Source organism: Pantoea sp. VS1, from assembly GCF_002207995.1.
In the GTDB taxonomy this organism is placed as follows: domain Bacteria; phylum Pseudomonadota; class Gammaproteobacteria; order Enterobacterales; family Enterobacteriaceae; genus Pantoea; species Pantoea dispersa.
This window is the reverse complement of the sequence record NZ_NHZE01000042.1, coordinates 1-57,458: the sequence shown is the minus strand read 5'-3', so window position 1 is coordinate 57,458 and position 57,458 is coordinate 1. Positions and strand designations below refer to the sequence as shown.

Below are 57,458 nucleotides of genomic sequence, written 5' to 3'. Positions count from 1 at the left end.
TTGTTAATGGCTTGTTGTTTGAAAGCTTGTAAAAAGTAATTAAAATAATTTCTGATACTGCTTAGCCGAATTCAGGATTAAATTTTACACAGTTTTCGCGGCAGAACAATTCATCATATTTAATCTTTATCAAATAAAAACGAAAATACAGACTTAATCCAACCTGCAGCGCCAATCCGCTGTATGGCTAGGGTTGCTGGCTGCAATAAGCTTTACTAACACCACTATTCAGTTCTTTGTGCTGATTTTGGTGTTTTGCGCCGATTTTCTGTTTGCACAACTGCAGCCTGGCCGGGAACACTGCGGGTAACAGACTGGTGAGTCTCTTTAATCTATTGCGGCACTAATCGGCGCAACATTAAATAAATAAACGGTCTCAGGCAAAACGACGTAATTTCAGCGGGTTGCGCAGGCTATCCTGACGCTCGTTACGCAAATTAATCAGAAATCTGAATCAATGACCTTACTGCCCGATTCAGCCTCCGGATCACAGGCGCTTTATTATCGGCAGAAAAGGAAAAGGTGTTAACGAAACTGTAGCTGGTGTAAAATCTCCGGCCGGCCGCGCTGGCACCTGGCGCGAAGCGGTCACAGATTCTGATACGGGACCTGGTAACGCCGGTATCTTACCTCTTCATTACCACGACGCCTGGGAAGGCGACAACGAGGCAGCTCCATGAGCGAGAAATTACAAAAAGTATTAGCGCGCGCCGGACACGGTTCGCGCCGTGAAATCGAAGCAATGATTTCAGCCGGACGCATCAGCGTCGATGGCAAACTGGCGACGCTGGGCGATCGCATCGAAAATGACAAAACCCTGAAAATTCGTATTGATGGCCATCTGGTATCGATTGCTGAATCGGCCACCGAGGTGTGTCGCGTACTGGCGTATTACAAACCGGAAGGTGAGCTGTGCACGCGCAACGATCCGGAAGGGCGCCCAACGGTATTTGATCGCCTGCCGCGCCTGCGCGGTTCACGCTGGATTGCCGTCGGCCGTCTGGACGTGAACACCTGCGGTCTGATGTTGTTCACCACCGACGGTGAGCTGGCCAACCGCCTGATGCACCCAAGCCGCGAAGTTGAGCGTGAATACGCAGTGCGCGTATTTGGTGAAGTGGATGACGAAAAAGTGCGTCAGCTGAGCAAGGGCGTGCAGCTGGAAGACGGTCCGGCAGCGTTTAAAACCATCAAATTCGCCGGCGGCGAAGGCATTAACCAATGGTACAACGTCACCCTGACGGAAGGGCGTAACCGTGAGGTGCGTCGTCTGTGGGAAGCGGTTGGCGTGCAGGTAAGCCGTCTGATGCGCGTGCGCTACGGCGATATTCAGCTGCCAAAAGGTCTGCCGCGCGGCGGCTGGATGGAGATGGAACTGCCGGCGGTCAACTACCTGCGTAAGCTGGTGGGACTGCCGGAAGAGACGGTGACCAAAGTGGCGGTCGAGAAAGATCGTCGCCGCACCAAAGCGAACCAAATCCGCCGGGCGGTGAAACGTCATAGCGCGGTAAGCAATAACAGCCCGCGTCGCAACAACACCAAACGCGGTTCCTGATGCTCCCTGACGCCGCGCCTGCGGCGTCCGTTTTTACCAGTCGATTCCCTGCTGTGCCTGAATACCGGCATCAAACGCGTGTTTGACCGGACGCATCTCACTGACGGTATCCGCCAGTTCCAGTAGCGTGCGGTGACAGCCGCGCCCGGTTATGATCACACTTTGCTGCGGCGGACGCTGCTGCAGTGCAGTGACCAGCTCATCCAGATCGAGATAATCCATACTCACCATGTAGGTGATTTCATCGAGTATCACCAGATCCAGCGACGCGTCTTGCAGCATGCGTCTGGCGTGTTGCCACACCTGCTGGCAGGCGGCCGTATCGCTGGCACGGTTTTGCGTCTCCCAGGTAAAGCCGGTGGCCATGACCTGAAATTCCACGCCGTGCTGCGCCAGCAGATTGCGTTCGCCGTTAGGCCATTCGCCCTTAATAAACTGCACGGCAGCCACATTTTTACCGTGGCCACAGGCGCGCAGCGCGGTGCCAAAAGCGGCGGTGGTTTTACCTTTGCCGTTGCCGGTAAACACCATCAGGATGCCGCGCGTTTCGGTGGCGGCGGCGATGCGGGCGTCAACCTGCTCTTTCAGCCGCTGCTGGCGTTGCTGGTGACGATCGCTCATGCGCTGGCCGGTCCCGGCTTGCGCCCCGGTTGTGCATCGTAGCTGATGCCGGTTTTACGGCGGCTGTCATCGCCCATCAGATAGAGGTAGAGCGGCATCAGGTCGGCCGGGGTTTTCAGCAGGCTGGCATTCTCCTCCGGGAAGGCGCTGGCGCGCATTTTGGTGCGCGTGCCGCCGGGATTGATGCAGTTCACCCGCAGATGGCGGTTTTTATACTCATCAGCCAGCACCTGCATCATGCCCTCGGTGGCGAATTTCGACACGGCATACGCGCCCCAGCCTGCGCGGCCGGTGCGGCCCACGCTGGAGGTGGTGAACACCAGCGAACCGGCGTCGGATTTCAGCAGCAGCGGCAGCAGCGCCTGCGTTAAATAGAAGGTGGCGTCGAGGTTGATTTGCATCACCTGCTGCCAGACCGCCGGATCGAGTTCCGCCAGCGGCACGATCTCACCGAGAATGCCAGCGTTATGCAGCACGCCATCCAGCCGCGGCACCAGCGCGGCAACCTGTTGTGCCAGCTGCTGACAGCTTTCCGGTGTGGCGTGCGCCAGATCCAGCAGCAGCGTAGCGGCGGGCTGTTTATTGAGCTGATTAATCGCCTCAGCGGTTTGCTGCAGCGTGGTGGCGTTGCGGCCGAGCAGAATCACGCGCGCACCGTAGCGCGCATAGGTCAGGGCGGCTTCGCGGCCGATGCCGTCGGAAGCGCCGGTCACGAGAATGATGCGATTGTCCAGCAGGTCGCTTTTCGGTTGATAATGCACAGCGATGTCCTTTGCAGGTCAGAGGGTTTTTTGGCTTTATGCCTCAATTTGCCGCAAGGTGCAATCGCCGCAACGCGCATTCTGTGCCGCCTGCCGGCATTTCAGGCGACGAACGGCATCAAAGCGGGTAAACTCAGGGTTTGACTGTAATTCACTGTTTAATAAGGCGGCAGAATGGATTTACTCTCCAGCTATGGATTATTTCTGGCCAAGGCCGTCACCGTCGTGGTGGCGATCGCAGCTATTGTACTGATTGTGCTCAATGCCGCGCTGCGTAAACGTCACAGCGGCGGTCAGCTGCGCTTAACCCATCTCGACGAAGCCTATCGTGAGATGAAAGAGGACCTGCAGCTGGCGAAGATGAAGCCGCAGGCGCAAAAAGTGTGGCTGAAGCAGCATAAGAAAGAAGAGAAACAGAAAGCCAAAGCCGAAAAGCGCAATGCCAAAGCCGGTGTAACTGAAGCGGCGAAGCCGACGCTCTATGTGCTGGAGTTCAAAGGCAGTATGGACGCCGGTGAAGTCAGCTCGCTGCGCGAAGAGATCTCCGCCGTGCTGGCGGTGGCGCAGCCGGGTGATGAAGTGCTGCTGCGGCTGGAAAGTCCCGGTGGCGTGGTGCACGGTTATGGCCTGGCCGCGTCGCAGCTACAACGTCTGCGTGATGCGGGGCTGCAGCTGACCGCGGTGGTGGATAAAGTTGCCGCCAGCGGTGGCTACATGATGGCCTGCGTTGCGGATCGCATCGTGGCGGCGCCGTTCTCCATCATTGGTTCTATCGGCGTGGTGGCGCAAATCCCTAACTTTAACCGGCTGCTGAAGCGTAACGACATTGATGTGGAGCTGCACACTGCCGGCCAGTACAAACGTACGCTGACGCTGTTTGGTGAGAATACCGAGGAAGGGCGGGAGAAGTTTCAGGAAGACCTGAATGAAACCCATCAGCTGTTTAAAGATTTTGTGCATCAGATGCGTCCGGCGCTGGATCTGGACAAAGTGGCGACGGGCGAACACTGGTATGGCCGTCAGGCGCTGGATCTGGGGCTGATTGATGAGATTGGTACCAGCGATGCGCTGATCATTGCGCGCATGGACCGTTTTAGCGTGCTGGGCGTGCACTTCGCGCGCAAGAAAAAAATGATTGATCGCGTGACCCACAGTGCCAGCGTGGCAGCCGAGCGGCTGATTCTGAAAATCTGGCAGCGCGGTGATAAACCGCTGTTGTGAACCAACCCGGCGCAGGCCGGGTTTTTTTATGCCAGGTGATACTGTGCGGAGAGCACCACGGCAAGGTGCTTAAACACGTTAAACACCGCCGTGGTTTTGGCGGTCGGCAACCCTTCATCGTCGAGGAACCACGGGCCGCGAAACACCAGAACCTCGCCCTGCTGAATCACCTCAGTGGCTTCCATCCCGGCAAAATATTCATCGTGCTGCTGAAGGAGCTGATTAGCGATTTCCAGTAGCGCCTGGCGTGAAATGGATTCCGTTTCTGCTGACATTTTTCACCTCTTTTTTGACAGCGAATTTTCTCCTTCTATATTACTTGCCTGTCGGTGCGTTCAGCAAATCAGCGTTCGGTCAGAAAACTGGCGAGAAATTAAACAGAATGCTAATTAAGTTGCGTAACAGATTTTATCAGGTAGAGTGTGGGCGATTCAGCTTTCAGGGAGATCACACCAGGATGTGTGATACCGTCAGACGGAAAACTCGCTCTTAATCATCAAGTTGCAAATGCCGATGCAATCTGACCAGAGATTGTCCCCGCTGGCTTGAAAAGCAAAAAGTCAGCAGCAATATTGAACCCATTGGGTTTTGGGGCTGCCAATCCTCTCCCGTTTATCAGGACGTTTCAATTAGGTAAAGGTACATATGGGTAAAGCACTCGTCATCGTTGAGTCCCCGGCAAAGGCCAAAACAATCAATAAATACCTCGGTAATGACTACGTGGTGAAATCCAGCGTCGGTCATATCCGTGATTTGCCGACCAGTGGTTCAACGGCCCGTAAAAGTGCCGACGGGGAAAAGGCGAAAACCGGCAAGAAAGTAAAGAAAGATGAAAAGGCCGCGCTGGTTAATCGCATGGGCGTTGACCCGTGGCACGGCTGGGAAGCGGACTATCAGATTCTGCCCGGCAAGGAAAAAGTTGTCTCCGAACTGAAGAACCTGGCTGCCGATGCCGACCACATCTATCTCGCAACCGACCTTGACCGCGAAGGGGAAGCCATTGCCTGGCACCTGCGGGAAGTGATCGGCGGCGATGACAAACGCTTCAGCCGCGTGGTGTTTAACGAAATCACCAAAAATGCGATTCGTCAGGCGTTCGAGAAGCCGGGCGAACTGAATATTGAGCGCGTAAATGCGCAGCAGGCGCGTCGTTTTATGGACCGCGTGGTGGGCTATATGGTCTCGCCGCTGCTGTGGAAAAAAATTGCCCGTGGCCTGTCGGCCGGACGCGTGCAGTCGGTTGCCGTGCGCCTGGTGGTGGAGCGCGAGCGCGAAATCAAAGCCTTCGTACCGGAAGAGTACTGGGAAATTGACGCCGATCTGTCGACGCCGAAAGGCGATGCGCTGGCGGTCAGGGTGACGCATCAGGGCGACAAAGCGTTCCGCCCGGTGAACCGCGAGCAAACCGAAGCGGCCGTGGCCATCCTGGAAAAGGCGCGTTACGCCGTTCTGGATCGTGAAGACAAGCCGACCAGCAGTAAACCGTCGGCGCCGTTTATTACCTCGACGCTGCAGCAGGCGGCGAGCACCCGCCTTGGTTTTGGCGTGAAGAAAACCATGATGATGGCGCAGCGTCTGTATGAAGCGGGTCACATCACCTATATGCGTACCGATTCCACCAACCTGAGTCAGGATGCGGTGGCGATGGCGCGTGGCTACGTGGAGAAAAAATTCGGCAAGAACTACCTGCCGGATGCGCCCAACACCTATGCCAGCAAAGAGAATTCACAGGAAGCGCACGAAGCGATTCGTCCTTCTGATGTCAACGTTGCCGCCGAGCAGCTGAAGGATATGGAAGCGGATGCGCAGAAGCTGTATCAGCTGATCTGGCGCCAGTTCGTGGCCTGCCAGATGGTGCCCGCGCAATATGATTCCACCACGCTGACCGTCGGCGCGGCAGATTTCAAACTGAAAGCGAAAGGGCGTACGCTGCGTTTCGACGGCTGGACCAAAGTGATGCCGGCGCTGCGTAAAAATGATGAAGATTTGACGCTGCCGCCGGTGAACGTAGGCGACACGCTGGATCTGAAATCCCTGCTGCCTGGCCAGCACTTTACCAAGCCACCGGCGCGCTTCAGCGAAGCTTCGCTGGTACGCGAGCTGGAGAAGCGTGGCATTGGCCGTCCGTCTACCTATGCTTCGATCATTTCAACTATTCAGGATCGCGGTTACGTGCGGGTGGAAAACCGCCGTTTCTACGCCGAGAAGATGGGGGAGATTGTTACCGATCGTTTGGAAGAGAACTTCCGTGAGCTGATGAATTATGATTTCACCGCGCACATGGAAGACAGTCTCGACCAGGTTGCGAATAACGAAGCGCAATGGAAAGCGGTGCTGGATTCATTCTTCAGTGATTTCAGCCAGCAGCTGGAGCAGGCGGAGAAAGATCCGGAAGAGGGCGGTATGCAGCCGAACCAGATGGTGCTGACCTCCATCGACTGCCCAACCTGCGGACGTAAAATGGGGATTCGCACCGCCAGCACCGGCGTGTTCCTCGGCTGTTCCGGTTATGCACTACCGCCGAAAGAGCGCTGCAAGCAAACCATTAACCTGATCCCGGAAAACGAAGTGCTTAACGTGCTGGAAGGCGATGATGCCGAAACCAACGCGCTGCGCGCCCGTCGTCGCTGCCAGAAGTGCGGCACCGCGATGGACAGCTACCTGATCGACAACGGCCGTAAACTGCACGTCTGTGGTAATAACCCGGAGTGTGACGGTTATGAAATCGAGCAGGGTGAATTCCGTATTAAAGGTTATGACGGTCCGATTGTTGAGTGCGAAAAATGTGGCTCTGAAATGCACCTGAAGATGGGGCGTTTTGGTAAGTACATGGCCTGTACCAACGACGAGTGTAAAAATACCCGTAAGATTCTGCGTAACGGCGAAGTCGCGCCGCCGAAAGAAGATCCGGTACCGCTGCCGGAGCTGCCGTGCGAGAAATCGGATGCGTATTTTGTGCTGCGTGACGGAGCTGCGGGCGTGTTCCTGGCCGCTAACACCTTCCCGAAATCGCGCGAAACCCGTGCGCCGCTGGTTGAAGAGTTGCAGCGCTTTGCTGACCGTCTGCCGGAGAAACTGAAATATCTGGCCGAAGCGCCGGCAGTGGATCCGGAAGGCAATAAAACGCTGGTGCGTTTTAGCCGTAAGACCAAACAGCAGTATGTTGCCTCAGAAAAAGAGGGCAAAGCGACCGGCTGGTCGGTTTTCTATATCGACGGTAAGTGGCAGGAAGCGAAGAAGTAATCTCCCTGAAGGCCAGCGTTCGCTGGCCTTTTTCCCATCCTTATAGCTAATCGTTCTACATTCTTACGTTAACTGATATAGTAGTTATAGCTTATTGCATTTTGCTGACTCGCTTTCCCTCATTATTACGCCATCAGGGCGGATACACGCCTGCAGGGAATGCACCTCTGTCGCTATCGGGAAGATATAACTATGAAATTGCAGCAGTTGCGTTACATCGTTGAAGTCGTTAACCACAACCTCAATGTCTCCTCCACGGCAGAGGGGCTGTATACCTCGCAACCGGGCATCAGTAAGCAGGTGCGCATGCTGGAAGATGAGCTGGGCGTGCAGATTTTTGCCCGCAGCGGCAAACATCTGACGCAGGTGACGCCAGCGGGCGAAGAAATTATCCGTATTGCCCGCGAAGTTTTGTCCAAAGTGGATGCGATCAAATCGGTTGCCGGTGAACACACCTGGCCAGATAAAGGATCGCTGTACGTGGCCACGACCCACACTCAGGCGCGCTATGCACTGCCTGGCGTAATCAAAGGCTTTATCGAACGCTATCCGCGCGTTTCCCTGCATATGCATCAGGGCTCGCCCACACAAATTGCTGAGGCGGTCTCCAAAGGCAATGCCGATTTCGCCATTGCCACCGAAGCGCTGCACCTGTACGACGACTTGATTATGCTGCCGTGCTATCACTGGAACCGCGCCATTGTGGTCACGCCGGATCATCCGCTGGCGGGGAAATCCAATGTGTCGATTGAGGAGCTGGCTGATTTCCCGCTGGTAACTTACACCTTCGGTTTTACCGGCCGCTCAGAACTGGATACTGCGTTTAACCGTGCCGGTTTAACGCCGCGTATTGTTTTCACCGCAACCGATGCCGACGTGATCAAAACCTATGTGCGTTTAGGCCTGGGGGTTGGGGTGATTGCCAGCATGGCGGTGGACCCGGTTTCCGATCCGGATTTGGTGCGCATTGAAGCTTCAGAAATCTTCACCAATAGCACTACCAAGATTGGTTTCCGCCGCAGCACCTTCCTGCGCAGCTATATGTATGATTTCATTCAGCGCTTCGCACCGCATCTGACGCGAGACGTGGTGGACGCCGCTGTGGCGCTGCGCTCAAACGAAGATATCGAAGCGATGTTCCGCGATATCAAGCTTCCTTTCAGGTAATCACCTAACTCATTATTTTTGCGGGATGTCCAGCGACTTCCCGCACACTTCCCGCCGCTTAGCACCAGCAGAACCTCAAAAAATTCCATTATTTTTTTGTAAATGAAACATGCGTCACATGTTTTTTCATTGTTATTTATTAAATGCGAATCAGTACACAATTTTTACTTTGCCGCTTTGCGGACTGCCAGGAATATTCCCATACTCCAGTTAAGAGCTGATGAGAAAGGGCTTTTTAACTGGCTCGTTAAATTAAACTCAAATTTAGAGTGGATCTAAATTTGGTTTAAGCCAAATTTACAATGTAACTATTAAATTAATAGTTTGCAGCGTGCTTAAATTTATCTCATCAGTTTTGGCGGTTTTGATAAATAGCGTTAATCGTTGTGCTCAATAAAAATAACTGGATTTTTGGACTTAACAAGTTTAGGATTCGTCCTAAATCTTCATCGTTGTTATCAATCGTTTTATTGAGAGTGATTATCAAAAACTATGACTACGAGATTAACTGTACAACCGGACTTCCGGGCTAAAAGCACCAAGGTAGAGCGTTCAGGTAACATCCGTCGCAAAGCCTGGTTGACTGTCTTCGCTGCTTCAGCACTGTTCTGGGTAGTGGTGGCGTTAATGATTTGGCGTATGTGGGGTTAAGCCATGTGGGCAAATACACTCAGTCGTAAATATCCGGTCGCTGCGCGTCAGCCTAAAGCACCGGTGTGCAAAGCCAAAGACGCGCCTGCTGAACCGCAAGTGGCAATCCCGGCTTCATGGGAACTGAGTGAACAGCAGCGCAGCTTTATTGAATCATTCATGGATCCGAAGTCTAAATAACGCAGTCTGCGTCCAATTCTTATTAAGACATACTGTCGCGCATTTTACCGGACTCTCCGGTGGGCACGTTAAAAGCCCGTCCTTTAACACTCAGCATCTAAAAAAACGGTGTCATCAGTACAACGCTGAAGACGATGGCTTTTTGTTGCCCGCGATCCGGGAGGAGTGACAGATGAATACCACAACTTTTTCATGGCTCAGCGTTTATGCCTTCTCAATGGCCTTTTGGGCTGCGGCCGTCTGGGCCGTCCTGTAATTCGCTAATCCTGCCAGTTAACGCTTTCTGAATGCCCTGACTTTTGTCAGGGCATTTTTCGTTGCGGTTTTGTGTGTCAATTCGTGTTGTTATCAAAACGTTAACGAAAATGTGGTCTATCTTTAAGCTAAACCTTGCACTCTCTGAGGTTTAGCAGAAGAGCCCATAAAAGGAGGAGTTATGTCGTTAACGTTACGTGAGCAGAGTCAGGATGCGCTGGAAGTAGGGGCAAAAAAATATCATTACTACAGCTTGCCGAAAGCCGCTCAGCAGGTCGGTGATATCGATCGCTTACCAAAATCCCTCAAGGTTCTGCTGGAAAACCTGCTGCGCTGGCAGGATGAAGATTCCGTAACGGCAGCAGATATTCAGGCGCTGGTGGCGTGGCAGCAAACTGCACATGCCGATCGCGAAATTGCTTATCGTCCGGCACGCGTATTAATGCAGGATTTCACCGGCGTACCGGCCGTGGTTGACCTGGCGGCGATGCGTGAAGCCGTTAAGCGGCTGGGCGGTGATGTGGCGAAAGTTAACCCGCTGTCACCGGTCGATCTGGTGATTGACCACTCGGTCACGGTCGACCACTTTGGCGATGACGATGCGTTTGAAGAAAACGTGCGCCTGGAGATGGAACGCAACCACGAACGCTACGTTTTCCTGCGCTGGGGGCAAAAAGCCTTTAACCGTTTCCGCGTCGTGCCGCCGGGCACCGGTATCTGTCATCAGGTCAATCTGGAGTACCTCGGTAAAGCCATCTGGCATGAAACGCTGGACGGCAAAGCAGTGGCTTATCCGGATACGCTGGTCGGCACCGATTCCCATACCACCATGATTAACGCCCTGGGCGTGCTTGGCTGGGGCGTAGGCGGCATTGAAGCTGAGGCCGCCATGCTGGGCCAGCCGGTTTCAATGCTGATTCCCGATGTGGTGGGTTTCAAGCTGACCGGCAAACTGCGCCCCGGTATCACCGCCACCGACCTGGTATTAACCGTGACGCAGATGCTGCGCAAGCACGGGGTGGTCGGTAAGTTTGTCGAATTCTACGGTGACGGACTGGCCGATCTGCCGCTGGCGGATCGCGCAACCATCGCCAACATGGCGCCAGAATATGGCGCAACCTGCGGTTTCTTCCCGATTGATGAAGTCACGCTCAGCTACATGACGCTCACCGGGCGCGATGCGCAGCAGGTTGAGCTGGTGGAAGCCTATGCAAAACAGCAGGGGCTGTGGCGTAAACCGGGCGATGAACCCATCTTCACCAGCACGCTGGCGCTGGATATGGCTGAAGTAGAGTCGAGCCTCGCCGGTCCGAAGCGTCCGCAGGATCGCGTCTCCCTCGGCGACGTACCGGCGGCCTTTGACGCCAGTAACGAGCTGGAAGTGAATCACGCGCAGAAGCCGCACAAAACGGTCAGCTATCTGGACAGTGAAACCGGCGACCGCATCCAGCTGGATGATGGTGCCGTGGTGATCTCCGCGATTACGTCCTGTACCAACACCTCGAACCCCAGCGTCTTAATGGCGGCTGGCCTGCTGGCGAAAAAAGCCGTCGAGCGCGGACTAATGCGTAAACCCTGGGTAAAAGCCTCGCTGGCACCAGGATCAAAAGTGGTGTCCGACTATCTCGCCGTGGCGCAGCTGACCCCGTATCTTGATGAGCTGGGCTTTAACCTGGTGGGTTACGGCTGCACCACCTGCATCGGTAACTCCGGCCCGCTGCCGGATGAGATCGAAAGCGCGATCAAAGAGGGCGATTTGACGGTGGGTGCCGTGTTGTCCGGTAACCGCAACTTCGAAGGGCGTATCCATCCGCTGGTAAAAACCAACTGGCTGGCGTCTCCGCCGCTGGTGGTGGCGTATGCGCTGGCGGGCAACATGAAGATCAACCTGCAGACTGATCCGATCGGTCAGGATCAGCAGGGCAAAGACGTCTATCTGAAGGACATCTGGCCATCGCCGGAAGAGATTGCCGCATCGGTGCAGAAAGTTACCAGCGACATGTTCCATAAAGAGTACGCCGAGGTGTTCGACGGCACGCCTGAGTGGCAGCAGATCAAAGTCAGCGAAGCCGCCACCTATGACTGGGACGAAGGCTCCACCTATATTCGTCTGTCTCCGTTCTTTGACGATATGGAAAAAACACCCCAGCCGGTGCAGGACATTCACGGCGCGCGCATCCTGGCGATGCTCGGTGATTCGGTGACGACCGACCATATCTCCCCGGCTGGCAGCATTAAAGCGGAAAGTCCGGCGGGGCGTTATCTGCTGGCGCACGGCGTTGAGCGTAACGACTTCAACTCGTATGGTTCACGACGCGGCAACCACGAAGTCATGATGCGCGGTACGTTTGCCAACATCCGTATTCGCAACGAAATGGTGCCTGGCGTCGAGGGCGGTTATACCCGGCACTATCCGAGCCAGGAACAGCTGGCTATCTACGATGCGGCGATGAAGTATCAGGAGGAGGGCGTGCCGCTGGCGGTTATCGCCGGGAAAGAGTACGGCTCCGGCTCCAGCCGCGACTGGGCGGCGAAAGGTCCGCGCCTGCAGGGCGTGCGCGTGGTGATTGCCGAATCGTTCGAGCGTATTCACCGCTCTAACCTGATCGGCATGGGCATTTTACCGCTGGAGTTCCCGGCGGGCGTAACGCGTAAGACGCTGCAGCTGACCGGGGAAGAGCGTATCGACGTGGCAAATCTGGCACAGCTGCAGCCCGGCTGCAGCGTCCCGGTGACGCTGACGCGGGCTGACGGCAGTCAGCAGACGCTGGATACTCGTTGTCGTATCGATACCGGTAATGAGCTGACCTATTACCAGAACGACGGCATCCTGCATTATGTGATACGCAATATGCTCAACTAAAAACAAAGCCGGGCATGCCCGGCTTTATTATTGACGCTGAAAGTGCATGACGCGAGGGCGCACCGCCGCGTTACGATTTCGGCAGCAGATGTCCCATCTTCTCGGCTTTCGTATCGAGATAGTGCGCATTTTTCGGGTTACGGCCAACGATCAGCGGCACGCGCTCAACGATATTGATACCCGCTTCTGACAGGATCTCCACTTTGCGCGGATTGTTGGTCAGCAAACGCACTTCATTGATGCCCAGCAGTTTAAACATGTCGGCGCACAGGGTGAAGTCACGCTCATCGGCGGCAAAGCCCAGCTGGTGGTTCGCTTCCACCGTGTCGTAGCCTTTGTCCTGCAACGCATAGGCGCGAATTTTGTTCAGCAGCCCGATGTTGCGGCCTTCCTGACGATGGTACAGCAGCACGCCGCGTCCTTCTTCCGCAATGGCGGTCAGCGCTGCCTCCAGCTGGAAGCCGCAGTCGCAGCGCAGGCTGAACAGCGCATCGCCGGTAAGACATTCGGAGTGGACGCGCGCCAGCACCGGATTATGATCGCTAATATCACCATAAACCAGCGCGACGTGGTCGTGGCCGGTTGCCAGTTCTTCAAAACCAACCATCAGGAAATCTCCCCATGGCGTGGGCAGTTTGGCTTCTGCTACCCGTTTCAGCTGCATGTGACTCTCCAGAACCTTCAGAGGATGCGCTATCATCATGATAACGCACGGGCCAGACTGGCCCGACGAAACTGCCGATATTGTGCCACAACCTGAACCAGGGCCGCTAATCAGTCAGAGTGATTGTAGTGATAAAGCACAATTATCTAAGCCGCAACGGGTATGTTATTCTTTTTTCAACTAAAGTTATGCAATACGCCTGTCAGGTCGGGAAACAATAAAGGGACAAGATGTTAAAAATTGTGCAACGCACCACGCTGGGCGCGTTTTTATTATTGCTGATGCCGCTGGGCGTATGGCTTTCCGGCTGGCAGTGGCAACCGGGGGAGAGCGGGCATCTGTTGCGCGTGCTGTTCTGGATCACCGAAACCGTCACCAGTCCGTGGGGCACGCTGACCAGCCTGATTCTGAGCGGATGGGTACTGTGGTGCCTGCGCTTTCGCCTCCGGCCGGCCATTCTGTTGTTGATTATCATGAACGGCGCGATTCTTGCTGGTCAGTCGACCAAAACCTTTATTAAAGAGCAGGTGCAGGAGCCGCGGCCGTATGTGGTCTGGCTTGAGCACAGCCACGGCGTCAACGAACAGCAGTTTTATCAGCTGAAACGGCAGCAGCGCGGCGAAATGGTGTCCGCCTTGCTCGCCAATGACACAAAGCTGCCCGCCTGGTTAAAAAATCACTGGGCGTTTGAGACGGGCTTTGCTTTTCCGTCTGGCCATACCATGTTTGCCGCCAGCTGGGCGCTGCTGGTGATTGGCCTGTTATGGCCGCGCCGGCATGTCGTTACGGTGGTGGTGCTGTTTGTCTGGGCGACGCTGGTCATGGGCAGCCGGCTGGTACTGGGCATGCACTGGCCGCGCGATCTGGTGGTCGCGACGCTGATCTCGTGGCTGCTGGTGACGCTGGCAACCTGGCTGGCGCAGCGCTTTTGTGGCCCGCTCAGCGTGCCACCTGAAGAGCAGCGTGAGATTGCCGGGCGCGATGACGGATTGTAATTTCTCCCTTTGCCCCCATATGATTGATTGTACTTGCAGAAAGGGCACTAACTGCTGCGCGGATAAGCAGCAACGGCGGCACTTTTTTGGCATACTCTACCGGATAACCTCACGACAGGACGCATTGTGAAATATTTGCTGATTTTTCTCGTGGTTTTGGTCATTTTCATCATCTCCGTCACGCTCGGAGCGCATAATGACCAGATTGTCACCTTCAACTATCTGCTGGCGCAGGGCGAATTCCGCATTTCAACCTTGCTGGCCTGCCTGTTTGGTGCCGGATTTTTGCTGGGCTGGGCGATCTGTGGCCTGTTCTGGCTGCGCATTCGTGTTTCGCTGGCGCATGCACAGCGCAAACTGAAACGTATGCAGGCGCAAAATGAACAATCTGCTGCGGTAAATAGCACCTCCACTGCAGTGCGTCGGGATTAATGTTCGATGCTTGAATTGCTGTTTCTGCTTCTTCCTGTCGCGGCGGCGTACGGCTGGTATATGGGCCGCCGCAGTGCGCAACAGGATAAGCAACAGGAAGCTAACCGTCTGTCACGCGAATACGTGGCAGGGGTCAACTTTCTTCTTTCTAATCAGCAGGATAAAGCGGTCGATCTGTTCCTCGATATGTTGAAAGAGGACAGCGGTACCGTTGAAGCCCACCTGACGCTCGGTAATCTGTTCCGTTCGCGCGGCGAAGTCGACCGCGCCATCCGCATTCACCAGTCGTTAATGGAAAGCGCGTCGCTGACCTACGATCAGCGTTTGCTGGCCATTCAGCAGCTGGGACGCGATTACATGGCTGCCGGCTTGTACGATCGCGCCGAAGACATGTTCAGTCAGCTGATCGATGAAACTGATTTTCGCATCAGCGCGCTACAGCAACTGCTGCTGATTCATCAGGCGACCAGCGACTGGCAGAAAGCCATCGAGGTGGCGGAGCGGCTGGTAAAACTCGGCAAGGATAAGCAAAAGGGCGAAATCGCCCATTTCTACTGCGAGCTGGCGCTGCAGGCGCTGAGCAGTGACGACCTCGATCGTGCCATGAACCTGCTGAAAAAGGGTGAAGCGGCCGACCACCAAAGCGCGCGCGTTTCCATCATGATGGGACGTATCCTGATGGAGCAGGGCGAATACGCGAAAGCGGCGCAGCGGCTGCAGCGCGTGCTGGAGCAGGACAAAGAACTGGTGAGCGAAACGCTGCCGATGCTGGAAACCTGCTATCAGCGACTGGAGCAGCCTGACAGCTGGGCGCAGTTCCTGCAACGCTGCGTTGAAGAGAACACCGGTGCCGCGGCGGAACTCTATCTGGCGGACATTCTGGAGCAGCAGCAGGGGCCGGAAGCGGCTCAGCTTTACATTAACCGTCAGCTGCAGCGCCATCCCACCATGCGCGTGTTCCATCGTCTGATGGATTTCCACCTGCATGAGGCAGAAGATGGCCGCGCCAAAGAGAGTCTGATGGTGCTGCGCGACATGGTTGGCGAACAGATTCGTACTAAACCACGCTACCGCTGTCAGAAGTGCGGCTTCACCGCGCACGCCCTCTACTGGCACTGTCCATCGTGCCGCGCCTGGTCTTCCGTTAAACCGATTCGCGGACTCGACGGCCAGTAAGCTGGCCGTGTTCGGGGATTATTCATAACGCATAGTAGTTACAACATACTAACAGAATAATTATCATCGACGCTTCAGCACTGTGCACCACCTCGTCAATCAGCAAGGCAATCGCCGTCGCAACGTTGTCGTGGCCGGGTTGCACGGGTAGAATGCTTGCCGTTTGTCCATCGCGCCTGCGGGTGCCAGCCTCTGAGGAAACGTTATGCCTGTTACTCACTCACCGATTCTGGTGGCACTCGACTATCATGATCTCAATAGCGCACTGCAGTTCGTTGACCGTATCGATCCGGGCCAGTGCCGTCTGAAAGTGGGTAAAGAGATGTTTACCCTGTTTGGACCGTCGCTGGTGAAGACGTTGCAGGCGCGCGGTTTTGAGGTATTCCTCGATCTCAAATTTCATGACATCCCGAACACGACGGCACATGCGGTCGCAGCGGCAGCAGATCTCGGTGTGTGGATGGTCAACGTGCATGCCAGCGGCGGGGCGCGGATGATGAATGCGGCGCGCGAAGCGCTACTGCCGTTTGGCAGTGATGCGCCCTTGCTGATTGCGGTGACGGTGCTGACCAGCATGGATGAAGACGATCTCAAAGGTCTTGGCATCACCTTATCGCCGGCGCAACAGGCTGAGCGTCTGGCTCGACTGACGCGCGAGTGTGGTCTTGATGGTGTGGTGTGCTCGGCGCAGGAAGCCGCGCACTTCAAACAGGTTATCGGGCAGGATTTCGCGCTGGTCACGCCGGGTATTCGCCCGGCGGGTAGCGAGGCCGGCGATCAGCGTCGCATCATGACGCCGCAGCAGGCACAACAGGCCGGTGTGGATTACATGGTGATTGGGCGACCGATCACCCAATCTGCCGATCCGGCGCAGACGCTGCAGCAAATCCTGCACAGTTTACAGGAGGGCTAATGGCTCAGGACAATCCGCTGGTTTATTCCACCGAAACCGGCCGTATTACGCATAGCGAAGAGAAACCGCAGCGACCGAAAGGCGATGGCATCGTGCGCATTCAGCGCCAGACCAGCGGGCGTAAAGGTAAAGGCGTGTGCCTGATCACCGGCATTGATCTCGATGATGATGCGCTGGCAAAGCTGGCGGCCGAGCTTAAGAAGAAGTGCGGCTGCGGCGGGGCGCTGAAAGAGGGCGTGATTGAGATTCAGGGCGATAAGCGTGATTTGCTTAAAACGCTGCTGGAAGCCAAAGGTATGAAGGTTAAACTGGCGGGCGGTTAATGAAAGCGGGCCACGCAAGGTGGCCCGATGTGACGTAGATGCGCTGCGTAGCCTGCTACAATATTATTATTAATCAACCTGATGGCCAATAATGCCGCCCACCGCAGCGCCACCGACGGTGCCCAGCGCGCTGCCGTTGGTGAGCACCGATCCACCAATGGCACCGGCACCGGCGCCAATCGCCGTGTTGCGGTCACGTTTTGACCAGTTGGAACAGCCGCTCAGGGCCACCACTAACGTCGTTGCCAGCACGGCAACCGTCACGCGTTTCATTGTTGTAGTCATGGACATCTCCTTGATGGTTTGCTCAGAGGCAACTCGTTAAGTATAGATGTTACGCCCTGAAGTTGTTCGCCCGATACACTCAGGCGGTGCTTTTCCTTCAGCCTGCACGCTGGCGCGCAGCCCTTTGCGCGCGTTGTTCACGCTGCTGGCAAAGACCATTTTGGTACCGCCGCAGGCTTGAGATAATTCTAGGCGTAAGCGGATGTGTATGCAGAAAGAAAACTCTGAAATCCCGACGTGGTGTCCCCATCCGGATCCCGTATCAAACCCCACACTTTACCCGCTTTAGCCACTTTCCGCTGCTAATCCAGCCATTCCCTCCATAACGTTTTTACCGGTGGCTCCGCACAATTCAGTGATGACTGTATGGCGGAGTAAACACAATGCTGGAAGCGCTTAAACAGCAGGTTCTGGAGGCCAATCTTGACCTGCCGCGTTACAACCTGGTGACCTTTACGTGGGGCAATGTCAGTGCGGTAGACCGCGAGCGCGGGCTGCTGGTGATCAAACCCTCGGGCGTTAAATATGAGCAGATGCAGCGCGACGACATGGTGGTGGTCGAGCTGGAAAGCGGCAATGTCGTGGAGGGCCAGCTGCGGCCATCCTCGGATACCGCGACACACCGCGCACTGTATCTGGCGTGGCCGGAGATTGGCGGCATCGTGCACACGCATTCGCGCCACGCCACCATCTGGGCGCAGGCGGGCAGGGACATCCCTGCATGGGGCACCACGCACGCTGACGATTTCTATGGCACCATTCCCTGCACCCGCGCGATGCATCGGGCAGAGATTGAGCAGGAATATGAATGGCACACCGGCCAGGTCATCATTGAAACCTTTGCGCAGCGCGGCATCGAGCCCGGCGCGATTCCTGCTGCGCTGGTGAACTCCCACGGGCCGTTTGCCTGGGGGAAAGACGCACATAGTGCGGTGCACAGTGCGGTGGTGCTGGAAGAGGTGGCCTATATGGCGCTGCACACTGAGCAGCTGCGCGCGGAGCTGCCGCCTATCGCTCAGACCCTGCTTGACCTGCACTATCTGCGCAAGCACGGGAAGAACGCCTGGTACGGGCAAGGCTGAGCGCGTGATGTTGTCTCAAGGCACCGGCGGGTGCCTTTTTTATTTAAAGGGATTGCGTGCCCGGACGAGACGAGGACTGTGGATGCTTCGTTTATTCACCATGCGTTAAGCGTTTTTATGCGCTTGCCGGCTGCTGCGCCGTCATTAAGTAAGCCCGCTAATCTTTCCTCAGGCAGGGGCTCGGGGATCTCTCTGGATTTTACGTTATAAATCAAACTCTCATTTGGTCTGGCCTCACTCTGCATTACGCTGATGTGGCGTTTAACGCATCACATAAATAGAGGATGAGACGATGACAGTAATTAACCAACCAACCTGCCGCCTGTTTACCGAAGTCGGCCAAACCACCCAGCTCGCCGCCTATTATGAGGAAGGTCGACACACCATGTGGATGATGCTGCGTGCTCAGCCGCGCCCCAGTTTCAACCACGAATTAATCGAGGAGATCATGAACCTGAGCTACGCCGCCCAGCGTTCCGGTCTGCCGATTGATTTCTGGGTGACCGGATCGCTGGTGCCGCAGATGTTTAACGCCGGGGGCGATTTGCGTTTCTTTGTCGAATGCATTCGCAACAACCGCCGTGAAGCACTGCGCGCCTACGCCCGCGCCTGTGTTGACTGCATCCATTCGGCGGCCCGCGGTTTTGACACCGGCGCAGTGACGCTGGCGATGATTGAGGGCAGTGCCTTAGGCGGCGGTTTTGAAGCAGCGCTGGCGCACCACTTCATTCTGGCGCAGAACAGTGCGCGTATGGGCTTCCCGGAAATTGCTTTCAACCTGTTCCCCGGCATGGGCGGCTACTCACTGGTGGCACGCCGCTCCGGGATGAAGCTGGCCGAAGAGCTGATCTGTGAAGGGGAGTCGCACAGCGCAGAGTGGTATGAAACCCGTGGTCTGGTCGACAAAGTGTTCCAGCCCGGTGACAGCTACCGCACCACTCGTACCTTCATCGATACGCTGCGGCCAAAACTGAATGGAGTCCGTGCCATGCTGAAAGCGCGACAGCGCGTGCTGCAGCTGTCACGGGCAGAACTGATGGATATTACTGAGGATTGGGTCGACTATGCTTTCACGCTGGAACCGAAAGATATTGCCTACATGGAACGTCTGGTACAGCTGCAAAATCGTCACAGCGCATCACTGCGCAAAGCCGGTTAGCAGTACGCTAAGACGTTAAACGCGGGCAGGATGCTTAGCCAGCCAATGCCCGAGCTGCTCTGCGGGCATTGGTTTCGCATAATAATAACCCTGACGCCCATCGACACCGTTGGTCAGCACAAACTTCTCTTCGGCTTTGGTTTCGATGCCTTCGGCAATGACCTGTAAATCCAGGGCTTTCGCCACGGCAACGATCGCGCGCACCAGCGACTGCGATACCGGTTGCTTGTTGATATTGCGCACAAAACTTTGATCCAGCTTAATCGCATCGATCGGCACGCGCGCCAGCTGGGAGAGCGAGGAGTAGCCCGTGCCGAAATCATCCAGATGCACCTGTGCGCCTAACTCCTGAAACTGTTTCATCAGCTTCAGCGCACCGGCCTCGTTCTCGATCAGGCAGCTTTCCGTCAGCTCGATGTCTATCGGGCACTCACTGATGCCCGCTTCGCTCAGCGCCTGTTTCAGGTCACTGTAAATGCTCTGGTCGATCAGCTGCTTGGCGGAAACGTTCACTGCGACGCGCAGGTAAATGCCTTCGCTGCGCCATTTAACGATTTGCTGCAGCACGTTCAGCATCACCCAGCGCCCGAGCGGCACAATCAGTCCGGACTCTTCCGCGTAAGAGATGAAATCGCCAGGCGGCACCAGGCCGCGTTCAGGTGAATTCCAGCGCACCAGCGCCTCGGCACTGCGCACTTCACCGTCGCGATCGATCTTCGGCTGATAGTGCACCACCAGATGATCCTGCTCCAGCGCTTTGCGCAGATTGGTATCCAGCCACAGATATTCAAATACGCGCTGGTTCATCTCGCTGGCGAACACGCAGAATTTGCCGCGCCCGTTCTCTTTAGCGTGGTACATCGCGGTATCGGCGTTACGAATCAGACTTTCGCGATCTTCACCATGCAGCGGGGCGAGGGCGATACCAATCGAGCAGCCGCTGTAGACTTCGATCAGTCCGATACGGAACGGCTGACGCAGCCGCTCCAGAATGCGTGAGGCCATCGCCTCCAGCGCCGCCTGACTGGTGTGCTCAGCCAGTACCACAAATTCATCACCGCCGAGGCGCGCCAGCGTCTGGTCCTTGCCAAGACAGCTGAGGATCGCCAGCGACACCGCCTGCAGCAGCTGGTCGCCAAACATATGGCCGTAGGCATCGTTTACCTTTTTAAAATTGTCGAGATCGAGGTAAACCACGCCGGTCTGGCTGCCGTTAGCCAGCTCCAGTGCCAGGCTAATTTGCTGATGGATAGCGTTGCGATTCGGCAGGCCGGTCACCGTGTCGGTATTGGCCATAACGCGTAAGCGCTCCTGCGCCCGACGCTCTTCTGTGATGTCGGTTCCGGAACAGATGAGGAAAATTTCATTTTTTCCGCTACCGCTGTGGACGAACTTATTACGAAACAGAAACAGTCGCTGACCTTTTCGGGTTTTAACCCAGCGCTCCACTTCGTAGGAGTTGCCGTCGCGAAAGAAGCCGGCGATATTGCGGCGCGACGCCTGCGCTTCCTGCTTGGTCATAAACAGCTGAAACACATTGCGGCCAATTACTTCCTGCTCTTTCAGGCCGGTGTACTCTTCGCTCAGGCGGTTAAAACGCTGAATGTTGCCGCGCTGATCGAGGATGACGATCACCGAATTCGCTTCAGACACCACCTGTTCGGCGAAGGAGAGGCCAAGGGTTAAATCGCGCGCCACCGACGAGGTATCGCCCCAGGCGGATGCGGTACCGGCCCAGGTGGACTGATTCACTTTACGGCCGACAAAGTGCATCGGCACTGGCGAGCCGTGCAGTGAAAGAGTCAGGTTGATGCTGGAAGTAATTACCGTCATGGCACGCAGCAGACTGGCCTGAGCCGGCGTCAGGGGCACCGCCATATTGGTATTGGCATTTTCATCTTCGGCAAAATGCAGCGCATCGCTATCTGAAGTTAAACGCCAATGAGGGCTGGTTGTGCCAAACAAGGTATATAGCAACGTTTGCCCTTGTTCATCGGTCATGGAAACTTCCTCCGGAGGAATGCGCAGCAGGGGTATCTCATTATTTTAGCAACAGTATTCAACCTCCTGCGCCAGCACAAGATGCAAACTGAATATATTTTTGTTTTTATTAAAGAATGGCACGAAAAAGCCCCGAATTCCGGGGCTGAAAGGTTAGCACGGGCACTTGCCGAGTTTACCCGCCTGGCTGGGAAAACGCGCCTCCAGGCAGTAACGATGGAAGGCGCGCTCATCCATGGGGGGCTGTTCCGGATGTTTTTCGCGCATATGCTTCAGATAAGTTTGATAGTCGTGCACGCCCACCATTAACCGGAAGCTCTGCTGTAATCCCTGCCACAGACGCTGCCAGCGTGAGCGCGGCGCGGCAGGGGCGCGGGCAGCGAGCGGTAAGCACTGCTGAATTTGCCAGCCCGCGTGCGGCTTTTTCCAGCGTAAAATGGCCTCAGACATTGCGCACCTCCTGACGCAGTGACACGTCCGACTCATGGGTGGTCGGCACTGAACTGCGCAGCGCGCGCCGGATCACGAAGAACGCCGCAATCAGCATGGTTACCGCGACCAGCATGAAAAAGCCGCACAGCGCCGCGTTGATCTGGTTGCTGAACACGATGGTTTGCATGTCGGCCACGGTTTTCGCCGGTGCGATAATCACGCCCTCATCGAGACCTTTACGGAACTTACTGGCCTGCGCGAGGAAACCAATTGACGGTTTTTCATGGAAAATTTTCTGCCAGCCAGCGGTCATGGAGGTGATAAACAGCCAGGCGGTGGGCACAATCGTCACCCAGGCGTAACGCTGCTTTTTCATTTTGAACAGCACCACGGTACCGAGGATCAGCGCCATCGACGCCAGCATCTGGTTACCGATGCCAAACAGCGGCCACAGGGTGTTGATGCCGCCGAGCGGATCGACCACGCCCTGATACACGAAGAAACCCCAGCCCGCCACGGCCACGGTGGTACCGGCCATGTTCCCGAGCCACGAGCGGTTGTTAGCCAGCGAAGGCACCACGGTCCCGACCAGATCCTGCACCATAAAACGGCAGGCGCGGGTACCGGCATCCACGGCGGTGAGGATAAACAGCGCCTCAAACAGAATGGCGAAGTGATACCAGAACGCCATCATCGCGCGGCTGTTAAACACCTCGGTGATGATATGCGCCATCCCGACGGCAAACGTCGGTGCGCCACCGGCGCGGGAGAGAATGGTGCTTTCGCCCACTTCGCCGGCGATACCGCTCAGCATCTCCGGCGTCACCACAAAGCCCCAGCCATTAATTACCTGAGATGCGTTCTCCACCGTGGTGCCAATCAGCGCCGCCGGTGAGTTCATGGCAAAGTAGACGCCAGGATCGAGCACCGAGGCACAAATCAGCGCCATGATCGCCACAAAGGACTCCATTAGCATGGCGCCATAGCCGATGAAGCGAATATGGCTTTCGCGCTCCACCAGTTTTGGCGTCGTACCGCTCGACACCAGCGCGTGGAAGCCGGAGATCGCGCCGCAGGCAATGGTGATAAACAGGAACGGGAACAGCGCGCCGGAGAACACCGGCCCCGTGCCGTCGATAAAGCGCGTCACCGCCGGCATCTTCAGTTCCGGCATGGCGAACAGAATGCCCACCGCCAGCCCGATGATTACGCCGATTTTCAGGAAGGTGGAGAGGTAATCACGCGGCGCCAGCAGCAGCCACACCGGCAGCGACGAGGCAACAAAACCGTAGATCACCAGCACCCACGTCAGCTCGGTGCCTTTCAGGGTAAAAATCGGTCCCCAGTACGGATCGGCCGCCACGTCACCGCCGTAAATGATCGCCGCCATCATCAGCACAAAGCCGATGATCGACACTTCGGCGATTTTACCCGGGCGCAGAAAGCGCATATACACGCCCATGAACAGGGCAATCGGAATGGTGGCGGCGATGGTAAACAGCCCCCACGGACTGTTAGCCAGCGCTTTCACCACCACCAGCGCCAGCGCGGAGAGAATAATGATCATCACACCGAGCGCACCGAGCATGGTGACCACGCCGGCGAACGAGCCCAGTTCCTGGCGCGCCATCTCACCCAGCGAACGACCGTCGCGGCGCGTGGAGATAAATAGCACCAGAAAATCCTGCACCGCGCCGGCCAGCATCACGCCGACCAGAATCCAGATGGTGCCGGGCAGAAAACCCATCTGCGCCGCCAGGATCGGCCCGACCAGCGGACCGGCACCGGCGATCGCGGCAAAGTGGTGGCCAAACAGCACCCACTTGTTGGTGGGAACATAGTCCAGCCCGTCATTGAAGCGCTCTGCCGGCGTGCGACGCCGGTCGTCCAGCTCAAAAATGCGCCTGGCGATAAACAGGCTGTAGAAGCGATACGCGATGCTATAGCAGGCGACGGAGGCGATCACCAGCCAGACGGCATTAACGTGCTCGCCGCGACTGAGCGCCAGCATGGCGAACGCAGCCGCACCAATTAACGCCACCGCTAACCAGATCAATCCGGTTCTGACGTTGTTCATGAGTTAACTCCTTGTAGGGACCGGGAAAAAGGCGATCGGAATACAACAAGTTAAAAGTAATGTAATGAATTGTTAACGACAGGGAATCGAATCAGAAGTGTGAAGCGGGAAACAAATTTAACAACTGTTCAGGCAGGCGGGGAAAAATGCGGGATAACGGCTGTTATCCCGCACGATTTCATGCTCAGGCGGCCGGACGGGCCACCACGCTGCGTGTTTCCATGCGCACTTCGGCGATGGTCACATCAATCACATCGGTCACGCGGTAGGCCACTTCACCTTTGATCTGCACGGTGCCGCTCTCCTGCGAGCACACCAGTTCGTCACGCACGGCGTGAATGAACGGGGCAGGGATAAAGGCGACCGCACCGTTCTCCAGCAGGCGCACGCGCATACCGCCGCGCGAAACGTCGATGATCTCCGCGCTGAATTTGCGGTCAGTGCCGGCAAACGGCGCGAGGAAGCGTGCGTACAGCCAGTCACCGACATCGCGCTCGGCCATGCGGTTGAGACGGCGACGCTCACTCATGATCAGGGTCACGTCATCCTGTGGCCGCGCAATGCTTTCGCCGCGCACAATAGCCTTCAGCAGACGATGGTTGATCATGTCGCCGAATTTACGAATCGGAGACGTCCAGGTCGCGTAGGCGTCGAGGCCGAGGCCAAAATGCGGGCCCGGTTCGGTGCTGATTTCGGCGAAACTCTGGAAACGACGAATGCGGCTGTCGAGATACTGGGTTGGCTGCGCATCAAGCTGACGACGCAGCTGACGGAAGCCTTCCAGCGTGGTAATGGCCTGCGGATCAACCGTGATACCGTGACCAGCCAGCACGCCAGCCGCCTGTTCCGCGTTCGCCTGGTCGAAACCGGTGTGCAGGTTGTAGATACCGAAGCCAAGCTTCTCCTGCAGCACTTTAGCGGCGCAGACGTTAGCGAGGATCATCGCTTCTTCCACGATGCGGTTAGCGATGCGGCGCGGTTCCGCAATAATATCCAGCACTTCGCCTTTCTCACCGAGCACGAAGCGGTAGTCAGGGCGATCTTTAAACACCAGCGCGTGCGTCTGGCGCCACTCGCCGCGCGCCAGGCACAGGCGATGCAGCAGGCGAATCTGCTGCGCGATGGTGTCATTTTCCGGCTGCCAGCTGCCGCTGTTCTCCAGCCAGTCCGACACTTCGTCGTACACCAGCTTGGCTTTGGATTCGATCCACGCGGCAAAGAAGTGGGCATCGTCAGCCAGGCTGCCATCCGGCAGTACAGTGACGCGACACACCAGCGCCGGACGCCTGACGTTAGGGCGCAGCGAGCAGACATCATCTGACAGTTCGCGCGGCAGCATCGGGATGTTAAAGCCCGGCAGATAGTTGGTGAAGGCGCGTCTGGAGGCCAGCTGGTCAAGTTCGCTGCCGGCGGCAACGTAAGCGGTCGGGTCGGCAATGGCGATGGTCAGCGCCAGCTTACCTTCTGCCAGCTCTTCAACATACAGCGCATCGTCCATATCTTCGGTGCTGGCGCTGTCGATGGTGACAAAGTTCAGCGCGGTGAGATCTTCACGCTGCAACTGTTCGTCCAGCATCTCGCCAAAGCCCACTTCCGGCGCTTCGCGCTCCAGATTGTGGCGCGACAGCGTGACCCACCACGGCGCAAGGTGATCGTCCGCGGTGACAACAAATTCGGTCAGTTCGGCATAGAAACCGCGATCGCCTTTCAGCGGATGGCGGCGCATCTCTGCCACGGCCCAGTCACCGTTCTGGAAATCGTGGGTCAGGCCACGCACCGCACGGCACTGAATCGCGTCTTTCAGCAGCGGATGATCCGGCACGATAGACAGGCGGTCATCTTTTTTCTGCACGCGGCCGACAAAGCGCGTCAGGAACGGCTCAATCAGGGTTTCCGGCTCCGCGCTCTCGCGGTCTTTATCAGTGTGGATCACGGCGGAAATGCGGTCGCCGTGCATCACTTTCTTCATCTGCGGAGGGGGAATGAAGTAGCTTTTCTGAGCGTCAACTTCGAGGAAGCCAAAGCCTTTTTCCGTGCCTTTCACAACACCTTCGGCGCGCGGGGTCTGCGCGTGAAGCTTCTCTTTCAGCTGCGCGAGCAGCGGGTTATCCTGGAACATAATATATTTAGTTTCGTGGCCTAAGAGCGGTGGACAGTTTTACGCGAATCAGGTCCGCGCGGCAAGGCTAAAACAGGCGAAAAAGCCGCTTTACGCGGCTTTTTACTTTCTGGTAACGCACAGAACTCAGGCGATACGCTGGGTGGGCGCGGCGGCGGTCAGCGCCAGCTTCACCGGTACCGATTTGGAGGTGGGCGTGCCGCTGCCGTCACCGTAGCTGGAGAGCGGTACCAGCGGATTGGTCTCCGGATAGTAGGCGGCGAGGTTACCGCGCGGAATATTATACGGCACCAGCTTAAAGCCGCTGACGCGACGCGTCAGACCGTCATTCCACAGGGTTTCAATATCAACAAGCTGCCCTTCGCTGAAACCAAGGGACGCCATATCGTCCGGATGGATAAACACCACTTCACGCTGACCGTATACGCCGCGATAGCGGTCATCCAGGCCATAAATGGTGGTGTTGTACTGGTCATGCGAGCGCAGCGTCTGCAACGTGAACGGCACTTCAACGTCATTGCCCAGCTGCGGGAACAGCGAGGTCGGCAGTGCCGCCGCGCTGAATTCTGCCTGACGCGATGGCGTATTGAAGCGCAGTTCTGCGGCAGCGTTACCGAGGTAAAAGCCGCCGGGAATATCACACTGACGGTTAAAATCAGCGAAGCCGGGGATGGTCGCCGCAATGTGATCGCGAATGACGTTGTAGTCAGCGGCCATGCCAAGCCAGTCGATGTGGTCGCTGCCCAGCGTCGCGTGCGCGATACCGGCCACAATGGCTGTTTCCGAACGCTGCGTTTCCGCCAGCGGAATGCCGACACCTTCAGAGGCATGCACCATGCTGAACGAATCTTCCACGGTGATGAACTGGTTGCCGCTGGCCTGGCGATCGCGCTCGGTACGGCCCAGCGTCGGCAGAATCAGGCCTTCGTGACCCGGTACCAGATGGCTGCGGTTCAGCTTGGTGCTGATGTGTACCGTCAGACCACAATGCTGCAGCGCTTCTTCGGTAACCGGTGAGTCCGGCGCCGCCGCGGCGAGGTTACCGCCCAGCGCAATCAGCACTTTGACTTCATCACGCAGCATGGCGTTGAGCGCTTCAACCGTGTTATGACCGTGTTCGCGCGGCGGTTCAAAAGCAAAATGTGCGCCCAGTGCATCGAGGAACGCTTTCGACGGTTTCTCGTCGATGCCCATGGTGCGGTTGCCCTGCACGTTACTGTGGCCGCGCACCGGACACAGACCCGCGCCTTGTTTGCCGAGCTGGCCAAACAGCAGCTGCAGGTTAACGATTTCCCGTACCGTATCGACCGAGTGTTTGTGCTGAGTAATGCCCATCGCCCAGGTGATGATCACCCGTTCGGCGCTCTGGTAAATGGCGGCGGCTTCGCGAATCTGCGCTTCGCTCAGGCCCGACTGCTGCACAATCTGTTCCCAGCGGGTCTCATCGACGGCCGCCAGATACTGCTCAACGCCCTGGGTGTTGGCGTCAATAAAGGCCTGATCGAATATGCCTTTTTCACCGGCGGCCAGCCGTTTACGCTGCTCTTCCAGTAGCGCTTTGACCATGCCGCGCACCGCCGCCATATCGCCGCCGAGGTTAGGCTGATAATAGGCGGAACTGATGTTGCCGGCCATCGACGTCACCACTTCCAGCGGCTTCTGCGGATCGGCAAAACGTTCCAGGCCGCGCTCACGCAGGGTATTGAAGGTCACGATTCTGGCGCCGTGATCGGCGGCGTGACGCAGGCTGTGCAGCATGCGCGGATGGTTGGTGCCGGGGTTCTGACCAAAGACAAAAATCGCATCAGCATGGTCGAAATCGTCCAGGCGAATGGTGCCTTTACCGACGCCAATGCTGCGTTTCAGTCCGGTGCCGCTGGCTTCGTGGCACATGTTGGAGCAGTCAGGGAAATTGTTGGTGCCCAGCACGCGACCAAACAGCTGGTACAGCCACGAGGCTTCATTGCTGGCGCGACCGGAAGTGTACAGCTCCAGCTGATCCGGATGATCCATCGCCTGCAAATGCTGCGCGATCAGCGCAAAGGCGTCATCCCAGCTAATCGGCTCATAGTGATCGGTCGCGCTGTTGTAGCGCATCGGGTGGGTCAGACGGCCCTGATACTCAAGGAAATAGTCGCTCTGCTGATACAGGGTGCTGACGCTGTGCTGGGCAAAAAATTCTGGCTCGACGACGCGGCGTGTCGCTTCCCAGGTCACGGCTTTCGCGCCGTTTTCACAGAAGCTGAAGGTGCTCTTGTTATCATCGCCCCAGGCACAGCCCGGGCAGTCAAAGCCGCGCGCTTTGTTCATGCGCATCAGGTTACGCATGTTTTTCAGGGCGGCTTTACTGTCAAGGACAAAACGGGTGGTGGCTTCCAGCGAGCCCCAGCCGCCCGCAGCGGCACGATAGGGCTGAATCTTACGTTTAAATTTCATGATAGTCGCAGGCTTATTGTTTATGAATTGTTATCAGAATATGACTTCTGTTGGTGAGAAGTGTGCGACTGACGGCAAAAGTTGTCTAATTGATTGACTTAATGGTGCGATAGTTAACGTTTATCGCGCGGCAGGGGTAAAAGCGTGATCGGCATCATAAATTATCCGCTGCCGCGCGCCGGCGGGTAAGTGTGCGGCCAAATAGTGGCTAATAATTGCTCTTTACGTTAGCAAAAGGGCGCGCTCCATGAAGCAACTTGCCAGTCAGGTTCACGCATTCGGCAAAGCCTTAATGATGCCGATCTCCGTCATTGCTGCCGCCGGTATCTTTCTCGGTCTGGCCGCCGCGTTGCAGAATCCGGCGATCACCGGTGAAGCATTCGCCAGTTTGCAGGTGCCGCAGTTGATCATCGGTTTTATTCGTAAAGTGGCGGGCGCGCTGTTTGCCAACCTGCCGGTATTTTTTGCCGTCGCCAGCGCAATTGGGCTGGCCAAAGCGGAGAAACCCACCGCCGCGTTTGCGGCAGTGATTGGCTATATCGCCATGAATGTGGGGATCAGCGCCACGCTGGCGGCGAAAGGGCTGACGGCGGCCACCACCACGCCCGAGGCGCTGCAGCAGGCGGGCATGGACCAGACCAGCGCCATGATGACGTCAGCCGAGTACATCGACATGCTCGGCATTTTTACCTACAACATGAGCGTGCTGGGCGGGGTGATTGCCGGCCTGCTCACTGTGATGTTGCACAACCGCTTCTATACCCAGCAGTTACCCACGGCGATCAGCTTTTTTGGCGGGCGTCGCTTTGTGCCCATCGTGACGGTGGTGGTGCTGCCGCTGACGGGCGTGCTGCTGGCGCTTATCTGGCCAACCATCGGCCAGGGCATTGCGTGGGTCGGCCAGATGATCGGTAAAAGCGGTCAGTACGGCGCCTTTTTGCTCGGCGCCTGCGAGCGCCTGCTAATCCCGACCGGCCTGCATCACATCCTCAATGAAACCGTGCGCTTTACGCCGATTGGCGGCATGGCGACGGTGGACGGCCAGACCATCGTCGGCGCGCTGAATATTTTCAACACCTCGCTGACCCATCCCGGCGCGATTCCGGACGACACCGTGCGTACCGCTACGCAGTTTCTCGCCCAGGGCAAAATCCCGGTGATGATGTTCGGTCTGCCCGCCGCCGCGCTGGCCATCTATCACACCGCCAAACCTGAACATAAACAGCGGGTCAAAGCGCTGGTGCTGGCCGGCGCGCTGACCTCGTTTACCACCGGCATCACAGAACCGCTGGAGTTCTGCTTCATCTTCGTCTCGCCGGTGTTGTACGTGATGCACGCGCTGCTGACCGGCCTGTCATTTATGCTGATGTCGATGCTGCACCTGATGATCGGTAACGTGCAGGGCGGCGCGATTGATCTGCTGGTGTTTGGCATTCTCGGCGGCAGCAAAACCCACTGGTGGTGGACGCTGGTGCTGGGCGCCATTTATGCGCCGGTTTATTACTGGGGCTTTCGCCTAGTGATTACCCGGATGCAGGTGGAAACGCCGGGGCGCGAATCCGAAGAGGAAGCCAAACCGCAGCAGGTGGCGGCGGATGAACGCACCCGCGTGATCATCAGCGGGCTGGGCGGAGAGGCCAATATAGAGGACGTCGATTGCTGCTTCACACGCCTGCGCGTGCGGGTCAAAGAGATGAAAGAAGTGGTGGATCAAACGCTGCTGTCGACCGGCGCTAACGGGGTTAATCGCGTCAGCGAGCACGATGTGCAGGTGATCTACGGGCCGCAGGTCGAGAAGATCGCTAACGAGGTGAAAACAGCACTCGGCGTCGCCTGATGCCAGGCGGTACCGTTAATCATGCGGGGCGCGGCCGGTGGCGACCCGCCGCGTCTCCGCGTATACATCACCCGCTATCCGCCTGATCAATCCGCCTGACAACGCAGAAATTTCTTCGCTGAGTGCGCGTTGAGGCGCGACGAGTTTTGCTACCATAACGCGATAAAAATTCGACGGTGGATAAGAAAATCGACATCAAGCAATTGATTTATTTGTGCAATCTGGAGCGCGAGCGCCATTTTGGCCGCGCGGCGGAGGCCAGCTTCGTCAGCCAGCCCACGCTCTCGATGCGGCTTAAAAACCTTGAGCGTGAGCTGGGGCTGTCGCTGATCAATCGCAGCAACAACTTTGACGGCTTCACGCCGGAAGGGGAACGCGTGCTGACGTGGGCGCGCGAAATTGTTTCGGTGTATCAGGGACTGAAGCTGGAAGTGGAGTCGCTCAAACACGGCGTCAACGGCACGCTGCGGCTGGGCGTGATGCCGCAGTGCAGCGTGGCGCTGCCGGCGTTACTGAAAGCGGTGGAAGCGCGCTATCCGCAGCTCGACTATCGCGTTTCCGCCATGAGCGCCGATCAACTGCTGGAAGCGCTTAACAGCCACACCGTGGACGGCGGTATCGGCTTTTTTGAGCTGACGTCACTGCGGGAACTGCATTTCCAGACCGCGCTGCTCAACGATCGCGGCGTCGAAGCCATTTTCCATCCTGATCACTTCCCGGCGCTGCTGCAGCATGAGCGGCTGTCGCTGCACACGCTGGCGAGCCAGCCGCTGTGTCTCGCCGAGCCCACGCGCTATTTCCGCCGCTATCTCGACGGACAGCTGCGTGAAACCGGCGTGCTGCCGCGGGTGATTGTGGAAAGCGCCTCGGTGATGCAGCTGATTCAGAGTGCGCAGGTGGGCCTGGGCGTCATGGTGTCGCCCTGCGGCCATCTGCTACCGGAAATGCTGCACCATCTGGCGCGCCGGCCGATTGATATCGCGCCGATGGGACGTCAGGCGGCGCTGGTGATTGCTGAGCCGGGCAGGGCGTCGCCGCTGTCACAGCACTTCTTTGACGAGGCACGACGCCACCTGGCGGATTAGCGCGCTTCGCCCAGCGCCATCAGCAGTCGATCCTGCCAGCTGGCAAATGCCACCGCTTGCATCAGCGTGAACAGGCGCTCGCTGCCCCAGCCCGCGTTTAACAGCGGCTGCAGATGGGCGGCACTGAAGCGCTCCGGCAGCCGGGTAAGCTGGGCGCTCAGCGCGATCACCTGCTGCGTCAGGCTGTCATCGCTGGCCTGATCCACATCGTGCAGCAGACGCGTGCTCCAGCCGTTCGCCAGCTGCGCGAACTGGCGTCGGCAGCCCAGTACGCGCGCGCTGACTGCCTGCGCCAGTTGTTCTTCTTCCCCACCATAAGCCTCAAGCCGCTGACGCAGCGTCGCCCAGCCATACAGCGCCTGGGCATCGTGCACCAGCAGCCAGACAGCGTCGTCGAGTCCGGCCATACCCTGACAAAAGGTCACCGCCGCCAGCTGGTCAGCGCTGGCATAGCGCAGCTCAACCGGCTTGATGGCATGCTGCCAGGCAGCAGCCTGACTGAACAGCGCCGCATCGGCGTCGGCGGGCGGCGTGACGCCAGGGATCCAGCGCACCGGCAGGCCCATCATCGCCTGAAGCGCGGCGACCACGCGCGCCTGGTAGCTGACGTAGCCTACTAGCTGGTTGAGCGTAACGATATCGGGTTCAGTCAGGCCTACCGCATCCAGCGCGCTGATGCTGCTGGCGGTAATCAGCTCAGGCTGCATCGCCAGCTGGCGCGCATACTGCGTGATTTGCGTCAGACGATTATTGCTTTCGCGCGAAGAATCCGGTCCCGGCAGCGGATTAAGCCGCGCCGAGTAGTGATTACATAGCCGCTGCACGCCAGCCACCTGCGCCACCGTGAGTGCGGTGCTGAGACGATCGTACAGCGTTAGCGTGTGGGTCAGCGAGGTGCTGACCACATCAGGCAGCAGGGTATGGCTCAGGTCGCGTGCCACCTGTAGCACTGGCTGAAAGCGCTGCAGCAACGGCTGCAGTGCACTGGCTTCCTGCTGCAGGCCGAGCAGAAAACGGTCATCAATATGAGCGGCTTCGGGAACCAGGGGAGCAGCAGCGGACGTATGCGGGCGAGTCTGGCTTTCATAAAACCAGTGGTCATGGCCGGGAGAACGGCGGTGTTCCATGGTCATTCCTTTCGCAAAAAACGGACTGAGTGCACAACGGGCAAATCTGAAAAGCACATCGCCACTCAAGGGCTAGCTTATCGTCGCTGAACGGCTGTCCACGGCAAAAGAATGATGGGGAATAATTAATAGCGTGTGGCTATAAGGCGGGGAGAGAAAAGAAAAAGGGCGAGCACCTGGCTCGCCCGCAGAACTTATTTCAGTTCCAGCTCGTTCATTGCGGCAATGCTGAAGCCGCCATCCACGTGCACCACTTCACCGGTGATACCACCCGCCAGGTCTGAGCACAGGAAGGCCGCAGAGTTACCTACGTCTTCGATGGTAACGGTACGACGAATCGGGGTTACCGCTTCGCAGTGTGCCAGCATCTTACGGAAATCTTTGATGCCTGATGCGGCCAGGGTACGGATTGGACCAGCAGACACGGCGTTAACACGCACGCCTTCCGGACCCATCGCGTTCGCCATGTAACGCACGTTGGCTTCCAGCGACGCTTTCGCCAGACCCATCACGTTGTAGTTCGGGATAGCGCGCTCTGCACCCAGGTAAGAGAGGGTCAGCAGTGCTGCGTTCGGGTTCAGCATCGCGCGGCACTCTTTGGCCATCGCCACAAAGCTGTAGGCGCTGATGTCGTGCGCGATTTTGAAGCCTTCACGGGTAACGGCGTTCACGTAGTCGCCATCCAGCTGGTCGCCCGGGGCGAAGCCGATGGAGTGAACAAAGCCGTCAAATTTCGGCCAGGTTTTTGCCAGTTCAGTGAACAGGGCAGTGATGCTCTCGTCTTCTGCCACATCGCACGGCAGAACAATGTCTGAACCCAGTTCTTTAGCGAACTCTTCCACGCGACCTTTCAGTTTGTCGTTCTGGTAGGTGAAAGCCAGTTCTGCGCCCTGTTTGTGCATCGCCTGCGCAATACCGTAGGCGATGGAAAGTTTACTGGCAACGCCAGTAATCAGAATGCGCTTACCGGAAAGAAAACCCATAGCTGTAATCCTTATGGTCATTGTTGTTGGCGGTCGCGATGATTAAAAATTGTGCGACCGACGTTAATCGACGTGCGGATTCTAGCACGTCTGTATCAAATGGGGTAAATCGCACCGCGTTTTCCGCTACGGCCGTAGCACTCAACGCTCGCGCCGCCACGCCTCGGCGGTTAACGCTTCGCCAAAATGGCTGGCAATCAGCCGTTTGGTTAAGTCGTGCAGCGGCGAGGCCAGCACGTCAGCGGTGCCACCGCGCTCCACCACTTCACCCTGATGCATCACCAGCACCTGATCGCTGATGTGCTTCATCATGCCAAGATGCTGAGTAACATAAATATAGGCGATGCCGTGTTTCTCCTGCAGCTCCAGCATCAGGTTCACCAGCTGCGAACGCATGGTCATATCCAGCGAGGCGAGGGCTTCATCGGCGACAATCACCTTCGGCTGCAGAATCAGCGCGCGCGCCAGCGCCAGACGCTGCTTCTGTCCGGGGGCCAGCATGTGCGGATAGTAGCCGGCGTGGTCGCGCAACAGCCCGACCTGACGCAGCGTGGCAATGATGCGCTTTTCGCGTGCTTCATCATCAAGATCGGTATTCAGCCGCAGCGGAAAATCGAGGATCTGGCTGACGCGCTGGCGCGGATTGAGCGACGTCGACGGATCCTGAAAAATCATGCGAATCCGCTGGCTGCGGTAGCCGTAATCGCCGTAGCTAAGCGGGTGATCGTCGATCAGCATCTCGCCTTCACTTGGCGCCACCATGCCGCTCAGCATCTTCGCCAGCGTGGATTTGCCCGAACCGTTCTCGCCGATAATGGCCAGCGTCTGCTTTTCGCGCAGGGTAAAACTGACGTTTTTCACCGCTTCAACATGCTGGCGCCGGAACAGCCCGGTGCGGTAGCGGTAGGTTTTGCTCAGGTTGCGCACTTCCAGCAGGGTTTCCATTATTGGCTCTCCATATTCAGCGGGAAGTGACAGGCATAAAGATGCGCTTTAGTGCCGCTCAGGCGCGGCGTTTCGATGCATTTACGCTGCGCGTAAGGGCAGCGCGGACCGAGACGGCAGCCAATCGGCAGGTGTTCCAGCGACGGTATCGCGCCGGACAGCGTATTCAGGCGGCTTTTATGCGGCAGCGCGCGGCCAAAGTCGGGCATGGCGCGGATCAGCGCCTGCGTATACGGATGGTGCGGCGTTTCCATCAGATCGTCACTCTGCGCGGTTTCCACCGTTTGTCCGCAGTACATCACGTTGATGCGGTCCGCCCACTGACTCATGGTGCGCAGGTCATGGCTGATCAGCAAAATCGTGGTGTTGTTATTCTGATTGAGGCGGCTCAGCAGACGGAAAATCTGCGCCTGCGTGGTGGGCTCCATGGCATTGGTCGGCTCATCAGCAATCAGCAGGCGCGGCTGATTAGCCAGCGCGATGGCGATCATCACCTTCTGACATTCGCCTTCGGTCAGTTCATACGGGAAGCTGCGCATGATGTCTTTGTGATCTTTAATGCCGACGCGGTGCAGCAGCTCAATGGCGCGCTCTTTGCGCCAGAACCACAGGCGCTGATACCAGCGGCCTTTAAAGGTCCAGCGTGGAATGGCCTGCATCAGCTGGCGGCCGACACTTTCAGAAGGATCGAGGCAGGATTGCGGCTCCTGAAAAATCATCGACACGTTATGGCCAACGATGCGCCGCCGTTCGCGCGGCGACAGGCGCAACAGATCGATATCATCGAACACCATGCGATCGGCGGTGACACGCCAGTTATCTTTGGTCACGCCGCAGATGGCTTTCGCCACCAGACTTTTCCCCGAGCCGGATTCGCCCACCAGGCCACGCACTTCGCCCTCGTTTAGCGTCAGATTGATGCGATCGACCGCTTTCACCGGACCTTCAGCGGTCATGAATTCTATGGTCAGATTTCGGATGTCCAGTAACGGCATTATTCCACTCCCGCAGCGACGGCGCGACGGATGCCATCGCCCAGCAGGTTAACAATCAATACGCTTACCATCAGCGCGGCACCCGGCAGCATCACCGTCCACGGCGCCACGTAAATCAGCTCCAGCGCGTCACCCAGCATCGCACCCCATTCGGGCGAGGGCAGCTGCGCGCCGAGGTCAAGAAAGCCGAGCGCGGCGATGTCGAGGATCGCCATCGACAGCGAGCGGGTAAATTCACTGACCAGCAGCGGCAGAACGTTTGGCAGCACCGCATTCCACAGAATATTCAGGTTGCGCGCGCCATCCAGCCGCAGCGCCACCACATACTCTTTTTCCATCTCGTCATGCACTGCCGTGTAGATTTCGCGCACCAGACGCGGGATCAGCGCCAGCAGTACCGCCAGCATCGCATGCTCCAGCCGCGGGCCAAGAAAGGCCACCACGATAATCGCCAGCAGCAGAGAGGGAATCGACAATAGCGTATCCAGCACGTGATTCATCACCGCCGAGCGCAAACCGTGGGTAATCCCCGCCAGCACGCCCAGCAGCAGCGCGCAGATTGCTGCCAGCACCGTAACCAGCAGCGCAGAGCCAACCGTCGGTGCCACGCCGCTCAGTAAACGGCTTAGCACATCGCGCCCGAGATCGTCAGTGCCGAGAAAGAAGGAGACATCGCCGTAGCGCGACCACGACGGGGGCAACAACTGATAGCCGAGAAACTGCTGGTCGATGCCGTAAGGGGACAGCAGCCCGCCGAACAGGCAGAGAAACAGCAGGATGCCGAAGCCGTACAGGCCAATCATGGCGCTGGTATCGCGATAAAAGCGCTGCCAGCTGAGGCGAAACGCACTCGGCAGCCGCTTCTCGGCGTAGATGTTATCTGAGGGCATACCACTCCTTGTGTTTCAGCGGATTGAGCGCCGCACCGATAATATCCGACAGTACGCTGACCAGAATCACCAGCCCGCCAACCACCATCACGCCCGCGGAGATCGCCGCGTAATCCTGCTGACGGATGGCGTTAATCAGCCAGCGCCCCAGTCCGGGCCAGTTGAACACCACTTCGGTGATCATCGCCAGCGTCAGCATGGTGGAGAATTGCAGGCCAAGACGCGGGATCACCGGCGGCAGTGCGTTGTGCAACACGTGACGACGTATCACGGTGAAGCGCGACAAGCCGCGCGTTGCCGCTGCCTTGACGTAATTTTTATCCATCACGTCGCTGGTGCTGTTGCGCAGCAGGCGAATCACTTCGGTAGTCGGTGCCACAGCCAGCACGATCACCGGCAGAATCAGGTGCGTCAGCGCGCTGACCAGCATCTCATGCCGCCACGGTGAAGGGCTAAGCCAGGCGTCAATCAGGGCAAAACCAGTAATGTTCTGCACCGGATAGAGCAGGTCGAAACGACCGGAAACCGGCAGCCAGCCCAGCGTCAGCGAAAACAGCAGGGTAAACAGCAGCGCCAGCCAGAACACCGGCATTGAGAAGCCGAGCAGCGCCAGCGCGCTGATGGCTTTATCCTGCCATTTATTGCGCATCACGCCGGCGCAGATGCCGAGCGGAATACCGACCAGCAGCGCCAGCATAAACGCCAGCACGCACAGTTCCAGCGTGGCGGGAAACACCTCGCGCAGCTGTATATCAATTGCCTGACCGTTGGTGCTGGAGACACCGAAATCAAACTGCAGCAGCCCTTTAAACCAGAACCACCAGGCATCGAACAGCGAGGCGCCTTCCAGCGGCGCGTTAGGCGTGAAATAGCTCAGGCTGAAACTCACCAGCGAGAGTAAGAACAGGGTGATGATCAGCAACAGCAGGCGACGCAACAGATAGATGATCATGCTTACTCCTCGCCGTGCTCATCGCGGTAAACCCCGGCGAACGAGGCGTTACCGAAGGGACTCAACACCAGGCCTTTAATATCGTGCCGGTAAGCCTGCAGGCGCAGCGACGACGCCAGCGGCAGCACCGGCAGCGCCTGCGCCAGCATCTGCTGGGCGCGATCGTAGCTGTCGATACGCGCCGACAACTGCTGCGACAGCAGCGCGCGCTGCAGCGCCTCATCAAACGCCGGCGAACACCAGTGCGCGTAATTGGTCTGCGAACGAATCGCCGCGCAGCTCAGCAACGGGCGGAAGAAACTGTCCGGATCGTTACTGTCGGTGGCCCAGCCGGTCAGGGTTAAATCGTGATTCATGGCCATCAGCTGTGCTTCCTGAAAACGCCCCTCGACCGGCGCGATGGTGACGCGCACGCCCACCTGCGCCAGATCCGCCTGCAACAGCTCGGCGGTTTTGAGCGGGCTGGGGTTCCACGACATCGAGGTGGTCGGCACTACCAGGCGCAGATGCAAATCCTCAATGCCCAGCGCTTTTAATGCCTCACGCGCTTTTGCCGGATTGTATTCCGTCACGCGCGCATCATTATCGTAGGCCCACGAGGCGCGCGGCAGAATCGAGGCTGCGGTTTCCGCCGTGCCGTAATAAATCGACTCCATCAGACGTTCGTTATTGATCGCCAGCGCCAGCGCGTGGCGCACTTCCGGACGGTCGAGCGGCGGTTTGCGGGTGTTAAACGCCAGATAGGCGATGTTCATGCCAGGACGCAGCGTCATGCGCAGGCGCGGATCGTCGCGCAGAATCGACAGCTGGCTGGCGGCCGGGTAGGCCAGTACGTCACACTCGCCGGTCAGCAATTTCGACAGGCGACCAGTGCCGCCCACGCCCAGGTCGATCACCACCTGTTGCAGACGCGGCACGCCTTTCCAGTAGTGCGGATTGCGCGCCAGACGCAGATATTGCCCGGTACGGTACTCACTCAGCTGGAACGGGCCGGTGCCCACCGGCTGGCGATCCAGCTGTTCCTGCTGGCCTGCCGCGCTCAGCTGGCTGGCGTACTCCTGCGACAGCACCGGCGCGTAGTGGGTGGCGATATGCCACAGGAACGAGGCGTCGGGGCTGTTGAGGCGGATCTCTACCGTATCATTATCCAGCTTCTTCACGCTCTGCACCGAGTCGGCAAACTGCAGGCTGTCGAAGTAGGGATAGCTGCCGCCGTTGACGTTATGCCACGGATGCTGGCGATCGAACATGCGGGCAAAGCTGAAGACCACATCGTCGGCGTTCATTTTGCGCGTCGGCGTAAACCAGTTGGTGTGCTGGAACGAAACATCTTTGCGTAAGTGGAAGCGGTAAGTCGCGCCGTTATCGCGCACTTCCCAGCTCTGCGCCAGATCGGGGATCAGACGATAGGTATAAGGGTCGACGTCGAGCAGGCGGTCATACAACTGTGCCGCCAGCGTATCGACCACCAGCCCGCTGCTGACCATCTGCGGGTTGAAGGTGTTAACCGTGCCGTTTACGCAATAGACAAAGCCGCTGTGGCGGATAGAGTCCGCGGGCGCGGCGAGCGCAGAGGCACTCAGGACGCTGAGACCAAGCAGCAGCGCGGGGAATAATTTTGGCATAGAACTCAACGATTCTCGGGCAATAGCGAGAGTGTATCGCAAAGCAAGCGTACTCCCCAAATCCGCCGCGTATCTGCGCTTTTTTTACCCAGCGGGCAACGGTGGTAAGCACAACCTTAGTGTGGAAATGAGAAAAATTCTCAATTAGAGCTTTACAGATGATAATAGGAATGATTATTATTCTTCTGCGCTTCGACGGTGGCTCTACCGAAGAAGAGCACGACATTGCTCACATTGCTTCCAGTATTACGTTGCCCGCACCTCGTGTTGCGGGCTTTTTTTTGCGCCCTCGTCAGCCGCGCATCGTTATGTTCCTTCCGGCAATCCTCATGCGAAATCGGCATCGGTCATTTGTTACGCGCAGGGTAGTCTGGGCTTTTCATCTGCAGAGAAATGATAATGAAAAGAGTGACTTTAACGATGCTGTTATTGGCCAGCGGCAGCGTCGCGGCGCACGGCGTTACCCTGCGCATTGCCGATCAAAAGGGCAACATGCGCGCCGAGCTGGAAGCAGCGCAGCAGCTCAACGATCTCTCCTACCGTATCGAATGGGCGGAATTTCCGGCCGCCGCTCCGCTGGCCGAAGCCCTGAATGCCGGGGCGGTTGATGCCGGAATTATTGGTGATGCGCCGCTGCTGTTCTCGCTGGCCGCAGGTTCGCAGGTTAAAGCGGTGGCCGTCAGCAAATCCACCCCGGCCGGGCTGGCGGTGCTGGTTGCGCCGGACTCACCCATCAAAACGCCGCGGGATCTGCGCGCTAAACGCATCGCCACCGGGCGCGGGTCGATCGGTCATTTTATCGCGCTGAAAGCGCTGGAGAGCGCCGGGCTGAGCGATAAAGCAGTCAGCTGGCGCTTTCTCACGCCTGCCGATGCGCGCATTGCGCTGGCGAGTGGCTCCGTCGATGCGTGGGCAACCTGGGATCCTTACACTGCGCTGGCGGAAGTGACGCATACCGGGCGCGTGCTGATCAACGGCGTGGGGCTCTCCAGCGGCAACAGCTTCCTCGCCGCCACCGATGCGGCACTGAGTGACGCCAGTAAACGTGCGGCGCTGCAGGATTATATTAACCGGCTGGCGGCCGCTGACCGCTGGGCCAATCGCCACGTTGAGGCGTATTCCGCCAGGCTGGCGAAAATCATCGGCTTTCCTCAGGAGGCTGCCGCCAAATCTTTTGCCCGACGTCAGTCACACTGGCAGAGCATTGACGACCACACCGTACAACAGCAGCAGGAAACCGCCGACTTTTATCAAAAGTATGGCCTGATTGCTCAGCCACTCGATGTAAAGCCGACCTTTTATCGCGGTCTGCAGGTGGCACAACAGTAACCCTTTGTGCGCCGGTATTTGGCGAACAGGCGGGATGCGCGTAGCATGGCGGCATCAAATCCGTGGCGGATAACCCAATGTTAATCAAAACCTTTGATGGTCATAATGACCTGTTGCTCAACCTGTGGTTGCATCATCGCGACGATCCGGCCGCTGCCTTCTTTACCGGTATCGAAAAAGGACACCTCGATTTTCCGCGCATGCAGCAGGGCGGCTTTGCCGGTGGATTGTTTGCGTTGTTTGTGCCGCCGCAGCGCTACGTCAGCGAAGTGGCGCCGCACCTGGCCGGTGAAGCCTGGCAGCCGCTGGAGATCCTGTGGCAGCAGCTGGAGATTCTGAAAACGCTGGTTGCCCGTTCTGACGGCCGGGCGCGCCTGTGCCTCAGCACCGCCGATATCGCCGCCTGCCGGCGCGACGGCGTGCTGGCGATGGTGGCGCACATTGAGGGCGCGGACGGTTTTGACGGCGACGGCGCCGACCTTGCCGCCTTCTGGCAGGCGGGCGTGCGCAGCATCGGTCCGTTCTGGAATCTGGAAAATCGCTTTGGCGCTGGCGTCACCGGCGCGTTTCCCGGTTCGCCGGATAGCGGTCCGGGACTGACCGCCGACGGCGAGCGGCTGATCACGCTGGCGAATCAGCAGCGCATGATGATCGACGTGTCGCACATGAATGAAAAAGCGTTCTGGGACACGGCCCGGCTCTCATCCGCGCCGCTGGTCGCCAGTCACTCGAATGCGCACGCGCTGTGCGCGCAGCCGCGCAACCTTACCGACGACCAGCTGCGGGCGATACGCGATAGCGGTGGCGTGGTCGGCATTAATTTCGGCAACGCCTTTCTGCGCGCCGACGGTAAGCGCGACGATGATGGCGGCTTGATCGAAATTGTTAAACACTGTGAGCATCTGATGACTATTATGGGAAGCGATCACGTCGCGCTGGGGTCGGATTTTGACGGCATCAGCGTGCCCGCAGAGCTTAAAGATGTCACCGGTTTGCCGCGGCTGTATGCGCTGATGCGCAGTCTCAACTATGATCAGGCATTGCTGGAACAACTTGCCTGGGGCAACTGGCAGCGGGTATTGCACCAAATCTGGCAGGCGTAAGTGTATTTCCTTACGCAATCAGGGTTGATCTGCTCGCTACATTGGCGCAACATCGCCCCGCGTTATCCATTGCTGGCGGAAGCCTTGTTTCTGCCGCAATGTTTTTAGCAGAGCCTGCTCTGCGTTTTAAGACTATGAGGAAGAATATTATGTGGAAAAAACCTGAGTTTGTTGACCTGCGTCTGGGCCTGGAAGTAACGCTGTACATCTCCAACCGCTAAGACGTCCTGCCCGCCGTTCGTGCGGGCATTTTCTTTTCCTGCTTCGGTCCTTCACATGTTTATTAAAGTCCTCGGTTCGGCGGCTGGCGGTGGCTTTCCGCAGTGGAACTGTAACTGCGCCAACTGCAGCGGGCTGCGTAACGGCACGCTCCAGGCGCAGGCGCGCACCCAATCCTCAATCATTGTCAGCGATAACGGTACCGATTGGGTGTTGTGCAACGCTTCGCCGGACATCAGCCAGCAAATCGCCCGGACACCGGAACTGGTGAAACACGGCGTGCTGCGCGGAACGGCGATTGGCAGCATTATTTTGACCGACAGCCAGATCGATCACACCACCGGTCTGCTGAGCCTGCGTGAGGGCTGCCCGCATCAGGTATGGTGCACGCCGGAAGTGCATGCCGACCTCACCAGCGGCTTCCCGATTTTTACCATGCTGCAGCACTGGAACGGCGGCCTGCAGCATCGCGCGCTCACGCCGCTTGAGCCGTTTCGCGTTGACGTCTGCGCCAGCCTGCAATTCACCGCCATTCCGATTCTCAGCAATGCGCCACCGTATTCGCCGTATCGCGATCGTCCGCTGCCGGGACATAACGTGGCGCTGTTTATCGAAAACACCGCCAGCGGGCAGACGCTGCTGTATGCGCCGGGTCTCGGCGAACCGGATGCGGTGATTATGCCGTGGCTGCAAAAAGCCGACTGCCTGCTGATCGACGGCACCGTGTGGCAGGATGATGAGCTGCTGACCACCGGCGTCGGCAAAAATACCGGCAAAGCCATGGGCCATCTGGCGCTGGCGGAAGAGCAGGGGCTGATGGCGCTGCTGGCCGCGCTGCCGGCCAGACGCAAAATTCTGATTCACATTAACAACACCAATCCGATCCTCAACGAGCATTCGCCGCAGCGCCAGTTCCTGACGCAGCAGGGCATAGAAGTGAGCTGGGACGGCATGGCGATTCATTTGCAGGAGTCCGCATCGTGATCATTACCGAGGCGTTGTCACCCGAAGCCTTTGAACAGGCGCTGCGTGCCAAAGGCGCGTATTACCATATTCACCATCCTTACCATATCGCGATGCACAACGGTGCCGCGACGCGCGAGCAGATTCAGGGCTGGGTGGCAAACCGTTTTTACTATCAGACCAATATTCCGCTGAAAGATGCGGCGATCATGGCCAACTGTCCGGATCCGGCAACGCGCCGTAAATGGGTACAGCGTATCCTCGATCACGACGGCCGTAACGGTGAGGAAGGCGGCATCGAAGCCTGGCTGCAGCTGGGAGAAGCGGTCGGTCTCGATCGCAAAGTCTTGCTGTCAGAGAAGCTGGTGTTGCCGGGCGTACGGTTTGCCGTTGATGCCTATGTCAACTTTGCGCGTCGCGCCAACTGGCAGGAAGCGGCGTGCAGCTCGCTCACCGAGCTGTTTGCCCCACAGATTCATCAGTCGCGCCTCGACAGCTGGCCGCAGCACTATCCGTGGATCAAAGAGGAAGGCTATTTCTACTTCCGCAGCCGCCTGAGCCAGGCGAACCGCGATGTGGAACATGGCCTGGCGCTGGCGCTGGAGGTCTTTACCAGTGCTGAGCAGCAGAACCGCATGCTGGAGATCCTGCAGTTTAAACTCGACATTCTCTGGACCATGCTGGATGCCATGACCATGGCATACGCGCTGCAGCGTCCGCCGTACCACACGGTGACCGATCAGGTCGCCTGGCACAGTACAAGACTGGTGTAATCACATGAAAGAGACTCTGATTCCGGCGTTTCGCCGCGGCTATCGTCTGCAGTGGGAAGCCGCGCAGGACAGCCACGTGGTGCTTTACCCGGAAGGGATGGCGAAGCTGAATGAAACCGCTGCCGCCATTCTGGAACTGGTGACCGGCAAGCAGGATGTGGCGGCCATTATCGCCACGCTCAATGCGCGTTTTCCGGAGGCGGGCGGTGTCGATGATGACGTCAAAGACTTCCTGCAATCGGCCATTGAACAGAAGTGGATCCAGTGTCGTGAACCCGAATAAATCTGGCGTGAATGCGCCGCTGTGGCTGCTGGCGGAGCTGACTTATCGCTGCCCGCTGCAGTGCCCTTACTGCTCGAACCCGCTGGATTTCTCCCGGCAGGAACAGGAGCTGAGCACCGAACAGTGGATTGAGGTGTTCCGCCAGGCACGCGCCATGGGCAGCGTGCAGCTGGGGTTTTCCGGTGGTGAACCGCTGACGCGCAAAGATCTGCCTGAGCTGATTCGCGCCGCGCGCGATCTGGGCTTTTACACCAACCTGATCACCTCCGGCATTGGCCTGACGGAGAAAAAGCTCGATGCCTTCGCCGACGCCGGGCTGGATCACATCCAGATCAGTTTCCAGGCGAGTGATGAAACGCTGAACGCCGCGCTGGCCGGTTCGCAGAAGGCGTTTCAGCAGAAGCTGGCGATGGCAAAAGCGGTGAAAAAGCACGGCTACCCGATGGTGCTGAACTTCGTGCTGCATCGCCATAACATCGACCAGATCGATAAAATCATCGATCTGTGTATTGAGCTGGAGGCGGATGATGTCGAACTGGCCACCTGTCAGTTCTACGGCTGGGCACATCTTAACCGCCAGGGGCTGCTGCCAACGCGCGAGCAGATTGCCCGCGCCGAAGCGGTGGTTGCGCGCTACCGTGAGCGCATGGGCAGCAGCGGCAATCTCACCAATCTGCTGTTCGTCACGCCGGATTACTACGAAGAGCGGCCCAAACCCTGTATGGGCGGCTGGGGATCGATATTCCTCAGCGTGACGCCGGAAGGTACGGCGTTACCCTGTCACAGCGCGCGCCAGCTGCCGGTGCAGTTTCCTTCCGTGCTGGAGCAGAGCCTGGAGGATATCTGGTACAACTCGTTTGGCTTCAATCGCTATCGCGGCTTCGACTGGATGCCGGAACCGTGCCGCTCATGCGATGAGAAAGAGAAAGATTTCGGCGGTTGCCGCTGCCAGGCATACATGCTGACCGGCGACGCCGACAACACCGACCCGGTATGCAGCAAGTCGCCGCATCATGGAAAAATTCTTGAGGCACGCCGTGAAGCCAGCTGCAGCGATATCAAAATCGCCCAGCTACAGTTCCGCAACCGCAGCAACTCTGAGCTGATTTTCAAACAGCGGGTCACCTGATGTGCGAACGCAGCCTGACGCTGGCTAACGGTCTGCGCTGTCATCTGTCGCACCAGCCCGACGCGCGGGAAAGCGCGGCGGTGGTGCGCGTCGGCGCAGGCAGCCTGCACGAACCCGATCGCTGGCCCGGTCTGGCGCATCTGCTGGAACATCTGCTGTTTTGCGGCAGCGCTGGCTTTACCGGCGATGAGCGCCTGATGCCGTGGCTGCAGCAACAGGGTGGTCAGGTGAATGCCACCACGCAACTCAGCCGCAGCGCCTGGTTCTTCCAGCTGCCGGCGCAGGCGCTGGCGGCGGGCGTGGCAAGACTGGCAGATATGCTGGCTGCGCCACTGCTGAGCGGTACGGCGATTACGCAGGAAGCGGCGGTCATCGAGGCAGAATTTCAGCTGCTACGGCATCATGCCGAAACGCTGAGTGAAGCAGCGCTGCTCGACGCGGCCGGTAGCGCACTGCGCCGCTTTCGCGTCGGGAGTGCGGCGTGTTTTGGTGACAACGTAACGGAGCTGCAGCAGGCGCTACGGCTGTTTCATCAGCAGCATTTTGTCGCCGCCAACCAGCAGCTGTGGCTGAGCGGACCGCAATCGCTGGATGAATTACAGCAGCTGGCCGAGGCGTTTGCTGTTCGCCAGCCAGGCGGTGCGGTGCACTCCTTATTGCCAGCCATTTCCGCGCCGGAGCCAGTTGAAACGCTCATCCAGCTTGCCGATGAAGAGTCATTCTGGCTTAGCTTGTTTATGACCGGCGAAGAGAACGCTTTGCGTGACAATGTCACATTGCTGGCGGCTTTCTGGCAGGATGAAGCCCCTGGCAGCCTGATGGCGCAGCTGCGCAGCGAGCAATTGTGCGCATCGCTGCAATGTGAATGGCTGTGGCAGAACGCCGATCATAGCTGGCTGGCGTTGCGCTTCAGTGCGCCAGCGCTGTCAGCGTCGGCGGCAAGACGCATTGAACAGCTCTTCTGGCAGCATCTGCGTGCGGTGCGCGCCGCCACGCCAGCGCAGCATCGCCACTATTTGCAACTGGCACAGCAGGATTTCGCTGCGTTGTCGCCGCTGACGCAGCTGCGCGGACGGGCGCTGGGATCGGCGCCGTCAGCTGACGTTCCCGCAGATTTCACCGGTTTTATCGCCGCGCTGCCACAGGCCTCGTGCACGCGGCTGCTGACGCAGCGACAGCTGTCCGCCGCGCCTTATACCACGCAGGGATTCTGCCTGCAGCGCGCACCATGGCCACAGAGCGCGGCTGGCCCGATTGCGCCGGTTAACTGGTCATTTTATCCGTGCGCTGACGCCCTGCATTTGCCGGAAATCCCGGCAAATTGCGCGCCGTTGCTGCGCGCAAATCCGGTGCAGCCGCGGGAAACGCTGCTGGTGCGCCCGGCGTTTTATCACACCCTGAGTGACGAGGCGGCGCTAAGCCGGCAACAGCAGCTGCGCCCACGGCTGGCCGCACTGCGCCATGCCGGTGGCAGCGGACGCTGGCAACAGCAGCAGGGCGTCTGGCAACTGGTGATTGATCTGCCTGACGATGCAATGCCCGCGCTGCAACAGCTGCCTGGCGTGCTGGCGGCGCTGAATGCGCCGGTGCTGCCGCAACCGCACCGTGCTGCACAAAGTATTGTGATTCGTCAGTTGCTGGAAGCGCTACCGCAGCAGTTGCTGGCCCCGGCTGCGCATCCTGCATGGCAGGCCGCCTGGTGCGGCCACAGCGAAAGCGTCACTCAGCACGCCGCGCACTGGCTGAGCGAGGTGGTGCAGACGCAGCCTGCGCCGGCGCGCGCGGCTGCGCTACAGCACGGCGTCAGCGCGCTGCGTTGTGCGGCGAACGATCAGGCCTTGTTGCTGTTTATTCCGCTGCCCGCTGCCGATGATGCCAGCCTCGCGGCGCTGCGTGCGCTGGCGCTGATGTTTGAACCACGCTTCTTTCAGCGCCTGCGGGTTGAGCAACAGATTGGCTATGTGGTGTCAGCGCGCTACCAGCGCGTGGCGGATGTGGATGGACTGCAACTGGCGCTGCAATCACCGTCCATTGGCTGGCGCACGTTGCTGCAACACTGCAAAGCGTTTTTGCGCGATATGGTGAGTGAACTCGCCGCCATCAACGATGAAACGCTGCAGAGCTGGCAGGCGACGCTACTGGCGCAGTGCCAGCCACACCAGAACGCCGACGCCGCCAGTGAGGCACTGCGAAAACAGCAGGGACTGCCGGTGCTTACGCCAGAAGCGGTCGCCGCGCTCACGTTACCCCAGCTGCAGCGGCTGCATCAACGCCTGCTGCGCGAACGCCGCCGCTGGCGCTTGCTGATTAATCACAGCTGAAAAGCAAAATGTTTGCCGTTTGGCAGTTTAACATCGATACGAAGTTCCCCACCAAGCGCGGCGACGTAGCGTTTTAGCGTTGACAGGCGCGGATCGTTTTCCGGATTTTCCATCTTTGCCAGCGTTGGTTGTGATACACCGATGGTGCGCGCCAGCTCAGTTTGCGAAAGGTTTAGCTCTTCACGCAATTGGCTCAGGGCTATTTCCTGACGCAGCTTTTCCACCTTTTCAGCGATGCGCTGCTGACTTTCAGGTGATTGTTTTGCCAGTAGTTGCTTGTAGGTCCCCATTATCCCTCCATATGCACTAAATGCTTGCGGTATTCCGCTTCAGCCAGGCGAATCATAGTGCGGTAAAATTGTTTCTGCTGACAGCCAGCCTTATTTCCTGCGCAAAGTACAATCGCACGGCGCACTGGATCGAAGGCGAAAAAGGCTCTGACAGGCATGCCTGCATGCTGCACACGCAGTTCTTTAAGATTGGGAAACTGACACCCCTTTAAGGTATCAACGTAGGGACGACCGGGTTTTGGTCCCATCTCTGCCAGGATTTGCATCACTGCTAACACGTCCTCACGTAAACCTTCATTTTGCGCAAGAAACCAGTCATCAAAAACATCCGTTGTTAATATTTCCCACATAGCGCTATCCCATAGCTTTTTTGCTATAAATGAGTTTATAGCCTTTAGGCTATGACCACAAGGGTGGAGGGGTTAATTAACGTGAATAATTTCTCCCTCTCTGCAGTCAGCCTGCTCCCGCTGGCATAAAGACAAAAGTTTACACAGCAGGGATTGGTGTTTCTGCTGCTTTTGCATAAACTGGCCGCACTTTTCTCTGAGGCTGTGGCATGACGATATCGCCCCAACGCGCAAAATGGATTCTGGCACTGGTTTGTCTGGTGCTGGCATTTTGTCTCGTCCAGCGCAGCTTCAATCTCCCGACCCAGCCTGTCGTTAGCATTACTGCTCACAGCGCCGCCGCTGATGACGGTGCCAGCAGTGATAAACCCTGTGCGCTGGGCGCTAAGTCACTCAGCGGCAGCGCGCCGCTGCTCGATACCGCGCTGCCATTCCTCGTACTGCTGCTGGCGTTGATCGCCACGCTCTTCCAGACCTCGTCTGCCACTGTCTGTCGACGTGAACCGCTGTTTGTGCCGCTGCGACGGCGCCATCTCACGCTCTGCGTCTTCCGGGAATAACACCACGCGATCCACCGCGTAAACCCTGTTATTCACCGGAGAAACGATTATGACATTCTTGATCAGGAGCCTGCTGCTCCTCGTGGCGAGCTGCGCGCTGACCGTGCAAGCCGCCGATACCGGCTGGCTGCGCAATGCGCAAAACAGCCACGCCGAAGTGCGCCTGCGCGCCGCGCCGCAGGGCGATCACCTGCAACTGCTGCTGGATATTCGCCTGCAGCCGGGCTGGAAAACCTACTGGCGCTCGCCGGGCGAAGGCGGCGTCGCGCCGGAAATCCGCTGGCAAACGCCGGATGTCAACGCCCGCTGGTCGTGGCCAGTGCCAGCGCGCTTTGACGTCAGCGGCCTCACCACGCAGGGCTACAAAGGCAACGTTACGCTGCCCATCGTGCTCGAATCTGCCCCGCAGGGCACGCTGGCCGGCACGCTGACGCTGTCCACCTGTAGCGACGTCTGCATCCTGACGGATTTTCCGTTCCAGCTCGATCTCTCGCAGCCCGCCAGTCCGGATTTTGCACGTGACTTCGCCCAGGCGATGGGGCAGATCCCGGCTGACAGCGGGCTGACCGATCAGCTTGATGCCAGCTTCGTTGATGGCACGCTGCAAATCCGGGCGCAGCGTCAGCAGGGCTGGCAGCAGCCGGAACTGTTCTTTGATTATCCGCAGGGCAGCATGCTGGCGGCGCCGCAAATCAGCGTGCAGGGCGAGACGCTGACTGCCCGCGTGGCGGTGACCGATGAATGGGGCGAGGCTGCGCCGGACCTGCGCGGTAAAGCGCTGTCGCTGGTTATCGCTGACGCCGGTATCGCTCAGCAAAGCCAGCTGACCCTTGGTCATCAGCCGCTGTTTTCTCCCTCCGCCGGGAACGCCACGCTGTGGTCGGTAGTGCTGCTGGCGCTGCTTGGCGGGCTGATTCTCAACCTGATGCCCTGCGTGCTGCCGGTGCTGGCGATCAAACTGAGCAGTCTGGTGCAGCAGCAGGGACAGACGCAACGCCAGACGCGTCAGCAGTTTCTCGCGTCCAGCGCCGGCATTCTGTTCTCTTTCCTGCTGCTGGCGCTGCTGATGACTGTGCTACGGCTCAGCAGTCAGGCGCTGGGCTGGGGCATTCAGTTCCAGAGCAGCGGCTTTCTGCTGGTGATGGTTCTGGTGATGTTCCTGTTCAGCGCCAGTCTGTTCGATCTGCTGCATTTCCGCCTGCCTTCCGGCCTGACCACCAGGCTGGCGACGCACGGCGGTGCCGGTCTGGCAGGGCATTTTGGCCAGGGGGCCTTTGCCACGCTGCTGGCGACACCGTGCAGCGCACCGTTTCTTGGCACCGCCGTCGCCTATGCGCTGACCGCGCCGCTGCCGCAGTTGTGGCTGCTGTTTGTCGCGCTCGGCGTCGGCATGAGTCTGCCGTGGCTGCTGGTTGCGGCGCTGCCGGGTATGGCGCGCTGCCTGCCGCGCCCGGGGCGCTGGATGCTGCATCTGCGCACGCTGCTGGGGCTGCTGATGATGCTGGCGACGCTGTGGCTGGTGACGCTGCTGATTCCCCACTGGGGCAGCACCGTCGCCATTCTGCTGGCGGCCATCCTGCTGCTGGCGCTGATGGGCTGGTTAATCGCACGCCGCGCGCTGCCGCAGGCAGGTCTGGTGTTCATTACCGTGACGCTGGCGGGCGCGCTGTTACTGCTGACGCGCCTCTCCCCGGAAGAAGAATCGCTGGTGTGGCAACCGCTGACCGAAGCCGCCATTAATCAGGCGCTGGAGCAGGATAAACGCGTATTCGTCGATGTCACCGCTGACTGGTGCATCACCTGCAAAGTGAATAAATCACGGGTGCTGAATCAGCCTGACGTGCGTGCCGCCCTCGGCGCAGAGGATGTGGTGCTGCTGCGCGGTGACTGGACACAACCGGATCCGACCATCGGCGAGTTCCTGCGCCGCCGCGATCGCGTAGCGATCCCCTTTAACCAGATTTATGGCCCGGCACTGCCGCACGGCCAGATTTTATCGCCGTTATTAAGTCGTGATGCGGTGATTTCAACACTCTCTGAGGCAAAAAAATGATGAAAAAATCCCTGTTACTTTCGCTGATGTTACTGGCAGCACCCGCCCTGGCCGCCGCGCCATTTACCCCTGAGCAGGAGGCGCGCATCAAACAGCTGATTCGCGAAACCCTGGTGCAAAATCCGGCGATTCTGGCAGAAGCCGCCGACGCATTTGATAAAGAAGCCGCGCGCCAGCAGCAAAACGTGGTTGCGCAGATGGTAGAGAAAAACCGCGCGGCGCTGTTTAACGATGCCGGCTCACCGCGCATCGGTGCCAAAAAACCGGCACTGACGCTGGTCTATTTCACCGACTACAACTGCGTCTTTTGCAAAAAGTTTGAGGCGGATATCGAAAAACTGCTGCACAACTATCCGCAGGTGGCCGTGGTGCTGAAGCCGCTGCCGTACCGCGCTGAAAGCTCGCTCAGTTCGGCGCGTCTGGCGCTGACGGTGTGGGAGCAGCAGCCGAATAACTTTCTTAAGCTGCATGAACGGCTGATGGCAAAGAAAGGCAACCATGATGAAGCCAGCATCGCCGCCGCGCTCGACAAAAGTGGCATCAGCTTATCGGCGCCGAGCACCGCCAGCCTCGACACCATTAACCTCAACCTGACGCTGGCGCAGCAGCTGGGTGTGCAGGGTACGCCCGCCACGCTGGTGGGCAATCAGCTGATCAGCGGGGCAGTGCCTTATGCACAGCTGGAAGCCGCGGTGAAAGGTGCGCTGCAGGCTCAGCCATGAGCCGGGTAACGCGCTGGCTGCGTGAAGGCGTGCTGTTGGTGCTGATGGCAGCGGCGCTGCTGCTGGCCATGGACTGGCTGCGTGCACCGCAGCTGCCCGCGGATGTGGCCCGCCAGCCGCTCAGCGCGCTGCAGGGCGAAGTGAACCTGGCGACGCTGAGCCAGCAGCGACCGGTGCTGGTTTACGTCTGGGCCAGCTGGTGTGGCGTGTGCAAACTCACCACACCGACGGTAGCCGCGCTCAGTCAGCACGGCACCCAGGTGGTCAGTGTGGCTCTGCGATCCGGCAGCGATGCGCGCGTCGCCACCTGGCTGGATAAAAAAGGAGTACGGGGATTCGCCGTCAATGATGAAAGCGGGGCGCTGGGACAGCGCTGGCAAATCGGCGCTACGCCGACGTTCATCGTGCTGCATCAGGGCAAGGTGGTCAGCACCAGCAGCGGCTGGACCAGCAGCTGGGGGCTGAAGCTACGCCTGTGGTGGGCGGCGCGCGTTGCCTGATAATCAATAACGGTTAACCGACCGCGTTAAATAACCGTAGCGTGAATAACCTTGCGCTGCGGTTATTTTTTTGCTGATTAAAAATCTGCATCCAATATTTCAATGCATTGAAATTAAATAAGTAATAAATAAAGCGATAAATGAGTGATTCTGGACTATTTGCAATTGCCATCATCATGGCACATATATGTTTAATCACTTTTTTTATTTATTCATTTAATGCGGCGCGCTCGCGCCATTTTATTTTGGGGGAGAACAATGCGAATTCATCACCTCAACTGTGGCTGCATGTGCCCGCTCGGTGGCGCGTTATTCGATGGTTTCAGCAAAGGTCCGTTTGCTGAACTGGTGTGCCACTGCTTACTGCTGGAAACTGACCGTCACGGTTTAATCCTCGTGGATACCGGTCTGGGCACGCAGGACATGCGCCATCCTGACCGCCGCCTGTCGGGCTTTTTCCGCACGCTGAATAATATTCGCTATAACGAGCAGCTCAGCGCGCTGGCACAGATTCAGCTGCTGGGGTTTCGCCCGGAGGATGTGCGCCACATTATTCTGACCCACCTCGATTTTGACCACGCCGGCGGCATCAGTGATTTTCCGGCCGCCCGCATTCATCTGCTGCAGCGTGAACTGGATACCGTAACCCAGGCGGGCGACAGCAGCTGGCTGGCGCGTCAGCGGTTTCGCCCGCAGCAGTGGACTGCGCACGATGGCTGGCGCGGTTACGCCAGCGGCGGCGAGCGCTGGTATGGCTTTGATGCGGTGAAGGCGGTCGACGATCTCAGCGATGAGATTCTGCTGGTGCCGCTGCCGGGACATACGCTGGGCCATGCGGGCGTGGCGATTCGTCATCAGGGCGGCTGGCTGCTGCATGGCGGCGACGCCTGGTTTTATCGCGGTGAAATGTACCACAGCCAGCGCCACTGTACGCCGGGCCTGCGCGCCTATCAGCGCCTGATGTGCAGTGACCGCGCCGCCTGGCACAGCAATCAGCAGCGGCTGCGTGAGCTGTCACTGCAGCACGCGCAAGAGGTGCAACTGTTCTGCAGCCACGACGCGCAGGAACTGAACCAGTTCCGTCGGCACGGTTAACTTTTTGTGCGGGCTGTGCGCATGACTCTTTATCTTTACTAATATTTCTCAGGCGTGCGAAGCGATGCCTGGCCGGATCGCTCTCGCCTGGAAAAACTGTGATAGGGAGAGTGCGATGTACCATACCTCGGGACGCTCGGTTGTTGGCGTGACGCTGTTTACCCTGCTTGAGCCGTTGCCGCTGGGCTTTTTCTTTGCTGCCTGGCTGTTTGATATTATCTATCTGCAAACCTTTATCGTCATGTGGACCAAAGCCGCCAGCTGGCTGATAGCCATCGGGCTGGTGCTGGCAATTGTGCCGCGACTAATCAGCCTGATTCATTTATTCCGTGGCGCACCTGCCGCAGAGAAGACCCATTTCTGGCTGTCGCTGCTGGCGATCGTGCTGGCCATCGTCAACGCATTCATTCACAGCCGCGATGCCTATGCGGTGGTGCCGATGGGCGTGACGCTCTCCACCCTGGTGGTGGTGGTGTTGCTGATAGCGAATCTGCAGCTGGCGCTGCGCGAGCGTCGTTTACAGGGAGGTCGCCCATGAAATTTCGTGTTATGAGTGCGCTGGGGATTGCAGTACTGCTGAGCGCCTGCGACAGCGGATCGGACCTCGATCCGCAACGGCAAATCGGGCCTGATCCGCAGCTGCCGCAGGCTAAAAACTTCTTTATGCCGCCGATGCAGGTGCCGGAAGGCACCGCGTGGAAAGAGGGCGAGACACCAAAAGTGGCCGACGGCCTGAAGATCGAGAAAATCCCGGCCAGCCTGATGCACCCGCGTCAGCTGTATGTGCTGCCGAATGGCGACGTTCTGGTGGCAGAAGCCAATGGGGTGAAAAACCCGGTCACGGCACCGAAAGAATTGATCATGAGCCTGGTGCAGAAATCTTCCGGCAAAGGTGGCCCGGGCGGCAACCGCATCACGCTGCTGCGCAACGTTAACGGTAAGTGGGAACAGCACCGGTTTATCGAAAACCTCAATGCGCCGTTTGGCATGCAGCTGATTGGCAATACGCTGTATGTGGCTAACGCCGACAGCCTGGTGAAATTCCCTTACCAGACCGGCGAAACCGAAATCCGTACGCCGCCGGAAGAGGTGACGTCGCTGCCGGGCGGTGAGCTGAATCACCACTGGACCAAAGCGCTGCTCGCCAGTCCGGACGGCAGCAAACTGTACGTCGGTGTCGGCTCCAACAGTAACATCACCGAGAACGGCATCGGCGCAGAGTATGGGCGCGCGGCGGTGTGGGAAGTGGACGCCGCAACCGGTGCCAGCCGCATCTATGCCAGCGGCATCCGCAATCCTACCGGTCTGCAGTGGGAGCCGCAAAGCGGCAAGCTGTGGGCCATCGCCAACGAGCGTGACGAAATCGGGTCGGATCTGGTGCCGGATTACCTGACCTCCGTGCAGGACAAAGGTTTCTACGGCTGGCCGTACAGCTACTTTGGTCAGCACGTCGACGAGCGCGCGCAGCCGCAGCGGCCGGATCTGGTCGCGAAAGCCATCAAGCCGGACTATGCGCTGAGCTCACACGTGGCACCGCTCGGCCTGCTGTTCTATGGCGCGGATAATATGCCGCAGTACCGCGGCGGCGCCTTCATCAGTGAACACGGCAGCTGGAACCGCACGCCGCTCAACGGCTATAAAGTGATTTGGGTGAAATTTGAAAACGGCAAACCGGTCGGGCAACCGCAGACGGTGGTGTCAGGATTCCTCACCGACGATCAGAAGCAGGTACGCGGTTTGCCGGTAGGACTGGCGACGGATAATCAGGGCGGGGTGTTGATTGCCGACGATGCCGGCAACGCGATCTGGCGTATCAGCGCCGCACAGTAGGGTCATCGCAGGCAATAAAAAAGGATTTGGCTTATGTCGCCAAATCCTTTTTTTATGTTCGTCACCCGGCTGGTAACCGCGCTCGGAACGGGGTGCTCAGCACTCCTCACACAAGGAATGATAAAATGTGCAGCGAAAGATTTCAAGTTTCGCTAAAATACTGTATGGTTATACAGGTGTTGAGCGCGGCGGATGCTTATTGTTTTCTGATGACTCCAGGGGCGCGGATAGTCAAACCCCGGCAGGTTTCAGGTGGTGCTGGCCTGTGGCTTTCACAATGAGTGCCGCTCAGCGCTCCTCACAGATGTGCTTAGGCGGTCGGCGGGTAGAGTCAGGGCCCCGAAAGCTGAACAGCGCGCTCCTGTCAGAGGAGAAGGAAAGTGATGGAACTTGTTCGATTACTCCTGGACCTGGTCCGGGTGATCCTGCAAATCATCGTTGCCCTTTTGCAACTGACCGGTCAGGCGCACTGACCGGAACTTGAAACAAGGCGGAGCTCACCCCTCCGCCTTTTTTCGTACGCCCGCGTTACTCGCCGGGCCGGCTTTGCTGTTGCATCGCCTGTCTGAGCGCCGCAACAAACACGCTAACGCGCGCCGGCAGGTGGCGCGTGGTGGGAAACAGCGCCCACACGCCCAGCATCTGCGGCTGCGCGTCCTCCAGCTCCAGCGCCACCAGTTCGCCGGATGCCAGCTCTTCCCGCACATCCCACTCGGAAAGCTGTGCGATGCCGCTGCCGGCCACGCACAGCGCACGCACCCCTTCGACATTGCTGCCGCTGAAGCGCCCGTCAACGCTCAGGCTGGAGAGATGGCCGTCCACCATAAAACTCCACTGCACCACATTCGACAGGCGCAGACAGTGGTGTTGATGCAGATCCGCCAGATGACGCGGCGTGCCGAAGCGTTGCAGATAGCCCGGAGCCGCACACAGCCGGCGCGGGTTGTCGGCCAGACGGTGAGCCACCAGGCGGGAATCGCGCAGCGGGGCGATGCGGATCGCGACATCAAAGCCCAGCCCGACAATGTCCGTGACATCGTCGCTGAGCTGAAACTCAACGCGCAGCCCGGGGTTTTGCTCCATCAGTGACGGCAGCAGCGGAATGATGGTGCGCCGGCCAAACCCCGTAGGCGCAGTGATGCGTAGCTGGCCGGTGGCCCCCTGTTTATCGGGCGCGAACAGGTTGCGTGCGCTCTGTTCGGTCTCTGCCAGCGTTCTGGCATAGGGAAGAAACTCTTCGCCTTCATCGGTAAGGGCAATGGCGCGCGTGGTGCGATGCAGCAGCCGTACACCGAGATCTTCCTCCAGTGAGGCCAGCCGGCGCGACACGGTCATAGTGGTGGTGCCGAGCCGCCGCGCCGCCTGCGTCAGGCTGCGGGTTTGTGACACCATCAGAAAAACATCAATATCCCGGGAGTTCATTGTAACGGTTTCCGTTAAGCAGACGTATCATAATCGGCCATTTTTGCCACAATGGCGACTCACTATAATGGCTCCTGATGATAATTTATTTCAGAGCGCCGAATGACCGACAAACACCTGTTTCAGAGCAGTACGCTTAACCACCTCGATTTAACCAATCGCCTGATGGTGGCACCGATGACGCGCATCTCCGCCAGTGTGGATGGGGTCCCGGGCGAGCGTATGCAGCAGTACTACACGCGTTTTGCCCGCGGTGGCTTTGGCGCAGTAATCACCGAAGGTCTCTACATTGATGAAGCCTGGTCACAGACTTACGCTTTTCAGGCCGGGCTGGTCAATCGCCAGCAGATCGCCGGCTGGCGGGCCATCACCGACAGCGTGCACCAGCACGGCAGCAAAATCATTGCACAGCTGATGCACGCCGGTGCGATATCGCAGGGCAATATTTACCGGCGCGATACGCTGGCGCCTTCGGCGATCCCGCCACGTGGCGAACAACTGCGGTTTTACCATGGCCACGGCGCTTACCCGTTGCCGCGCGCCATGAGTGATGAACAGATTGAGCAGGTGATTGACGCCTTTGCTGACAGCGCGGCGCGCGCCATTGAGGCAGCCGGTTTTGACGGCATTGAAATTCACGCGGCCAACGGTTATCTGCTCGATCAGTTCTTTACCGATTACACCAACCAGCGCAGCGACCGCTGGGGCGGCGATATTATCGCAAGACTGACGCTGACGCGGGAGGTGATTGCCGCGGTGCGACAGCGCATCGGTGCCAACGTCACGCTGGGCGTGCGGATTTCCCAGGGGAAAGTGAATGATTTTACGCATAAATGGCAGGAGGGCGCTGCCGGAGCGCGCCAGGTGTTTGCGCTGTTGGCTGACTCAGGCATCGATTATCTGCATCTGACCGAGCACGATGCGTTGCAGCCAGCGTTCGCGGACGCGGCAGAGTCGCTGCTACAGCTGGCGCGCCAGGCTGCGCCACAGTTGCCGGTGGTGATCAACGGATCGCTGTCAGATGCCGAACGCGCCGGCATGGCGTTGTATCAGGGCGCAGATTATGTGGCGCTGGGCAAAAGCGCGCTGGCCAATCCGGACTGGCCACAGCGCGTTCGCCACGGCCAGCCGCTGCGCGCCTTCGATCAAAACCTGCTGGCACCGTCCGCGGATGTTAAAAACAGCGAGCTGGTATAACCGCCGTTTTCGGTCGCCATCCATGGCGACCCTGCCACAACGGTGAAAAACACATGCCCGCGCACCTGCAACAATGGTATGGGGTTTTGTCGGGTGCGCATTGCTGCGCACCAGCAACAATGGTGTGTAATTTTGTAGGGTGCGCATTGAGGTACGACCGGGCACATGGGTAACAGATCAGACCGGGCACACAGGTAACACTTTTTGTGGTCAGTCGATCCGGATAATACGCTTTTCTGCCCGGTCATAATACGCAAGGATGAGCCTGT

Annotated in this window: 52 protein-coding genes; 32 read left to right on the top strand and 20 right to left on the bottom strand. The window is 58.2% G+C overall.

Annotated features, from left to right (window positions below; genetic code table 11):
• Positions 1-676: 676 nt before the first annotated feature.
• Positions 677-1,555, top strand: a complete 879-nt coding sequence (rluB, locus tag CBW22_RS16075) for a 23S rRNA pseudouridine(2605) synthase RluB (protein ID WP_058782079.1) — start codon at positions 677-679, stop codon at positions 1,553-1,555.
• Between the two features lie 33 nt (positions 1,556-1,588).
• On the opposite strand, the gene cobO is transcribed toward rluB, so the two are convergent.
• Both cobO and CBW22_RS16065 read right to left on the bottom strand, forming a co-directional pair.
• Entirely contained in the window at positions 1,589-2,176 is a 588-nt protein-coding gene (cobO, locus tag CBW22_RS16070; protein WP_021510111.1) for a cob(I)yrinic acid a,c-diamide adenosyltransferase, read from the bottom strand.
• Entirely contained in the window at positions 2,173-2,937 is a 765-nt protein-coding gene (locus tag CBW22_RS16065) for a YciK family oxidoreductase (protein WP_021510112.1), read from the bottom strand. The genes cobO and CBW22_RS16065 overlap by 4 nt, the downstream gene beginning before the upstream one ends.
• Positions 2,938-3,111: 174 nt before the next feature.
• Here CBW22_RS16065 and sohB point away from each other — a divergent pair, with 174 nt between their 5' ends.
• Positions 3,112-4,158: a protease SohB gene (gene sohB, locus CBW22_RS16060; protein ID WP_058758624.1), complete on the top strand. Its 1,047-nt coding sequence runs from the start codon at positions 3,112-3,114 to the stop codon at positions 4,156-4,158.
• Positions 4,159-4,184: 26 nt separating this feature from the next.
• Here the strand turns inward: sohB and CBW22_RS16055 are convergent, their stop codons facing one another.
• Entirely contained in the window at positions 4,185-4,433 is a 249-nt protein-coding gene (locus tag CBW22_RS16055) for a YciN family protein (RefSeq protein WP_021510114.1), read from the bottom strand.
• 370 nt (positions 4,434-4,803) lie between these two features.
• Between CBW22_RS16055 and topA the strand changes: the two genes are divergently transcribed.
• The 5 genes from topA (at position 4,804) to acnA (ending at position 12,517) form a co-directional block, all read left to right on the top strand.
• The gene (topA, locus tag CBW22_RS16050; protein ID WP_058774627.1) at positions 4,804-7,401 is read left to right on the top strand and encodes a type I DNA topoisomerase; all 2,598 of its coding nucleotides are present in this window, start codon (positions 4,804-4,806) and stop codon (positions 7,399-7,401) included.
• Between the two features lie 192 nt (positions 7,402-7,593).
• On the top strand, positions 7,594-8,568 hold the full coding sequence (gene cysB, locus CBW22_RS16045; protein WP_021510116.1) for an HTH-type transcriptional regulator CysB: 975 nt from the start codon (positions 7,594-7,596) through the stop codon (positions 8,566-8,568).
• A 492-nt stretch (positions 8,569-9,060) separates the two neighbouring features.
• A complete protein-coding gene (locus CBW22_RS16040) occupies positions 9,061-9,219 on the top strand; it encodes a YmiA family putative membrane protein (protein ID WP_071813666.1) in 159 nt (52 codons plus the stop codon).
• A 3-nt stretch (positions 9,220-9,222) separates the two neighbouring features.
• Positions 9,223-9,399 (top strand): hypothetical protein, encoded by a 177-nt coding sequence (locus tag CBW22_RS26370; protein ID WP_176428134.1) that lies wholly within the window; start codon positions 9,223-9,225, stop codon positions 9,397-9,399.
• A 436-nt stretch (positions 9,400-9,835) separates the two neighbouring features.
• Positions 9,836-12,517 carry an aconitate hydratase AcnA gene (gene acnA / locus CBW22_RS16035; RefSeq protein WP_088517173.1) on the top strand — a complete coding sequence of 894 codons (2,682 nt, stop codon included), beginning with the start codon at positions 9,836-9,838 and terminating at the stop codon, positions 12,515-12,517.
• A 70-nt stretch (positions 12,518-12,587) separates the two neighbouring features.
• On the opposite strand, the gene ribA is transcribed toward acnA, so the two are convergent.
• The gene (gene ribA / locus CBW22_RS16030) at positions 12,588-13,181 is read right to left on the bottom strand and encodes a GTP cyclohydrolase II (RefSeq protein ID WP_058758620.1); all 594 of its coding nucleotides are present in this window, start codon (positions 13,179-13,181) and stop codon (positions 12,588-12,590) included.
• 230 nt (positions 13,182-13,411) lie between these two features.
• Between ribA and pgpB the strand changes: the two genes are divergently transcribed.
• From pgpB to yciH, 5 genes are all read left to right on the top strand, one after another.
• Positions 13,412-14,176 carry a phosphatidylglycerophosphatase B gene (pgpB, locus tag CBW22_RS16025; protein WP_021505947.1) on the top strand — a complete coding sequence of 255 codons (765 nt, stop codon included), beginning with the start codon at positions 13,412-13,414 and terminating at the stop codon, positions 14,174-14,176.
• Positions 14,177-14,302: 126 nt separating this feature from the next.
• A complete protein-coding gene (locus CBW22_RS16020; protein ID WP_058771279.1) occupies positions 14,303-14,608 on the top strand; it encodes a LapA family protein in 306 nt (101 codons plus the stop codon).
• Positions 14,609-14,614: 6 nt separating this feature from the next.
• Positions 14,615-15,784 carry a lipopolysaccharide assembly protein LapB gene (gene lapB, locus CBW22_RS16015; RefSeq protein ID WP_021505949.1) on the top strand — a complete coding sequence of 390 codons (1,170 nt, stop codon included), beginning with the start codon at positions 14,615-14,617 and terminating at the stop codon, positions 15,782-15,784.
• 205 nt (positions 15,785-15,989) lie between these two features.
• Positions 15,990-16,697 carry an orotidine-5'-phosphate decarboxylase gene (gene pyrF / locus CBW22_RS16010; protein WP_021505950.1) on the top strand — a complete coding sequence of 236 codons (708 nt, stop codon included), beginning with the start codon at positions 15,990-15,992 and terminating at the stop codon, positions 16,695-16,697.
• A complete protein-coding gene (yciH, locus tag CBW22_RS16005) occupies positions 16,697-17,020 on the top strand; it encodes a stress response translation initiation inhibitor YciH (RefSeq protein ID WP_021505951.1) in 324 nt (107 codons plus the stop codon). Before pyrF ends, yciH begins: the two co-directional genes overlap by 1 nt.
• Before the next feature lie 69 nt (positions 17,021-17,089).
• Here the strand turns inward: yciH and osmB are convergent, their stop codons facing one another.
• Positions 17,090-17,305, bottom strand: a complete 216-nt coding sequence (gene osmB, locus CBW22_RS16000) for an osmotically-inducible lipoprotein OsmB (protein ID WP_031279061.1) — start codon at positions 17,303-17,305, stop codon at positions 17,090-17,092.
• Positions 17,306-17,688: 383 nt separating this feature from the next.
• Between osmB and araD the strand changes: the two genes are divergently transcribed.
• Together araD and CBW22_RS15990 are read left to right on the top strand one after the other, a co-directional pair.
• Positions 17,689-18,387 carry an L-ribulose-5-phosphate 4-epimerase gene (gene araD / locus CBW22_RS15995; RefSeq protein WP_088517172.1) on the top strand — a complete coding sequence of 233 codons (699 nt, stop codon included), beginning with the start codon at positions 17,689-17,691 and terminating at the stop codon, positions 18,385-18,387.
• Between the two features lie 292 nt (positions 18,388-18,679).
• On the top strand, positions 18,680-19,546 hold the full coding sequence (locus CBW22_RS15990; protein ID WP_021505954.1) for a crotonase/enoyl-CoA hydratase family protein: 867 nt from the start codon (positions 18,680-18,682) through the stop codon (positions 19,544-19,546).
• Between the two features lie 15 nt (positions 19,547-19,561).
• On the opposite strand, the gene pdeR is transcribed toward CBW22_RS15990, so the two are convergent.
• The 5 genes from pdeR to CBW22_RS15965 form a co-directional block, all read right to left on the bottom strand.
• Positions 19,562-21,547: a cyclic di-GMP phosphodiesterase gene (gene pdeR / locus CBW22_RS15985; protein ID WP_058758614.1), complete on the bottom strand. Its 1,986-nt coding sequence runs from the start codon at positions 21,545-21,547 to the stop codon at positions 19,562-19,564.
• 153 nt (positions 21,548-21,700) lie between these two features.
• Positions 21,701-21,997, bottom strand: coding sequence for a YbdD/YjiX family protein (locus CBW22_RS15980; RefSeq protein ID WP_088517171.1), 297 nt, complete (start codon positions 21,995-21,997; stop codon positions 21,701-21,703).
• The gene (locus tag CBW22_RS15975) at positions 21,990-24,056 is read right to left on the bottom strand and encodes a carbon starvation CstA family protein (protein ID WP_059012964.1); all 2,067 of its coding nucleotides are present in this window, start codon (positions 24,054-24,056) and stop codon (positions 21,990-21,992) included. Before CBW22_RS15975 ends, CBW22_RS15980 begins: the two co-directional genes overlap by 8 nt.
• A gap of 184 nt (positions 24,057-24,240) precedes the next feature.
• Positions 24,241-26,175: an exoribonuclease II gene (locus tag CBW22_RS15970; protein WP_088517170.1), complete on the bottom strand. Its 1,935-nt coding sequence runs from the start codon at positions 26,173-26,175 to the stop codon at positions 24,241-24,243.
• A gap of 126 nt (positions 26,176-26,301) precedes the next feature.
• Positions 26,302-28,611: an FdhF/YdeP family oxidoreductase gene (locus CBW22_RS15965; RefSeq protein ID WP_058771283.1), complete on the bottom strand. Its 2,310-nt coding sequence runs from the start codon at positions 28,609-28,611 to the stop codon at positions 26,302-26,304.
• A gap of 247 nt (positions 28,612-28,858) precedes the next feature.
• Between CBW22_RS15965 and CBW22_RS15960 the strand changes: the two genes are divergently transcribed.
• Both CBW22_RS15960 and CBW22_RS15955 read left to right on the top strand, forming a co-directional pair.
• Positions 28,859-30,448, top strand: coding sequence for a PTS transporter subunit EIIC (locus CBW22_RS15960; RefSeq protein WP_088517169.1), 1,590 nt, complete (start codon positions 28,859-28,861; stop codon positions 30,446-30,448).
• A 188-nt stretch (positions 30,449-30,636) separates the two neighbouring features.
• The gene (locus tag CBW22_RS15955) at positions 30,637-31,533 is read left to right on the top strand and encodes a LysR family transcriptional regulator (protein WP_058758655.1); all 897 of its coding nucleotides are present in this window, start codon (positions 30,637-30,639) and stop codon (positions 31,531-31,533) included.
• Here the strand turns inward: CBW22_RS15955 and CBW22_RS15950 are convergent.
• The 7 genes from CBW22_RS15950 to sapA all read right to left on the bottom strand — a co-directional run bounded on the left by CBW22_RS15950 (position 31,530) and on the right by sapA (position 39,050).
• A complete protein-coding gene (locus tag CBW22_RS15950; protein WP_088517168.1) occupies positions 31,530-32,660 on the bottom strand; it encodes a CMD domain-containing protein in 1,131 nt (376 codons plus the stop codon). The genes CBW22_RS15955 and CBW22_RS15950 overlap by 4 nt on opposite strands.
• Positions 32,661-32,854: 194 nt before the next feature.
• Positions 32,855-33,643: an enoyl-ACP reductase FabI gene (gene fabI / locus CBW22_RS15945; protein ID WP_021505963.1), complete on the bottom strand. Its 789-nt coding sequence runs from the start codon at positions 33,641-33,643 to the stop codon at positions 32,855-32,857.
• A gap of 141 nt (positions 33,644-33,784) precedes the next feature.
• Positions 33,785-34,588 (bottom strand): putrescine export ABC transporter ATP-binding protein SapF, encoded by an 804-nt coding sequence (sapF, locus tag CBW22_RS15940; protein WP_058758607.1) that lies wholly within the window; start codon positions 34,586-34,588, stop codon positions 33,785-33,787.
• Positions 34,588-35,583: a putrescine export ABC transporter ATP-binding protein SapD gene (gene sapD / locus CBW22_RS15935; protein WP_021505966.1), complete on the bottom strand. Its 996-nt coding sequence runs from the start codon at positions 35,581-35,583 to the stop codon at positions 34,588-34,590. Before sapD ends, sapF begins: the two co-directional genes overlap by 1 nt.
• Positions 35,583-36,473 carry a putrescine export ABC transporter permease SapC gene (gene sapC / locus CBW22_RS15930; protein ID WP_021505967.1) on the bottom strand — a complete coding sequence of 297 codons (891 nt, stop codon included), beginning with the start codon at positions 36,471-36,473 and terminating at the stop codon, positions 35,583-35,585. The genes sapD and sapC overlap by 1 nt, the downstream gene beginning before the upstream one ends.
• Positions 36,460-37,425: a putrescine export ABC transporter permease SapB gene (gene sapB, locus CBW22_RS15925; protein ID WP_021505968.1), complete on the bottom strand. Its 966-nt coding sequence runs from the start codon at positions 37,423-37,425 to the stop codon at positions 36,460-36,462. Before sapB ends, sapC begins: the two co-directional genes overlap by 14 nt.
• Positions 37,426-37,427: 2 nt before the next feature.
• A complete protein-coding gene (gene sapA / locus CBW22_RS15920) occupies positions 37,428-39,050 on the bottom strand; it encodes an ABC transporter substrate-binding protein SapA (protein WP_058758605.1) in 1,623 nt (540 codons plus the stop codon).
• A gap of 399 nt (positions 39,051-39,449) precedes the next feature.
• On the opposite strand from sapA, the gene CBW22_RS15915 reads away from it, so the two are divergent.
• The 8 genes from CBW22_RS15915 to pqqF all read left to right on the top strand — a co-directional run bounded on the left by CBW22_RS15915 (position 39,450) and on the right by pqqF (position 47,170).
• Positions 39,450-40,379 carry an ABC transporter substrate-binding protein gene (locus CBW22_RS15915; RefSeq protein ID WP_088517166.1) on the top strand — a complete coding sequence of 310 codons (930 nt, stop codon included), beginning with the start codon at positions 39,450-39,452 and terminating at the stop codon, positions 40,377-40,379.
• Positions 40,380-40,462: 83 nt separating this feature from the next.
• Positions 40,463-41,482, top strand: a complete 1,020-nt coding sequence (locus CBW22_RS15910; RefSeq protein WP_254919523.1) for a dipeptidase — start codon at positions 40,463-40,465, stop codon at positions 41,480-41,482.
• Positions 41,483-41,631: 149 nt separating this feature from the next.
• A complete protein-coding gene (pqqA, locus tag CBW22_RS26105) occupies positions 41,632-41,703 on the top strand; it encodes a pyrroloquinoline quinone precursor peptide PqqA (protein ID WP_010617686.1) in 72 nt (23 codons plus the stop codon).
• A 55-nt stretch (positions 41,704-41,758) separates the two neighbouring features.
• Positions 41,759-42,685 carry a pyrroloquinoline quinone biosynthesis protein PqqB gene (gene pqqB / locus CBW22_RS15900; RefSeq protein WP_021505973.1) on the top strand — a complete coding sequence of 309 codons (927 nt, stop codon included), beginning with the start codon at positions 41,759-41,761 and terminating at the stop codon, positions 42,683-42,685.
• Positions 42,682-43,437, top strand: coding sequence for a pyrroloquinoline-quinone synthase PqqC (gene pqqC, locus CBW22_RS15895; protein WP_021505974.1), 756 nt, complete (start codon positions 42,682-42,684; stop codon positions 43,435-43,437). Before pqqB ends, pqqC begins: the two co-directional genes overlap by 4 nt.
• Before the next feature lie 4 nt (positions 43,438-43,441).
• Positions 43,442-43,720 (top strand): pyrroloquinoline quinone biosynthesis peptide chaperone PqqD, encoded by a 279-nt coding sequence (gene pqqD, locus CBW22_RS15890; RefSeq protein WP_021505975.1) that lies wholly within the window; start codon positions 43,442-43,444, stop codon positions 43,718-43,720.
• Positions 43,707-44,849 (top strand): pyrroloquinoline quinone biosynthesis protein PqqE, encoded by a 1,143-nt coding sequence (gene pqqE / locus CBW22_RS15885; RefSeq protein WP_088517164.1) that lies wholly within the window; start codon positions 43,707-43,709, stop codon positions 44,847-44,849. Before pqqD ends, pqqE begins: the two co-directional genes overlap by 14 nt.
• The gene (gene pqqF, locus CBW22_RS15880) at positions 44,849-47,170 is read left to right on the top strand and encodes a pyrroloquinoline quinone biosynthesis protein PqqF (RefSeq protein WP_088517163.1); all 2,322 of its coding nucleotides are present in this window, start codon (positions 44,849-44,851) and stop codon (positions 47,168-47,170) included. The genes pqqE and pqqF overlap by 1 nt, the downstream gene beginning before the upstream one ends.
• Here pqqF and CBW22_RS15875 read toward each other — a convergent pair.
• Positions 47,161-47,460: a helix-turn-helix domain-containing protein gene (locus tag CBW22_RS15875; RefSeq protein WP_021505978.1), complete on the bottom strand. Its 300-nt coding sequence runs from the start codon at positions 47,458-47,460 to the stop codon at positions 47,161-47,163. The genes pqqF and CBW22_RS15875 overlap by 10 nt on opposite strands.
• Positions 47,460-47,810 (bottom strand): type II toxin-antitoxin system RelE/ParE family toxin, encoded by a 351-nt coding sequence (locus CBW22_RS15870; RefSeq protein ID WP_088517162.1) that lies wholly within the window; start codon positions 47,808-47,810, stop codon positions 47,460-47,462. Before CBW22_RS15870 ends, CBW22_RS15875 begins: the two co-directional genes overlap by 1 nt.
• A 209-nt stretch (positions 47,811-48,019) precedes the next feature.
• Here CBW22_RS15870 and CBW22_RS15865 point away from each other — a divergent pair, with 209 nt between their 5' ends.
• From CBW22_RS15865 to CBW22_RS15835, 7 genes are all read left to right on the top strand, one after another.
• Positions 48,020-48,370, top strand: coding sequence for a hypothetical protein (locus CBW22_RS15865; RefSeq protein ID WP_088517161.1), 351 nt, complete (start codon positions 48,020-48,022; stop codon positions 48,368-48,370).
• A 49-nt stretch (positions 48,371-48,419) separates the two neighbouring features.
• Positions 48,420-50,423 (top strand): protein-disulfide reductase DsbD family protein, encoded by a 2,004-nt coding sequence (locus CBW22_RS15860; protein WP_088517160.1) that lies wholly within the window; start codon positions 48,420-48,422, stop codon positions 50,421-50,423.
• Positions 50,423-51,145, top strand: a complete 723-nt coding sequence (locus CBW22_RS15855) for a DsbA family protein (RefSeq protein ID WP_088517198.1) — start codon at positions 50,423-50,425, stop codon at positions 51,143-51,145. Before CBW22_RS15860 ends, CBW22_RS15855 begins: the two co-directional genes overlap by 1 nt.
• A complete protein-coding gene (locus CBW22_RS15850; protein WP_088517159.1) occupies positions 51,142-51,645 on the top strand; it encodes a thioredoxin domain-containing protein in 504 nt (167 codons plus the stop codon). The genes CBW22_RS15855 and CBW22_RS15850 overlap by 4 nt, the downstream gene beginning before the upstream one ends.
• A 258-nt stretch (positions 51,646-51,903) precedes the next feature.
• Positions 51,904-52,740, top strand: coding sequence for an MBL fold metallo-hydrolase (locus CBW22_RS15845; protein ID WP_088517158.1), 837 nt, complete (start codon positions 51,904-51,906; stop codon positions 52,738-52,740).
• A 115-nt stretch (positions 52,741-52,855) separates the two neighbouring features.
• Positions 52,856-53,278, top strand: coding sequence for a DUF2231 domain-containing protein (locus CBW22_RS15840; RefSeq protein WP_021505986.1), 423 nt, complete (start codon positions 52,856-52,858; stop codon positions 53,276-53,278).
• Positions 53,275-54,570: a PQQ-dependent sugar dehydrogenase gene (locus CBW22_RS15835; protein ID WP_021505987.1), complete on the top strand. Its 1,296-nt coding sequence runs from the start codon at positions 53,275-53,277 to the stop codon at positions 54,568-54,570. Before CBW22_RS15840 ends, CBW22_RS15835 begins: the two co-directional genes overlap by 4 nt.
• Before the next feature lie 528 nt (positions 54,571-55,098).
• On the opposite strand, the gene CBW22_RS15825 is transcribed toward CBW22_RS15835, so the two are convergent.
• Positions 55,099-55,992 (bottom strand): LysR family transcriptional regulator, encoded by an 894-nt coding sequence (locus tag CBW22_RS15825; RefSeq protein ID WP_088517157.1) that lies wholly within the window; start codon positions 55,990-55,992, stop codon positions 55,099-55,101.
• Positions 55,993-56,094: 102 nt separating this feature from the next.
• Between CBW22_RS15825 and CBW22_RS15820 the strand changes: the two genes are divergently transcribed.
• Positions 56,095-57,189 carry an oxidoreductase gene (locus CBW22_RS15820; protein WP_088517156.1) on the top strand — a complete coding sequence of 365 codons (1,095 nt, stop codon included), beginning with the start codon at positions 56,095-56,097 and terminating at the stop codon, positions 57,187-57,189.
• Positions 57,190-57,458 lie beyond the last annotated feature (269 nt).

Bases quoted from the DNA above. Each gene is read 5' to 3' on its own strand.
- rluB (WP_058782079.1), top strand. From the start codon at position 677: ATGAGCGAGAAATTACAAAAAGTATTAGCGCGCGCCGGACACGGTTCG.
- cobO (WP_021510111.1), bottom strand. From the start codon at position 2,176: ATGAGCGATCGTCACCAGCAACGCCAGCAGCGGCTGAAAGAGCAGGTT.
- sohB (WP_058758624.1), top strand. From the start codon at position 3,112: ATGGATTTACTCTCCAGCTATGGATTATTTCTGGCCAAGGCCGTCACC.
- CBW22_RS16055 (WP_021510114.1), bottom strand. From the start codon at position 4,433: ATGTCAGCAGAAACGGAATCCATTTCACGCCAGGCGCTACTGGAAATC.
- topA (WP_058774627.1), top strand. From the start codon at position 4,804: ATGGGTAAAGCACTCGTCATCGTTGAGTCCCCGGCAAAGGCCAAAACA.
- cysB (WP_021510116.1), top strand. From the start codon at position 7,594: ATGAAATTGCAGCAGTTGCGTTACATCGTTGAAGTCGTTAACCACAAC.
- CBW22_RS16040 (WP_071813666.1), top strand. From the start codon at position 9,061: ATGACTACGAGATTAACTGTACAACCGGACTTCCGGGCTAAAAGCACC.
- CBW22_RS26370 (WP_176428134.1), top strand. From the start codon at position 9,223: ATGTGGGCAAATACACTCAGTCGTAAATATCCGGTCGCTGCGCGTCAG.
- acnA (WP_088517173.1), top strand. From the start codon at position 9,836: ATGTCGTTAACGTTACGTGAGCAGAGTCAGGATGCGCTGGAAGTAGGG.
- ribA (WP_058758620.1), bottom strand. From the start codon at position 13,181: ATGCAGCTGAAACGGGTAGCAGAAGCCAAACTGCCCACGCCATGGGGA.
- pgpB (WP_021505947.1), top strand. From the start codon at position 13,412: ATGTTAAAAATTGTGCAACGCACCACGCTGGGCGCGTTTTTATTATTG.
- lapB (WP_021505949.1), top strand. From the start codon at position 14,615: ATGCTTGAATTGCTGTTTCTGCTTCTTCCTGTCGCGGCGGCGTACGGC.
- pyrF (WP_021505950.1), top strand. From the start codon at position 15,990: ATGCCTGTTACTCACTCACCGATTCTGGTGGCACTCGACTATCATGAT.
- yciH (WP_021505951.1), top strand. From the start codon at position 16,697: ATGGCTCAGGACAATCCGCTGGTTTATTCCACCGAAACCGGCCGTATT.
- osmB (WP_031279061.1), bottom strand. From the start codon at position 17,305: ATGACTACAACAATGAAACGCGTGACGGTTGCCGTGCTGGCAACGACG.
- araD (WP_088517172.1), top strand. From the start codon at position 17,689: ATGCTGGAAGCGCTTAAACAGCAGGTTCTGGAGGCCAATCTTGACCTG.
- CBW22_RS15990 (WP_021505954.1), top strand. From the start codon at position 18,680: ATGACAGTAATTAACCAACCAACCTGCCGCCTGTTTACCGAAGTCGGC.
- pdeR (WP_058758614.1), bottom strand. From the start codon at position 21,547: ATGACCGATGAACAAGGGCAAACGTTGCTATATACCTTGTTTGGCACA.
- CBW22_RS15980 (WP_088517171.1), bottom strand. From the start codon at position 21,997: ATGTCTGAGGCCATTTTACGCTGGAAAAAGCCGCACGCGGGCTGGCAA.
- CBW22_RS15975 (WP_059012964.1), bottom strand. From the start codon at position 24,056: ATGAACAACGTCAGAACCGGATTGATCTGGTTAGCGGTGGCGTTAATT.
- CBW22_RS15970 (WP_088517170.1), bottom strand. From the start codon at position 26,175: ATGTTCCAGGATAACCCGCTGCTCGCGCAGCTGAAAGAGAAGCTTCAC.
- CBW22_RS15965 (WP_058771283.1), bottom strand. From the start codon at position 28,611: ATGAAATTTAAACGTAAGATTCAGCCCTATCGTGCCGCTGCGGGCGGC.
- CBW22_RS15960 (WP_088517169.1), top strand. From the start codon at position 28,859: ATGAAGCAACTTGCCAGTCAGGTTCACGCATTCGGCAAAGCCTTAATG.
- CBW22_RS15950 (WP_088517168.1), bottom strand. From the start codon at position 32,660: ATGGAACACCGCCGTTCTCCCGGCCATGACCACTGGTTTTATGAAAGC.
- fabI (WP_021505963.1), bottom strand. From the start codon at position 33,643: ATGGGTTTTCTTTCCGGTAAGCGCATTCTGATTACTGGCGTTGCCAGT.
- sapF (WP_058758607.1), bottom strand. From the start codon at position 34,588: ATGGAAACCCTGCTGGAAGTGCGCAACCTGAGCAAAACCTACCGCTAC.
- sapD (WP_021505966.1), bottom strand. From the start codon at position 35,583: ATGCCGTTACTGGACATCCGAAATCTGACCATAGAATTCATGACCGCT.
- sapC (WP_021505967.1), bottom strand. From the start codon at position 36,473: ATGCCCTCAGATAACATCTACGCCGAGAAGCGGCTGCCGAGTGCGTTT.
- sapB (WP_021505968.1), bottom strand. From the start codon at position 37,425: ATGATCATCTATCTGTTGCGTCGCCTGCTGTTGCTGATCATCACCCTG.
- sapA (WP_058758605.1), bottom strand. From the start codon at position 39,050: ATGCCAAAATTATTCCCCGCGCTGCTGCTTGGTCTCAGCGTCCTGAGT.
- CBW22_RS15915 (WP_088517166.1), top strand. From the start codon at position 39,450: ATGAAAAGAGTGACTTTAACGATGCTGTTATTGGCCAGCGGCAGCGTC.
- pqqB (WP_021505973.1), top strand. From the start codon at position 41,759: ATGTTTATTAAAGTCCTCGGTTCGGCGGCTGGCGGTGGCTTTCCGCAG.
- pqqD (WP_021505975.1), top strand. From the start codon at position 43,442: ATGAAAGAGACTCTGATTCCGGCGTTTCGCCGCGGCTATCGTCTGCAG.
- pqqF (WP_088517163.1), top strand. From the start codon at position 44,849: ATGTGCGAACGCAGCCTGACGCTGGCTAACGGTCTGCGCTGTCATCTG.
- CBW22_RS15875 (WP_021505978.1), bottom strand. From the start codon at position 47,460: ATGGGGACCTACAAGCAACTACTGGCAAAACAATCACCTGAAAGTCAG.
- CBW22_RS15870 (WP_088517162.1), bottom strand. From the start codon at position 47,810: ATGTGGGAAATATTAACAACGGATGTTTTTGATGACTGGTTTCTTGCG.
- CBW22_RS15865 (WP_088517161.1), top strand. From the start codon at position 48,020: ATGACGATATCGCCCCAACGCGCAAAATGGATTCTGGCACTGGTTTGT.
- CBW22_RS15860 (WP_088517160.1), top strand. From the start codon at position 48,420: ATGACATTCTTGATCAGGAGCCTGCTGCTCCTCGTGGCGAGCTGCGCG.
- CBW22_RS15855 (WP_088517198.1), top strand. From the start codon at position 50,423: ATGAAAAAATCCCTGTTACTTTCGCTGATGTTACTGGCAGCACCCGCC.
- CBW22_RS15850 (WP_088517159.1), top strand. From the start codon at position 51,142: ATGAGCCGGGTAACGCGCTGGCTGCGTGAAGGCGTGCTGTTGGTGCTG.
- CBW22_RS15845 (WP_088517158.1), top strand. From the start codon at position 51,904: ATGCGAATTCATCACCTCAACTGTGGCTGCATGTGCCCGCTCGGTGGC.
- CBW22_RS15840 (WP_021505986.1), top strand. From the start codon at position 52,856: ATGTACCATACCTCGGGACGCTCGGTTGTTGGCGTGACGCTGTTTACC.
- CBW22_RS15835 (WP_021505987.1), top strand. From the start codon at position 53,275: ATGAAATTTCGTGTTATGAGTGCGCTGGGGATTGCAGTACTGCTGAGC.
- CBW22_RS15825 (WP_088517157.1), bottom strand. From the start codon at position 55,992: ATGAACTCCCGGGATATTGATGTTTTTCTGATGGTGTCACAAACCCGC.
- CBW22_RS15820 (WP_088517156.1), top strand. From the start codon at position 56,095: ATGACCGACAAACACCTGTTTCAGAGCAGTACGCTTAACCACCTCGAT.